The 57,671-nt window shown below is 60.4% G+C and carries 56 protein-coding genes, 2 pseudogenes and 1 riboswitch (1 of these 59 cut by a window edge); of the genes and pseudogenes, 32 read left to right on the top strand and 26 right to left on the bottom strand.

The window, feature by feature from the left end; genetic code table 11:
• The first annotated feature begins 136 nt into the window (after positions 1-136).
• Positions 137-574 carry a D-aminoacyl-tRNA deacylase gene (dtd, locus tag LRP59_RS03790; RefSeq protein ID WP_148378501.1) on the top strand — a complete coding sequence of 146 codons (438 nt, stop codon included), beginning with the start codon at positions 137-139 and terminating at the stop codon, positions 572-574.
• 14 nt (positions 575-588) lie between these two features.
• On the opposite strand, the gene LRP59_RS03785 is transcribed toward dtd, so the two are convergent.
• Positions 589-1,473 (bottom strand): NADase-type glycan-binding domain-containing protein, encoded by an 885-nt coding sequence (locus LRP59_RS03785; protein ID WP_002521158.1) that lies wholly within the window; start codon positions 1,471-1,473, stop codon positions 589-591.
• A 58-nt stretch (positions 1,474-1,531) separates the two neighbouring features.
• Here LRP59_RS03785 and LRP59_RS03780 point away from each other — a divergent pair, with 58 nt between their 5' ends.
• From LRP59_RS03780 to LRP59_RS03735, 10 genes are all read left to right on the top strand, one after another.
• Positions 1,532-2,245, top strand: a complete 714-nt coding sequence (locus LRP59_RS03780; protein WP_002513072.1) for a response regulator transcription factor — start codon at positions 1,532-1,534, stop codon at positions 2,243-2,245.
• A gap of 121 nt (positions 2,246-2,366) precedes the next feature.
• Positions 2,367-4,472 (top strand): RNA degradosome polyphosphate kinase, encoded by a 2,106-nt coding sequence (locus LRP59_RS03775; RefSeq protein ID WP_002513071.1) that lies wholly within the window; start codon positions 2,367-2,369, stop codon positions 4,470-4,472.
• 7 nt (positions 4,473-4,479) lie between these two features.
• Complete coding sequence (locus LRP59_RS03770) at positions 4,480-5,421, top strand: NUDIX hydrolase (RefSeq protein WP_002513070.1); 942 nt, start codon at positions 4,480-4,482, stop codon at positions 5,419-5,421.
• A 172-nt stretch (positions 5,422-5,593) separates the two neighbouring features.
• On the top strand, positions 5,594-6,745 hold the full coding sequence (pstS, locus tag LRP59_RS03765; RefSeq protein ID WP_002513069.1) for a phosphate ABC transporter substrate-binding protein PstS: 1,152 nt from the start codon (positions 5,594-5,596) through the stop codon (positions 6,743-6,745).
• A 108-nt stretch (positions 6,746-6,853) separates the two neighbouring features.
• On the top strand, positions 6,854-7,858 hold the full coding sequence (gene pstC / locus LRP59_RS03760; protein ID WP_002513068.1) for a phosphate ABC transporter permease subunit PstC: 1,005 nt from the start codon (positions 6,854-6,856) through the stop codon (positions 7,856-7,858).
• Positions 7,855-8,781, top strand: coding sequence for a phosphate ABC transporter permease PstA (gene pstA, locus LRP59_RS03755; protein ID WP_148378498.1), 927 nt, complete (start codon positions 7,855-7,857; stop codon positions 8,779-8,781). Before pstC ends, pstA begins: the two co-directional genes overlap by 4 nt.
• An 18-nt stretch (positions 8,782-8,799) precedes the next feature.
• Entirely contained in the window at positions 8,800-9,576 is a 777-nt protein-coding gene (gene pstB / locus LRP59_RS03750; RefSeq protein ID WP_002513066.1) for a phosphate ABC transporter ATP-binding protein PstB, read from the top strand.
• Positions 9,577-9,802: 226 nt separating this feature from the next.
• Positions 9,803-10,690 carry a siderophore-interacting protein gene (locus LRP59_RS03745; protein ID WP_002513065.1) on the top strand — a complete coding sequence of 296 codons (888 nt, stop codon included), beginning with the start codon at positions 9,803-9,805 and terminating at the stop codon, positions 10,688-10,690.
• Positions 10,691-10,728: 38 nt separating this feature from the next.
• Positions 10,729-10,914: riboswitch (cobalamin riboswitch) on the top strand.
• A 26-nt stretch (positions 10,915-10,940) separates the two neighbouring features.
• Positions 10,941-11,975, top strand: coding sequence for an iron ABC transporter permease (locus LRP59_RS03740; RefSeq protein ID WP_002521154.1), 1,035 nt, complete (start codon positions 10,941-10,943; stop codon positions 11,973-11,975).
• Positions 11,972-12,730: an ABC transporter ATP-binding protein gene (locus LRP59_RS03735; protein ID WP_002513063.1), complete on the top strand. Its 759-nt coding sequence runs from the start codon at positions 11,972-11,974 to the stop codon at positions 12,728-12,730. Before LRP59_RS03740 ends, LRP59_RS03735 begins: the two co-directional genes overlap by 4 nt.
• A gap of 22 nt (positions 12,731-12,752) precedes the next feature.
• On the opposite strand, the gene LRP59_RS03730 is transcribed toward LRP59_RS03735, so the two are convergent.
• Positions 12,753-12,938: a hypothetical protein gene (locus LRP59_RS03730; protein WP_002533267.1), complete on the bottom strand. Its 186-nt coding sequence runs from the start codon at positions 12,936-12,938 to the stop codon at positions 12,753-12,755.
• On the opposite strand from LRP59_RS03730, the gene LRP59_RS03725 reads away from it, so the two are divergent.
• The gene (locus LRP59_RS03725) at positions 12,937-13,758 is read left to right on the top strand and encodes an ABC transporter substrate-binding protein (protein ID WP_002521152.1); all 822 of its coding nucleotides are present in this window, start codon (positions 12,937-12,939) and stop codon (positions 13,756-13,758) included. The genes LRP59_RS03730 and LRP59_RS03725 overlap by 2 nt on opposite strands.
• Before the next feature lie 82 nt (positions 13,759-13,840).
• Here the strand turns inward: LRP59_RS03725 and LRP59_RS03720 are convergent.
• Both LRP59_RS03720 and LRP59_RS03715 read right to left on the bottom strand, forming a co-directional pair.
• Positions 13,841-15,241, bottom strand: a pseudogene (locus tag LRP59_RS03720) (mycothione reductase).
• A 111-nt stretch (positions 15,242-15,352) separates the two neighbouring features.
• Complete coding sequence (locus tag LRP59_RS03715; RefSeq protein WP_002521151.1) at positions 15,353-15,625, bottom strand: hypothetical protein; 273 nt, start codon at positions 15,623-15,625, stop codon at positions 15,353-15,355.
• On the opposite strand from LRP59_RS03715, the gene LRP59_RS03710 reads away from it, so the two are divergent.
• Positions 15,516-16,070: a DUF5134 domain-containing protein gene (locus LRP59_RS03710; protein ID WP_309240430.1), complete on the top strand. Its 555-nt coding sequence runs from the start codon at positions 15,516-15,518 to the stop codon at positions 16,068-16,070. The two genes, LRP59_RS03715 and LRP59_RS03710, sit on opposite strands and share 110 nt — an antisense overlap.
• A gap of 49 nt (positions 16,071-16,119) precedes the next feature.
• Here LRP59_RS03710 and LRP59_RS03705 read toward each other — a convergent pair whose 3' ends face one another.
• The 4 genes from LRP59_RS03705 to LRP59_RS12210 form a co-directional block, all read right to left on the bottom strand.
• Complete coding sequence (locus LRP59_RS03705) at positions 16,120-16,416, bottom strand: hypothetical protein (RefSeq protein WP_002513058.1); 297 nt, start codon at positions 16,414-16,416, stop codon at positions 16,120-16,122.
• 36 nt (positions 16,417-16,452) lie between these two features.
• Positions 16,453-17,079, bottom strand: coding sequence for an ABC transporter ATP-binding protein (locus LRP59_RS03700; protein WP_002533265.1), 627 nt, complete (start codon positions 17,077-17,079; stop codon positions 16,453-16,455).
• Between the two features lie 35 nt (positions 17,080-17,114).
• A complete protein-coding gene (locus tag LRP59_RS03695) occupies positions 17,115-19,166 on the bottom strand; it encodes an ABC transporter permease (protein WP_014604346.1) in 2,052 nt (683 codons plus the stop codon).
• 67 nt (positions 19,167-19,233) lie between these two features.
• Entirely contained in the window at positions 19,234-19,473 is a 240-nt protein-coding gene (locus LRP59_RS12210; RefSeq protein WP_350357599.1) for a lactococcin 972 family bacteriocin, read from the bottom strand.
• Positions 19,474-19,792: 319 nt separating this feature from the next.
• Here LRP59_RS12210 and LRP59_RS03690 point away from each other — a divergent pair, with 319 nt between their 5' ends.
• Positions 19,793-20,587 carry an SDR family oxidoreductase gene (locus tag LRP59_RS03690; protein ID WP_002513054.1) on the top strand — a complete coding sequence of 265 codons (795 nt, stop codon included), beginning with the start codon at positions 19,793-19,795 and terminating at the stop codon, positions 20,585-20,587.
• Between the two features lie 11 nt (positions 20,588-20,598).
• Here the strand turns inward: LRP59_RS03690 and LRP59_RS03685 are convergent, their stop codons facing one another.
• The 14 genes from LRP59_RS03685 to LRP59_RS03620 all read right to left on the bottom strand — a co-directional run bounded on the left by LRP59_RS03685 (position 20,599) and on the right by LRP59_RS03620 (position 33,526).
• On the bottom strand, positions 20,599-22,062 hold the full coding sequence (locus tag LRP59_RS03685) for a GerMN domain-containing protein (protein WP_002531685.1): 1,464 nt from the start codon (positions 22,060-22,062) through the stop codon (positions 20,599-20,601).
• Complete coding sequence (gene ccsB, locus LRP59_RS03680; RefSeq protein WP_002513052.1) at positions 22,049-22,942, bottom strand: c-type cytochrome biogenesis protein CcsB; 894 nt, start codon at positions 22,940-22,942, stop codon at positions 22,049-22,051. Before ccsB ends, LRP59_RS03685 begins: the two co-directional genes overlap by 14 nt.
• Positions 22,939-24,528, bottom strand: coding sequence for a cytochrome c biogenesis protein ResB (locus LRP59_RS03675; RefSeq protein WP_002513051.1), 1,590 nt, complete (start codon positions 24,526-24,528; stop codon positions 22,939-22,941). The genes ccsB and LRP59_RS03675 overlap by 4 nt, the downstream gene beginning before the upstream one ends.
• Positions 24,528-25,238 carry a cytochrome c biogenesis CcdA family protein gene (locus LRP59_RS03670; protein WP_002521144.1) on the bottom strand — a complete coding sequence of 237 codons (711 nt, stop codon included), beginning with the start codon at positions 25,236-25,238 and terminating at the stop codon, positions 24,528-24,530. The genes LRP59_RS03675 and LRP59_RS03670 overlap by 1 nt, the downstream gene beginning before the upstream one ends.
• A gap of 47 nt (positions 25,239-25,285) precedes the next feature.
• Complete coding sequence (locus LRP59_RS03665) at positions 25,286-25,855, bottom strand: TlpA disulfide reductase family protein (protein WP_002513049.1); 570 nt, start codon at positions 25,853-25,855, stop codon at positions 25,286-25,288.
• The gene (locus LRP59_RS03660; protein ID WP_002513048.1) at positions 25,852-26,568 is read right to left on the bottom strand and encodes a histidine phosphatase family protein; all 717 of its coding nucleotides are present in this window, start codon (positions 26,566-26,568) and stop codon (positions 25,852-25,854) included. Before LRP59_RS03660 ends, LRP59_RS03665 begins: the two co-directional genes overlap by 4 nt.
• Positions 26,569-26,590: 22 nt before the next feature.
• Complete coding sequence (locus LRP59_RS03655) at positions 26,591-28,306, bottom strand: uroporphyrinogen-III synthase (protein WP_002513047.1); 1,716 nt, start codon at positions 28,304-28,306, stop codon at positions 26,591-26,593.
• Positions 28,307-28,429: 123 nt separating this feature from the next.
• Positions 28,430-28,750, bottom strand: coding sequence for a glutaredoxin family protein (locus tag LRP59_RS03650; protein WP_023269235.1), 321 nt, complete (start codon positions 28,748-28,750; stop codon positions 28,430-28,432).
• A 40-nt stretch (positions 28,751-28,790) separates the two neighbouring features.
• Complete coding sequence (locus tag LRP59_RS03645; protein WP_002550589.1) at positions 28,791-28,892, bottom strand: 30S ribosomal protein bS22; 102 nt, start codon at positions 28,890-28,892, stop codon at positions 28,791-28,793.
• A 135-nt stretch (positions 28,893-29,027) separates the two neighbouring features.
• Complete coding sequence (gene proC / locus LRP59_RS03640; RefSeq protein WP_002513043.1) at positions 29,028-29,819, bottom strand: pyrroline-5-carboxylate reductase; 792 nt, start codon at positions 29,817-29,819, stop codon at positions 29,028-29,030.
• Complete coding sequence (locus LRP59_RS03635) at positions 29,816-30,859, bottom strand: aspartate-semialdehyde dehydrogenase (protein ID WP_002513042.1); 1,044 nt, start codon at positions 30,857-30,859, stop codon at positions 29,816-29,818. The genes proC and LRP59_RS03635 overlap by 4 nt, the downstream gene beginning before the upstream one ends.
• A 44-nt stretch (positions 30,860-30,903) precedes the next feature.
• Positions 30,904-31,674 (bottom strand): CPBP family intramembrane glutamic endopeptidase, encoded by a 771-nt coding sequence (locus LRP59_RS03630; protein ID WP_204159038.1) that lies wholly within the window; start codon positions 31,672-31,674, stop codon positions 30,904-30,906.
• A 65-nt stretch (positions 31,675-31,739) separates the two neighbouring features.
• Positions 31,740-32,636: a proline dehydrogenase family protein gene (locus LRP59_RS03625; RefSeq protein ID WP_002513040.1), complete on the bottom strand. Its 897-nt coding sequence runs from the start codon at positions 32,634-32,636 to the stop codon at positions 31,740-31,742.
• Positions 32,637-32,698: 62 nt separating this feature from the next.
• A complete protein-coding gene (locus tag LRP59_RS03620) occupies positions 32,699-33,526 on the bottom strand; it encodes a sugar phosphate isomerase/epimerase (protein ID WP_002521138.1) in 828 nt (275 codons plus the stop codon).
• Positions 33,527-33,738: 212 nt separating this feature from the next.
• Between LRP59_RS03620 and LRP59_RS03615 the strand changes: the two genes are divergently transcribed.
• From LRP59_RS03615 to disA, 4 genes are all read left to right on the top strand, one after another.
• Positions 33,739-34,377, top strand: a complete 639-nt coding sequence (locus tag LRP59_RS03615) for a VOC family protein (protein WP_002513037.1) — start codon at positions 33,739-33,741, stop codon at positions 34,375-34,377.
• A 63-nt stretch (positions 34,378-34,440) separates the two neighbouring features.
• The gene (locus LRP59_RS03610) at positions 34,441-36,087 is read left to right on the top strand and encodes an NAD-dependent malic enzyme (RefSeq protein ID WP_148378492.1); all 1,647 of its coding nucleotides are present in this window, start codon (positions 34,441-34,443) and stop codon (positions 36,085-36,087) included.
• Positions 36,088-36,152: 65 nt separating this feature from the next.
• The gene (radA, locus tag LRP59_RS03605) at positions 36,153-37,550 is read left to right on the top strand and encodes a DNA repair protein RadA (RefSeq protein ID WP_002521135.1); all 1,398 of its coding nucleotides are present in this window, start codon (positions 36,153-36,155) and stop codon (positions 37,548-37,550) included.
• 52 nt (positions 37,551-37,602) lie between these two features.
• The gene (gene disA / locus LRP59_RS03600; protein WP_002513033.1) at positions 37,603-38,706 is read left to right on the top strand and encodes a DNA integrity scanning diadenylate cyclase DisA; all 1,104 of its coding nucleotides are present in this window, start codon (positions 37,603-37,605) and stop codon (positions 38,704-38,706) included.
• A 35-nt stretch (positions 38,707-38,741) separates the two neighbouring features.
• Here the strand turns inward: disA and LRP59_RS03595 are convergent, their stop codons facing one another.
• The 3 genes from LRP59_RS03595 to LRP59_RS03585 all read right to left on the bottom strand — a co-directional run bounded on the left by LRP59_RS03595 (position 38,742) and on the right by LRP59_RS03585 (position 42,828).
• A complete protein-coding gene (locus LRP59_RS03595; RefSeq protein WP_002521134.1) occupies positions 38,742-39,122 on the bottom strand; it encodes a hypothetical protein in 381 nt (126 codons plus the stop codon).
• A 323-nt stretch (positions 39,123-39,445) separates the two neighbouring features.
• Complete coding sequence (gene hemQ / locus LRP59_RS03590; RefSeq protein WP_254935090.1) at positions 39,446-41,443, bottom strand: hydrogen peroxide-dependent heme synthase; 1,998 nt, start codon at positions 41,441-41,443, stop codon at positions 39,446-39,448.
• Between the two features lie 50 nt (positions 41,444-41,493).
• Positions 41,494-42,828 (bottom strand): glutamyl-tRNA reductase, encoded by a 1,335-nt coding sequence (locus LRP59_RS03585; protein ID WP_002532643.1) that lies wholly within the window; start codon positions 42,826-42,828, stop codon positions 41,494-41,496.
• Between the two features lie 131 nt (positions 42,829-42,959).
• Here LRP59_RS03585 and hemE point away from each other — a divergent pair, with 131 nt between their 5' ends.
• The 12 genes from hemE (at position 42,960) to LRP59_RS03525 (ending at position 55,467) form a co-directional block, all read left to right on the top strand.
• Positions 42,960-44,021 carry a uroporphyrinogen decarboxylase gene (hemE, locus tag LRP59_RS03580; protein WP_002533258.1) on the top strand — a complete coding sequence of 354 codons (1,062 nt, stop codon included), beginning with the start codon at positions 42,960-42,962 and terminating at the stop codon, positions 44,019-44,021.
• 14 nt (positions 44,022-44,035) lie between these two features.
• A complete protein-coding gene (locus LRP59_RS03575) occupies positions 44,036-45,466 on the top strand; it encodes an NAD(P)/FAD-dependent oxidoreductase (protein WP_002513028.1) in 1,431 nt (476 codons plus the stop codon).
• A gap of 45 nt (positions 45,467-45,511) precedes the next feature.
• A complete protein-coding gene (gene hemC, locus LRP59_RS03570; RefSeq protein ID WP_002513027.1) occupies positions 45,512-46,516 on the top strand; it encodes a hydroxymethylbilane synthase in 1,005 nt (334 codons plus the stop codon).
• On the top strand, positions 46,513-47,238 hold the full coding sequence (locus LRP59_RS03565; protein ID WP_002513026.1) for a uroporphyrinogen-III synthase: 726 nt from the start codon (positions 46,513-46,515) through the stop codon (positions 47,236-47,238). Before hemC ends, LRP59_RS03565 begins: the two co-directional genes overlap by 4 nt.
• 29 nt (positions 47,239-47,267) lie before the next feature.
• Positions 47,268-48,314: a porphobilinogen synthase gene (gene hemB / locus LRP59_RS03560; protein ID WP_002513025.1), complete on the top strand. Its 1,047-nt coding sequence runs from the start codon at positions 47,268-47,270 to the stop codon at positions 48,312-48,314.
• Between the two features lie 46 nt (positions 48,315-48,360).
• On the top strand, positions 48,361-49,671 hold the full coding sequence (gene hemL / locus LRP59_RS03555; RefSeq protein WP_002513024.1) for a glutamate-1-semialdehyde 2,1-aminomutase: 1,311 nt from the start codon (positions 48,361-48,363) through the stop codon (positions 49,669-49,671).
• Positions 49,664-50,539, top strand: a complete 876-nt coding sequence (locus LRP59_RS03550) for an A/G-specific adenine glycosylase (RefSeq protein WP_002513023.1) — start codon at positions 49,664-49,666, stop codon at positions 50,537-50,539. The genes hemL and LRP59_RS03550 overlap by 8 nt, the downstream gene beginning before the upstream one ends.
• A gap of 12 nt (positions 50,540-50,551) precedes the next feature.
• Positions 50,552-51,481, top strand: a complete 930-nt coding sequence (locus LRP59_RS03545; RefSeq protein ID WP_002531675.1) for a DeoR/GlpR family DNA-binding transcription regulator — start codon at positions 50,552-50,554, stop codon at positions 51,479-51,481.
• A 233-nt stretch (positions 51,482-51,714) separates the two neighbouring features.
• Positions 51,715-52,455 carry a four-carbon acid sugar kinase family protein gene (locus LRP59_RS03540; RefSeq protein WP_002513021.1) on the top strand — a complete coding sequence of 247 codons (741 nt, stop codon included), beginning with the start codon at positions 51,715-51,717 and terminating at the stop codon, positions 52,453-52,455.
• A gap of 22 nt (positions 52,456-52,477) precedes the next feature.
• On the top strand, positions 52,478-52,987 hold the full coding sequence (locus tag LRP59_RS03535; protein ID WP_002533257.1) for a nucleotide-binding domain containing protein: 510 nt from the start codon (positions 52,478-52,480) through the stop codon (positions 52,985-52,987).
• 75 nt (positions 52,988-53,062) lie between these two features.
• The gene (gene pdxA, locus LRP59_RS03530; RefSeq protein WP_002521125.1) at positions 53,063-54,103 is read left to right on the top strand and encodes a 4-hydroxythreonine-4-phosphate dehydrogenase PdxA; all 1,041 of its coding nucleotides are present in this window, start codon (positions 53,063-53,065) and stop codon (positions 54,101-54,103) included.
• A 44-nt stretch (positions 54,104-54,147) separates the two neighbouring features.
• Positions 54,148-55,467, top strand: coding sequence for an MFS transporter (locus LRP59_RS03525; RefSeq protein ID WP_002513018.1), 1,320 nt, complete (start codon positions 54,148-54,150; stop codon positions 55,465-55,467).
• On the opposite strand, the pseudogene LRP59_RS03520 reads toward LRP59_RS03525, so the two are convergent.
• Positions 55,383-55,605 (bottom strand): annotated as a pseudogene (locus LRP59_RS03520) (hypothetical protein). The gene LRP59_RS03525 and the pseudogene LRP59_RS03520 sit on opposite strands and share 85 nt — an antisense overlap.
• 391 nt (positions 55,606-55,996) lie before the next feature.
• Here LRP59_RS03520 and LRP59_RS03515 point away from each other — a divergent pair.
• The gene (locus LRP59_RS03515; protein ID WP_002513017.1) at positions 55,997-56,290 is read left to right on the top strand and encodes an N-acetylmannosamine-6-phosphate 2-epimerase; all 294 of its coding nucleotides are present in this window, start codon (positions 55,997-55,999) and stop codon (positions 56,288-56,290) included.
• A gap of 1 nt (position 56,291) precedes the next feature.
• On the top strand, positions 56,292-57,671 hold the 5' portion of the coding sequence (locus LRP59_RS03510) for a PTS transporter subunit EIIC (RefSeq protein WP_002513016.1). It continues 147 nt past the right edge of the window; 1,380 of the gene's 1,527 nt are visible here — the first part of the coding sequence; its start codon is at positions 56,292-56,294; its stop codon lies beyond the right edge, outside the window.

Genomic DNA, 57,671 nt, shown 5'->3' with positions numbered 1-57,671 from the left:
GCCAAGCTGCGATCAGAGCCCTGGTCACAGCAACCAGCGGTAACACGGCACCCACCACCGCAACGGTCACCAGAACCACGAGATCAGCTTCAGCCACGCCACGATTCTACGAGGTCAGCTGCGTAGACTCGATTCCATGCGGGTCGTCATACAGAGAGCAACCAGTGCCGAGGTCGTCGTCGAGGGCCGGACGGTCGGATCACTGACGACTCCCGGGCTGGTGGTGCTCGTCGGGGTCACCGGTACCGACACCGCCACCACGGCCGAAAAACTGGCCGAGAAAGTGTGGGGGCTGCGCATCCTGGCCGAGGAGGAATCTGCCAGCGACCTTAATGCCCCGCTGCTCGTCGTCAGCCAGTTCACCCTCTACGCCAGTACCCGTAAGGGGCGCCGCTCGTCGTGGAGTGCTGCGGCACCCGGGCCGGTGTCTGAGCCGCTGGTGGACCACTTCGTAACCCACCTACGCAGCTTGGGAGCCCACGTCGAGACCGGAATCTTCGGTGCCGATATGAAGGTGGGTCTAGTCAACGACGGCCCGATGACGATTCTCATCGACACCGATGATTGGCACTGAACAATCCGTACAACTCAAGATTCCTCGTACAACTGCACCGATGAGATGAGCACCGAGTCCCGGGTGGGCTCGCCGAGCGAACCAGGTTGAGTCGACGCGATGATGGTGAGGGTGATGTCCCCCTTGACGGTACGTGGGGCGATCATGACCTTCTGCAGATCTTGATCGTCATCGGTGAAATCCTGGTTGAACCACGTCCCGTCAGGCATCGTCCAGCGCACCGTGCGCACACGGCGGTATTGCGGATAGAGGTCGACGTTTCCGAACACCTTCGCATAGCCGTTGATCATCCCCACACCAACAATCCGGGAGGGGTGGGGCAGAGTGAGGGTGATCTGCTGCCCCTCGCCCGAACCGTTGCACCGCCACGCCGTCTCCGGCTTGTCGTCGACCACGTACTTAGCGTCATAGCGAACCAATTCATGCCGAGAGCCAACCGCAGGGTCGGACACGCACGATGCCGTGGCTTTCACACCGCTAATCGCCTTGACCTTCCCTTGATATGGCATGTCTGCTGTGGAGGTCGACGCAGGCACCAGGGCCCTAGGGGCGACTTGCGCCGCGCCGGTGCTGTCACGGGACTGGGTGATGAAGGTACCTAGCACCAATCCGACGACTAGCGCAGCAGCCACCCCCAGGATCCAGATCGGGAAATGCCAGCGATGTGAGGACGCCGAGGCGCCAGTAGCACGGGCGTGACCAACCACCACACTCGGCCCGGTGTCATCGGTCAGGACGCGAATTGTGCCGCTAGTCGTTGAGGAGATCGGGGTCTCCTCGGAGTCCGCATGACGAGAAGGCAGATTCTCGCTTTCTTGAGGCCCCTCAACGCTCTCCGCCGGGCAGGGTTCGCCCGGCCCGGACTCCTCCTCATCCGGACGGAACCACTCGTCAGGCATCCTCGTCACGACACAAATCGTAGTGCCGATATTGTGAGACGGCTCGGTCGCCCGTGGGATGATGGGATGCGACATCGTTGACGACGCGATCTCGAACAACGCGATTTCAGCATGGGAGGGCATCCGGATGGCACGACTGTCCTTACTGGGTCCATTGGATGCCCCGCTGCCTCAGGCCTTGGAACTGTTACCGCACAGCATCTCTCGCTACGACGACCTGAAGGAGTGCATGTCTCATCTGGAAGGGGTCGACGTCGTGCTCGTCGACTGCCACGACGAACCGGCCAAGGCGCGCGAGGCTTGTCTGCGGCTGTCCTGTCACGAGAGACGAGTGCCGGTCCTGCTGTTGGTCGGCTCCGACACTCTCTCGGTCATCAGCCCCGACTGGGGAATGGACGACTTCCTGTGCGATTCGGCAACCCCGTCAGAAGCCGAGACCCGGCTTCGCTGTCTGTTTACGATCCAAGTCACTAACCAACTCGTGGCAGGACCGTTCACCGTCGACGAGGACGGGTACACAGCGAGTGTCGGGGACAAGGACCTTGACCTCACCTACACCGAGTTCGAGCTGCTGAAGTACCTCGTCGGACACCCCGGTAGAGTACTTACCCGAGACCTCCTGTTATCGGACGTGTGGGGTTACGACTACTACGGTGGTACCCGGACCGTAGACGTCCATATCCGTCGCCTGCGCGCCAAAGTCGGCCCAGAGTACGAAGGCCACATCCAAACGGTGCGGTCGGTGGGCTACCGATTCCAGGCGGAACGTTAAATTCGCTCGGACGGTAGGGCCAACTGAAAGTTGCACGCCCTGCAAGCGGACTCCGTCCGATAGATTGAATGCAGCTGCGCTCACCCAATGGTGAGCGGACGAATCTCCAAGGAGTGTGTCCATGGCCAAGAAACCCACCCCCGGGACTTCCCCGTCTTCTCCCGACGAGCTGCCGGAGGGTCGCTATAGCGATCGTGAGCTATCGTGGCTCGCCTTCAACGAACGGGTGCTGGATCTTGCGCGGGACGCCGAGCGCATCCCTCTGCTCGAGAGAGCGAAGTTTCTGGCCATCTTCTCGTCCAACCTCGATGAATTTTTCATGGTGCGAGTCGCCGGTCTCAAACGTCGTATCGACGCTGGAGTCGCCGTACCCTCCGTCGCTGGGATGCTACCCCGTGAGCTCCACGACGCCATTCTGGCCCGCACCCATGACCTAGTTTCTGAGCAGTCTCGGGTATTCGCTGAGGAGGTGCGCCCCGGGCTGGTCGATGAAGGCATTGAGATCCTGCGTTGGGCCGAGTTGTCCGATGACGAAAAGGGCCGCATGCGCACCTTGTTCTCGGAACGGATTTTCCCCATTCTTACCCCCTTAGCCGTCGACCCATCCCACCCCTTCCCGTACATTCGCGGCCTATCGATCAACCTGGCCGTTATGCTGGCGAATCCCATTACTGGCGCAGAGCAGTTCGCTCGGGTCAAAGTGCCGTCGGTGCTGCCTCGGCTGGTCAACCTGGGCGAGGGACGATTCCTTCCGCTAGAGGAAATCATCAGTCGTCACCTAGACCAACTGTTCACCGGCATGCACGTGCTGCAACACACCACCTTCCGCGTCACTCGAAACGAGGACCTCGAGGTCGAGGAGGATGACGCCGAGAACCTGCTGTTCGCTCTCGAGAAGGAGCTGCTGCGCCGCAAAGTGGGCCGCCCTCCGGTGCGATTGGAGGTCCAGGACGACATTTCCGCAGAGATGCTCGAGCTACTCACCCGTGAACTTGACATCAGGGACAAGGAGGTCTTCCGGCTGCCGGCCCCGCTGGACCTGACCGGCCTGTTCTCGCTGGCCGATGTCGACCGCGACGATCTGTCCTACCCGAACTTCCTGCCCATCACGCACCCGCACTTGGCCAAGGTGGAGACGGCTCGCCCAGCCGACATGTTTGCCGCGATTCGTCGTCGCGACGTGCTCGTCCATCACCCCTACGACTCCTTCGCCACCAGCGTGCAGCGGTTCATCGAGCAAGCTGCTCAAGACCCCCAGGTGCTGGCCATCAAACAAACCCTGTACCGCACTTCCGGCGACTCCCCCATCATTGACGCCCTCGTCGATGCCGCCGAGGCTGGCAAGCAGGTGCTGGCGGTCGTGGAGATTAAGGCGAGGTTCGACGAACAGGCCAACATCACCTGGGCCCGACTGCTGGAACGGGCCGGAGTCCACGTCGTCTACGGCATGGTGGGCCTCAAGACCCACTGCAAGTTGGCCATGGTAATCCGCGACGAGGGCGAAGGGTTGCGCCGCTACGCCCACATCGGCACCGGAAACTACAACCCCAAGACGGCTCGCCAGTACGAGGACCTCGGTCTACTAACCTCCAACCCGATCATTACCGAAGACGTCGCGAGGCTGTTTAATCACCTGTCCGGGATGACGGCCGAGAAACGTTACCGCCGTCTCCTGGTAGCCCCTGAAAGCATCCGGAGCGGCATCATCGACGCGATTGAGCACGAGATCGACAATAAGAAGGCTGGGTTGCCTGCCGGAGTGCGGATCAAGGTCAACTCCATCGTCGATGAGCGCGTCATCGACGCCCTTTACCGCGCCTCCCGCGCCGGTGTTCCAGTAGACCTGTGGGTACGTGGTATTTGCTCTATCAGACCAGGGGTTCCCGGGCTCAGTGAGAACATCCGGGTCATCTCTATCCTGGGCCGGTTCCTAGAACACTCCCGCATCTTCTGGTTCGCCAACGGTGGTCGCCCGATGGTGGCAATCGGCTCAGCCGATCTCATGCACCGCAACCTGGACCGCCGGGTAGAAGCCCTTGTCGGCTTGTCCAACAAGCAGCACGTGGCGGAGGTTGAAGAGATGTTCGACATGGCCTTCGACCCAGGTACGGTGTCGTGGCACCTGCAGGATCGCACTTGGATCGAGGTGTCACGCGGACCGGATGGCATCCCCCTATCTGACTTACAAGAAGAACTCATCCGACGCACCCGCGACAGGAGGCGGTGAAACCGAGATGGGGGGACACAAGGGGCCTATCCAGGCAGCCGGCGCCGTCGTGCTACGCGACATTGATGACGGGGCTCGTGAAGTACTCGTCGTCCATCGTCCCAGTTACGACGACCTTTCCCTACCTAAGGGAAAACTCGAGCCTGGCGAGGATCTTCCTACCACTGCAGTGCGCGAAGTGGCCGAGGAAACCGGCATTAATATCCGGTTGACGATGCCTCTGCAACCCATCGAGTACACCGTCAAATACTCCACACGTGACGGCAAGCCAAAGTCGCGCGCCAAAGTCGTCTCCTGGTGGCTAGGGGTCGCCATCGGAGGGTCCATTGAGAATGCGACAGCCAGTCCTGAGGAGATCGATGGCGCCTTCTGGATGCCAACCGACCAGGCTCTTGAGCGCCTCACCTATCCCACCGACGTCCAGGTGCTCGAGGAGGCCCTCGACTTGCCGTCGACGTCAACAATCATCCTGGTACGACATGGTAAAGCTGTCTCACGCAAAGAGTGGAACTCCCGTAAGAGACACGGCAAAGACGCCACACGCCCGTTGGAAAGGCGCGGTCGCCGTCAGGCCAAGGCCTTGGCCGACTTGCTGAGCGCTTTTGGGGTGGCCCGCCTTGCAAGCTCATCATCGACGCGATGTATGCAAACTCTTCAGCCGTATGCCGACACCATTGGAGCGCAGATCACCGGGCTTGATGCTCTGAGCGAGGAGATACACGAAGCCGACCCCCACAAGACGGCGTCAGCTATGAGAAAAATTATTGGCCGCGCGTTGGCAAACCCCAACCAACCAATTGCCATTTGTGGCCATCGCCCGGTACTGCCGACGATGCGAGATGCCCTTGGCGGGGCGAATCGCCCTATGTCAACTGCGGAGTGCCTGATTGTTCACCTCGATGAAACGGGACGCACAATCCGCCAAGAGTGGCATTCGTCACGGTACTAAACCAGCAGGTCACAAACTGCGTCTTAGGCGATTTCCTTCGGTCAAAGTGGCGACGGTGTTCACGTTGCGTTCACCTTGACGCGATCCCTGCGACATTTCCAAACCCTAACGTCATCCCTGTACCAAGGACCGCAACGGCGGCCCCAGTACATCACTCGAAGAAGGATGTGCCGTGAATCGTTTCGCCAAAATCACTGCCCTGGCTGCTATCAGCGCCATCTCCCTCACCGCTTGTGGTGTCAATGGTGACAAGGGTTCCAGTTCTGCCTCGTCCTCCAAGACCACCTCGACTGCCAGCTCCGCCGCCCAGCCCAGCGGTTCCTCGGCTGACGCTGCCTCGTTCAAGCCCGCCTGCCCCGGTGGCAGCATCTCCGGTGCGGGTTCCTCGGCTCAGCTGAACGCCATCAACCAAGTTATTTCCGACTACAAGGCTGCCTGTTCCTCGGCAACCGTCAACTACTCCCCCACCGGCTCCGGCGCTGGCGTGAAGTCTTTCATCGGGAAGCAGACCGACTGGGCCGGTTCTGACTCCGTCCTCAACGCTGACAAGGGGGAGCCCGATAAGGCCAAGCAGCGCTGCAACGCCGACCCATGGCACCTCCCGATGGCTGCTGGCCCGATTGCCGTGGTCTACAACATCGACGGCGTCAAGGATCTGACCCTCTCCACCGCGACCCTCGCCAAGATTTTCTCCGGCGCCATCACAAACTGGAACGACGACGCCATCAAGAAGGAGAACCCGAAGGCCAAGCTGCCATCGGCCCAGATCGAGGTGTTCTACCGCAAGGACGAGTCGGGCACCACCGACAACTTCACCAAGTTCCTCAACAAGGCGGCCGGTGACATCTGGACTGAGAAGCACTCCAAGACATGGAAAGGTGCGGGCAAGGGCGCCGATAAGTCGGCCGGCATCGCCCAGGCTGTCAAGAGCACCAAGAACTCGATCTCGTACGACGAGTGGTCCTACGCTACAAAGAACAGCCTCGACATGGCCGCCATCGATAACGGAAACGGTCCGGTCAAGCTGACCGGTGAGTCTGCCGGTAAGGCCGTCTCGGCCGCTAAGGTCGTAGGGCAGGGCCATGACCTGCAGCTCGAGCTCCAGTACAAGAACACCCCGGCGGGCGTGTATCCGGCCGTTCTCGTAACCTACGAGATCGCTTGTTCCAAGGGCCAGGACTCCGGCAAGGCCGCGCTCTTGAAGGACTTCCTGTCCTTCTACGCTTCTGAGAGGGAGCAGAAGAAGATCCAGGACCTTGGTTACGCTCCGCTACCCTCCGACGTTGCTTCGAAGGTTCTGGGTTCCGCCCAGGCCCTCTCCTGATTGACTCTCTGCCCGGGGACAAGCGCCCCGGCGCGCCGGGGCGGGAGGACGCCAGTCGTCTTCCCGCCCCTCACCACGACACGACCATGATCGCGACGAAGGAAGCCCATGGCTGAAACCACATCGCCGGCACAGCGGAAACCCACGGCGGCATCCCGCATGAAGCCGGTGTCGCGGGTCGGGGACACGATTTTCGCTGGCGCCTCGTCGGTTATTGCCATAGCCCTGACCATCATCGTCATCCTGATGTTCGTCTTCCTCATGAAGACGGCAGCCCCAACATTGTTGGCTAACACCGATAACTTTTTCACGTCCCGGGCTTGGACAACGGATCAGAACCCGCCGGCCTTTGGTATCCAGGCCCTGCTATGGACGACAGTCATCTCATCCCTGCTTGCCCTGCTCATCGCAGTGCCACTCTCGGTGGGCATCGCTCTGTTTATCACCCAACTCGCACCCAGGAAGCTCGCTAGCCCGGTCGCGTTCGTCGTCGATTTGCTGGCGGCAGTCCCCTCGATCGTCTTCGGTCTGTGGGGCGGCATCGTCTTCGGATCGTCGGGAATCATCAACGGTTTACGCGGGGCCATAATCAAAGCGCTCGGCTGGATTCCGATCTTTTCCGAGGATCCGTCGTGGTCCTCGGCTACTGGCACGGTCTACCTTGCCAGTCTCGTCCTGGCCATCATGATCCTGCCAATTATCACTGCTGTTAGCCGCGACGTCATGGCCCAGACGCCCCATGATCAAGTCGAGGCCGCGCTCGCCCTCGGATCGACGCGCTGGGAGGTCATCAAGCTTGCAGTGCTCCCCCACTCGCGGTCCGGCATCATTTCCGGATCCATGTTGGGTCTAGGACGCGCCCTCGGCGAGACCCTGGCTGTCACCCTCATCCTGCAGACGATGAGCCCCATGGCGCTCAAACAGAACCTCAACCTGTCGATCTTCGTCGGTGGTGAGACATTCGCGTCGAAGATTGCCGGTAACTTCTCCGAGGCCATTAGCGATCCCACCTCGCTGGGTGCCCTCGTGGCGTCGGCCCTGGCCCTGCTCGTCATTACCTTCGTGGTCAACGCGACTGCCCGGTTGATTGCGGCGAAGGGGGTTAAGCGATGAGCGCCACCACCCCTGACCACATCACCCACCATGGCGACAACACGCCCGGACAGCTAGATCTCTCCCGCCCGTCTGGTAAACGGACTATCAAGAGCGGCTGCGCCTCAATATTCATGATCGTGGCCACCGTACTGGCTGTTATCCCACTGGCCTGGCTGCTCTTCGCGGCCGTCCGGCGCGGCATCGGATCACTATTCCACGCGTCGTGGTGGACCCACTCGATGGATCCCTCCTTCGACTTGGCCGAGCAGGGCGCCATCCACGCTATCGTCGGAACCCTTGAAATTGGCCTTATTACATCGATTATCTCGGTACCGATCGCTCTGATGACCGCGATCTTCCTAGTCGAGTACGCCCGCGGAACTAAGATCGCCAAGGTCATTAGCTTCGCCGTCGACGTGCTAACCGGTGTACCTTCAATCGTCGCGGCCCTCTTCGTCTTCGCCGTAGTCGTTACCACCTTCGGTGGCACCCAATCCGCGTGGGCCTCCTCGTTGGCCCTCATGATCCTCATGGTTCCGACGGTGCTGCGATCAACCGAGGAAATGCTCAAGCTCGTGCCAGACTCTTTGCGTGAGGCCTCCTTCGCCCTGGGCGTCTCCCAATGGAAAACGATCATGAAGGTCGTCTTGCCAACCTCCATGACTGGCATCCTCACCGGTATCGTGCTGGGCTTAGCTCGAGTTATGGGCGAAACGGCTCCGCTGATCGTGTTGCTGCAGTTCAACACCGAGTGGACCTTTAATCCGTCAACACCAAACTTCGCGACGCTGCCGACCGTCATCACTAACGCTTACACCCAGGGCGGCGTCGATACCCCGGTGGTGTGGGGAGCCGCTATTACCCTCATCATCCTGGTCATGGGACTCAACCTCATTGCCCGTCAGATCTCCCGCCGCTACATGCGCCGCATGGGCAAGTGACATGAAAGTGAGCTGCATATGGCAAAGCGCATCGAGACCAAAGACCTCGACATTTACTACGGGTCCTTCCACGCCGTCGAGTCGGTAAACCTGATCGTCGAGCCTCGCACTGTGACGGCCTTCATTGGCCCGTCCGGGTGTGGCAAGTCGACGGTGCTGCGGACCCTCAATCGCATGCACGAGGTCATTCCAGGTGCCTACTGCACCGGCAAGGTAGAGCTCGACGGGGTTGACCTGTACGGCAAAGGCGTCGACCCGGTGGCCGTGCGACGCAATGTTGGCATGGTCTTCCAGCGAGCCAACCCCTTCCCGGCAATGTCCATCCGAGATAACGTCGTAGCAGGGCTGAAGCTCAACGGCGTACGTGACAACAAGTTACTCGATGAGGCTTGTGAGAAGTCGCTACGCGGCGCCAACCTGTGGGACGAGGTCAAGGACCGCCTGGAGCGCTCCGGCGCTTCCCTTTCGGGTGGCCAGCAGCAACGACTGTGCATCGCCCGAGCCATTGCCGTCGAGCCCGAGGTCCTACTCATGGACGAGCCCTGCTCGGCCCTGGACCCGATCTCAACCCTAGCCATCGAGGATCTTGTCAGTGAGCTCAAGGAGCGCTTCACCGTGGTGATCGTAACCCACAACATGCAGCAGGCTGCCCGGGTTTCTGATCAGACCGCCTTCTTTAACCTGAAAGCTCAGGGAGAGCCCGGTCGTCTCGTCGAGATCGACACCACCGAACGAATTTTCTCCAACCCAAAGGAAAAAGCCACTGAGGATTACATCTCGGGCCGCTTCGGCTGAGAGACCTCGACAGCTCCATCACACCGCTGCGTTTCAACCAGCATGGCAACGAATGTCTCCGCGCTGACCTGACCGGCTTCCCCTTGCTCGATTCCTAATCTTAGGGTTGACTAACAGCGCCAGCACTCACCGGAGCTGCTCGCTGAACACCGCTGCCCCAGGATCATTAACGATCCGGAGACCGCCTCACCGATCGTCATTCCCCTCGAAATCCTGGAGACCCACCATGGCTGAGTACCGCCCCTACCTCATGAGGTTGTCGTCGCGAAGCCTCGTCGAGCCCAATTTCATCCGACTCATTCTCACCGGCGACGAGGTGCGATTCCCCCAGCCGTGCCTTGACCGGCGGATCAAACTGCTGTTCATCGGGGAGCATCCAAACCCGGCGCTCACCGATCCCAAGGTCGGAGACGGCTGGTACCAGCTCTGGCTCGACGATCCCGCCCGGCCCGAGATGCGCACGTACACCGTGCGCCGGGTGATAGAGAACGGCATCGTCATTGATGTCGCCTGCCACGACGGGGACGGCCCGGGGCACAGGTTTGCCACCAGTGCTCCGTTGGGCAGTCAGGTACTCGTCATCGGGTTGGACGCCACCGCCCCAGGAGCAGAGCAGACCGGTATCGATTTCCGCCCCGGGGATGCTAAACGGCTGCTGATCCTGGGTGACGACGCTGCTGCACCCGCAGTGTGCTCGATCCTGGAGCAACTGCCCACCCATGCGGCAAAGGTCGAGGCCGTGGTGGAGGTACCACAGCTGGCCCGGAAGATCGAAGCCGGCCCGGACGGCCACTGGACCGACTCGCGCGGCAATCGGATCAACATTAGGTGGCAGGAGCGGTTAGGCGAGCGAGGGGACTGTCTGGCCGAGGCCATCGAGGACCACCTGCATCGGTTCCCATTGCCGCGCTGCCAACAGGACTCTCCTGAGGAGGGACCCGACGATCTGTTGTGGGACACCCCTGCTAGCCCGCCGCAAGAGTTTTACTCGTGGATTGCCGGCGAGTCCACAATGGTGCGCCGCCTGCGACGGATCCTCGTCAACAATCACGGCGTCGATCGTCGTCACATCGCCTTCATGGGCTATTGGAGACATGGCAGCGCGGGGATGTGAGTGCGCCGGTTCAGCCAGATGAGGTAGTACTAAAGGCCAGATGAGGTAGTACTAAAGGTTGTGCTAAAGTACCGCCGTCCGACGCAGGGAACCCCGTGAGAATCGGGGACTGACGCGCAGCGGTAACGCAGACGGGCGAGTAGCAAGCCACTAGGAACAACCCGGGAAGGCGCTCGTTCGGATGATGCCAAGTCCGAAAACCTCCCGGACCACACTTACCCGACGGCCGCGCGACTCGGCCCCAACGAGGATGGCTTTCTTGGTTCGATCCCTGCATCGCCGCACACCAGTGCGATTCATTCTGCTGGTGGCGTTGCTCGTCCTCACCCCAGTGCTGTCTATCGCCTTCGGCGCCGCCCCAGTGCCCATAGGCCAGGTGCTCGGGGTCTTAGCCGATCACTGCGGACTACCAGTCCACCTCTCCTGGGACTCCATCACCGATGCCATCGTCTGGCAGAACCGAATGCCACGGATAGTCACTGGGCTGGGGGTAGGAGCGATCCTGGGAGCGGCCGGGGTGACCCTGCAAGCGGTGGTACGCAATCCGCTCGCTGAGCCGTATGTGTTGGGAGTCAGCGCCGGAGCGTCGTCGGGGGCTGCCACAGCAATCATCCTCGTCGGTATCTCCTCAACTTTCGGAGTGGCCGGCATGGCGTTTCTGGGAGCTCTTGCCTCAACCGCCATCGTGTTGTTCATGGGCGGCGGGCGCAACTCGTCGACCCTTCGCCTCATCCTGGCCGGACTCGCAGTGGGATTCGTGTTCCAAGCTCTCACCAACTTCATTATCTTCTCGTCCGACTCTCCCGAGACCGCCCGGGCGGTAATGTTCTGGACCCTCGGCGATCTGTCCCGGGCCAGCTGGGCCCAAGGGTGGACGAGCATCGTCGTGGCGGTCGTGCTCTCTATACTCTTGTGGATCTGTGCTCCGTGGCTCGACGCCCTGGCCTCCGGTGATTCCACAGCTACTGCAGTGGGAATCGACCCGGCGATGATCCGCGTTCTGCTCCTCGTCCCCGTTTCGGCCGGGGTCGCGATCGCCGTCGCGATTTCGGGCGGGATCGGTTTCGTCGGGTTAGTGATCCCCCACCTCATGCGCTCCTTCAGCGGACACGGCCACCGCCGTCTGGTCGTCTCCTCAGCGATTGCAGCAGCGATCTTCCTGGTGTGGGCTGACACGTTTTCCCGCACAGTCTTCAGCCCGGCGGAACTGCCGATCGGCGTCATCACCGGTCTACTCGGCGCACCCTTCCTGCTCGTACTCGTAAAGAGGGAGACGTTGGCATGATCAATGCCTCTCAGCTGGTAGTCCGCCGCGGGCAACGAATCGTTTTAGAGAACATCGATTTTTCCGCAGGCCAAGGGGTGACGGTGGGGGTCGTCGGCCCCAACGGTGCCGGAAAGTCCACGTTGCTGTCGGCCCTCTATCGCAACGTCTCGATCGCCTCGGGGCAGGTCACGGTCAGCGACCACGATCTAGCCTCGATGAGTCGACGGGAGATCGCCCGCGAGGTGGCCGTCGTCTCCCAGACCCCCGGTCCATCCTTACCACTGACAGTTCGAGACACCGTTGCCCTCGGTCGACTGCCGCACCGGTCCCTCATGGGATACGGGGACGCTGCAGATCGCAACATCGTCGAAGAGGCCCTAACCCGTACCGACCTCACCGACCTGGCTGACCGACTCGTCACCCAACTGTCTGGCGGGGAGCGTCAGCGGGTGCTCGTCGCTCGGGCCATTGCCCAACAAGCCGGCCATCTCCTTCTTGACGAACCCACCAATCACCTTGACATCGGCCATCAGTTCGCCCTGCTCGACCTCGTCCGAACCATCAAGGCAACCACCGTCATCGTGCTACATGACCTCAATCTGGCTGCCCGGGTATGCGACCAGCTGGTGCTCCTCGCCGAGAAGCATCTGGTCGCCACCGGCTCCTGCAAAGACGTCCTGCAGCCCGATCTGCTCTCGAAGGTCTATGAGGTGAACGTCGAACGGATCACCCACAACGGCCACATCCATCTTTTGTTTAACCCACCACGATGAAGGAGAACATCATGTCCACCCCTCACACTGGCCGTCGCGCGACTCGCATCACGGCAGCAGTCCTCACCGGCCTGTGCGCGATATCTATGAGCGCCTGCGCCGGATCATCGACCGAGAAGTCGTCCTCGTCCAGCTCGGGGCCAGCCCGCACTGTCATGAGCTGCAACGAGAAGCTCACCTTCACCAGCGTTCCCAAACGAGTCATCATGCTCGGCGACACCGACGCCTCCACCATGAATGCTCTCGGGGTGCTCAACCATGTCGTCGCACGGGCCGGTCGGATCAAGGAGGGGGCCTACGACGCCAAGACCCTTGCCAAGCTCAAGGCCATCCCAACAATCGCCTCGCAGGAGCTGAACACCGGCGGTGTCAAAGTGTCCACCGAGACGATCCTGGACCAACACGCTGACCTCGTCATCGGTTACGACACCGGGGTCGACCGCGACGCCCTGCGCAAGTCCGGCGTCAAAATGTACAGCACCGACGCCATGTGCACCGACAAGAAACCGCCGGCTCCCGCCACCTTCTCCCAGGTCAAGGACGAGGTGACCAAGGTCGGACAGATTTTTGACGTTCCGGATAAGGCAAAACAGGTCAACAAAGAGCTCGACGCCAAGATCTCCACAATCCAGAAGCAGACCGCTTCTGGGGCTAAAGCCAATGCCGTCGCCCTGTACATCACCCCGGGTAGCACCGAGTTTTACACCTACGGTTCTTCGAGCATGATTGAACCGATGTTTGCCGCCAACGGTCTGCGCAATATGTACCACTCAAACACCACGCGGGTCTTCGACGCCGACATGGAGGACCTCCTGCATAAGAACCCGGAGTGGATTGTGCTGTTGGCCGGTGATGGCGCGATGTCGAAGGTGGAACCGACCTTCCTATCCTTCAAGGGAGCCAAGGAGCTTAAGGCCGTCAAGAAAGGTCACGTGGTGACGATGTCCTTTGCGCTGACCGATCCCCCGACCCCGCTGACGATCACCGGCACCGAAAAGCTGCACGATCTCATCAAGGACAAGAAGTGACCACGATGAGTTCATGAGGGCGCACCGTCTCTCATCCCCGAATGCCCGCAGCGGAGCATTCGGGGATGCGGGCGGCGACCCGTCACCTCGTGGTATCCATTTCCTTGCCAAGCCCCAGCAGGGCACTTTCGACGACTTCAGAGAGGGCAGGATGGATCCAGTACTGCCCACGCGCCATTTCGTCGACCGTCTGCCCAACGCTCATCCCCTGAATACAGGTCTGAATGAGGGTGGACGCTTGGCGCCCAATGATGTGCGCCCCCAGCAAAGTCCTCGTCTGCGGATCTCCCAGCAGCTTGACGCAGTGCCCCTCGTCCTCCATGGCCCACCCATAGGCGACGTCCGCGTACTCCTGAAGGTACGCCGCGTAAGGAGTGTCGGATTGCAACAGTCCCTGCTCCGTGGCACCAACCGACGCCACCTGCGGATTCGAAAACACCGCGTGCGGCACGAAGCAATGATTAGAACTGCCAGATCGTCAGGATGCAACAGGTTGTGACGGACCACACGCGCCTCATGATTGGCCACGTGTTTGAGCTCCCAGGGGGGAGCACACGTCGCCTAGGGCCCAGATATGCTCAACGTTGGTGCGCTGGTGCTTATCGACCACCACGAACCCGTCGTCGTCAACGTCAACACCGGCCGCCGGCAGGTTAAGGCGATCCCCGTTGGAGACCCGACCGGTGGCATTGAGAACGACATCTGCCGGATAGTCGTAGTCGACCCCATCACTGTCGACGGTCAGCACCACCAGGTGACCGCCGGGGTCACGGTCAACACCCACCAGCCCCTCCACCATCCGCAGACGCACCCGGCGTCCCATCTGTTCAGTGAAGCGCTGCGAGATCTCGCGATCCTCGTGACGCAGCATCCGGCCAGAACGGTTGATAACGGTCACCTGGGACCCGAGCCCAGAGAAGATGTGAGCGAACTCCGCCGCGATAAGCCCGCCACCAAGGATCACCAGACGCTGCGGAAGCTCCGCTAGCCTCATGATGGTGTCGGAAGTGTGAATCAGCCCAGCCATGCTGGAATCGTCGAGACCAGGCACATCAGGCACTCGCGGACGCGATCCAGCCGCCAGGACAATCTGGTCAGCAGTAATACACCTGCCTCCCACCTCAAGGGTGTGTGCATCGATAAATGCCGCCTCGCCGGTATAAACGTCAATATTGTCTAGTCCCTGTCGGTAGGAAAGCCCGGCCTTAGATATGGAGTCGATCCGGCCAAAGATCCGGTCACGGATCGAGGCGAAAGATGCTCCGCGGAACTGCAGGTCTACTCCCACTCGGGCAGCCTCGGACGGCGAGGACGCAAAGTCCGCTGGGAGCACGAACATCTTCGTAGGTATGCAGCCGACGTTGAGGCAGGTGCCCCCAAACGCACCAGAATCAATGATCGCGGCGCGTCGATCTGCGAAGTCTTCATCCAGAATCGTGTTTCCCGACCCCGAACCGATGACGACGATGGCGTAATGCTCCATGTCACCGGTGTGTCATCCCGGGCCCACGCGAATCCCGTCAACCTGCTGCAGGCGCGGATCCAGTAATGTCGAGCAATGCCATGTAGGGTGATCGCCAGCCCCCAGCCGGTTTCACAGGAGCGGAATGTTCACCCTCACCTCAACGCTCGTCACCTTCATCGGGCTATTGATCCTCTTCGCCTGGTCACTCGTGTGGTCAGTACGAGATGCCATCAAAGCCCCCACTGTTGTGACACGAATTTCCACCTGGGTCCACGTCGTCATGGCCGTGACCATGATCCTCATGGTGCCGAAGTCATGGTGGAAACCCATTGTCCCTGCCATCGGCGGCCCCATTACCCCTGTTATCATCTTCGCCATATGCACCGCATGGATGGTGTTCATGGCCGCGTGGCGATCCTCGTGGTCGTCATGGGGTCACGCCGCGATGTTCGCAGCGATGGTCTGGCACCTGGCCGCGATGCGCAAGATGTCCTCGCTCATGACTGCCCTCCGGGATTCTGGCATGGGCCAGATGAATCACACGCACAGTGGCATGCATGGTCCCGGCATGCAGACGGCTACGAATGCTGCCATGCACGACTACGCCGTGGTCGGTGTTCCGCTTATCGTCGCCCTGCTAGCCATGGCCGTCGCCGGGCTATGGCGGGCCATCAGCGGCCGCGCGGAAAACCCAGGCAAGGCGCCCACCTGCCACGTAGTCGCTACCGAGCCCCTCGCAATCCGGCTCTCCGGGCTCGCTGACTTCGCCATGGCCTTCGGCATGGCGTGGATGAGCACCGGACTGTTGTCCCCCGTCATACCTTTCACGGCACACCTGCACCCCTGACCTGTGATCTGAGACCGGCAGGGGAGAACCCGAAGCCGGGGAACCACCATCACGCCGAGGAATCAGATCGTGACGAGACCACCGCGCTCACAACTGCCCAGATAAGGGAAACAACAATGCAGATCGTGATTGCCGCCCGCCCCAGACGTTCATGGTGATAAAACTGAGCCCATATTTCTGCGGCCACGACTCCGGACGCAGTGCCACCCACGATAACGCGACAAACTCTCGAGCGCGAAACCCTGACTTTCGGAAACGGCATCGCAACAACGATAGAGACGAGAGCGGAAATTCCCAAGAACACCAACAACTCGACCGCAAGATCAACAATTGTTTTGGTAGGCATCAAATTTTCCTTGTTAGGTCAAATAACGGGTGATCACTAGTCCAGGCAAAGACACTCATCACAGGCATCCCTCACCATGTCACTGTGAGTAGCAACAACTACCGTTGCACCTTGTTGCGCCATCTCACGAAGACTATCGATAACCATCTGGGCGTTTTCAGAGTCAAGGGCACCAGTCGGTTCATCAGCGAGAATGAGTGGAGGCTTCTTTGCCAAGAGCCTCGCCAGGGCGACCCGCTGCTGCTCGCCTCCACTGAGTCGATGGATCGGATCATTGCCGCGCCCCTCCAGGCCCACTTGACGCAGTTCCTCGTTAAAGTCATCACGCTTCCACGGCCACGCTCCATGTATGGCGTAATTCAAGTTCTGGCGAACGGTGGCGTGCTCAACCAATGCGTAGTTCTGGAATAAATAACCGAGGTCAGATTTCCGCATCCGTCGCCTCTGACGACCGCTTGCAGCAGCGACATCTTTACCATTCCAAAGGATACGCCCACCCGTTGGACGATCCAATGTTCCAAGGCAGTTCAACAGTGTCGATTTTCCCGAGCCACTCGAACCCACCACGGCTGTCATGCCTTCGCGCATGAACGTCCAGTTCAGCCCCTCCCACAACACTCTGGAGCCAAACGATTTGGCCAGCTCAGAGATTTCGAGCATCATCTACCTTTCGAAACGAGTTTCAAAAACTGTTCTAATCATTCCTCTGCAGCATGATGACGCACGATACCCCACCGCAGCCTATCGAGAAGCCCATACTGGAGCAGCACAACCAACAAGAACACCATGATGACGAACGCGAATTGAACCTTCGGAGCCATCAGGGCAAGCTCTCCGTATTTGTGCAGATCGTCAAGCACTGCGCCCTTGGGCCAGGAATACCAACACAATGCAGCAGCTGTGATCACATCAACCACAATTAGCATCGGTGCAATATCAACCAAGCGGTGGCCAGAGGTTGTCTGGATGAAGACCCTCTTAGAGTTTTGTCGGACATAGAGAAAAACCGCAGCGAGCGTGCAGAGCGGCAGGACAAGAAGCAGGCCCAGCAGCTCAATCAAGCCTTGATCCATTTTCCCTTGTTTGCTCGCCACGGACTCACTGACCACCTTGGCGGCAGGCCGCGAATCGCTGATCAGGGATGCGAAGTTGGGGGCTGATGCCAGGACCTCTGCCTGCCTGCGGGACTCCACGAAAAGGCCCTGCAGCGAAGTGACATAACCCTGCGAAGGTCTAAATGTGTTAGGATATACGATAATAATTGGATTTTTGACTCGAGAGATTCCCCTCCCGTACGTATTATAGTAGCGATCTGAACGCTTGACAAGAACCACGTGCGGAGCAACCCCCGGCTTCATTCCTGGGATGGCCCCATTGGAATGGACTACATTTTTCACATAGCCACTGACGATATCGAAGATTTTGGGGTTAGTGCCTGCTGGCACCAGCAGAGTCATGTTGTCCCGAACGATGTCGCGACTGAAGTCAACTGGCCGCCCGTTCAACATCGTGAAAGAATTCATCTTGAAGAACCCTGAACTCGCTTCGATCACCAGTGATTCCTGACCGTTCCCAAGCTGATCGGTGATTGAGTCCGAAGTATCCAGGTAGTAGGCTGGCGTCGCCTGATTCACAATGAATTCTCCACTGGAAAGCAGTCGAGTGAATTCAGGAACAGCTGACCCCTGGTGCTCAACGTCGTCGCCAACCCCCGCGTTGAATTGCAGCAATGAAAGTGTTTTCATAGCCCCCAGGTGGGCTTCTACCTGGCGCTGCTCTTGATAGTCGCTGACGCTACTCATCAATGCCATCAACAGCGAGACCATGGCTAGAATCAAGAAGGTTCGAAGCAAATACACAATGGGGAAAGTGGCGCCAAACCGAGTCTCTCCCTTGACCATTCCTAGAATGCTGGAACGACTCAGTATCCCATGAGCGAAGAATATTCCTAATGCACCAACGATGGTGAGAGCTGCCCAAATCGGGGTGAAAGCCAGCACCACTCTGCCGAACTGGTGCCCACCAAAGGCCACCCTGAACAACAGGAACATCCCCACGAGACCGAACACAGCTCCCGATAGCATGAGCTTCACCCACGTAAGGAGATCAACCAGCACCAGCCCTAGGCGAGACGACCCTTGCAAGAGTAAAACACCTACGGAGTGGCTCCGCGTCAGAACACATCCGCCAACAAGCAACAGGACGATCGCCGATGAAACCAGCATCAAGCGCCCGAACAAATCCTGGAAATCGGTGATCCAGTTCTGCCGAGAGTCCAGTTCCTCAAACCCTGTACTCCACCCGCGACTCTTGAAGTACGCGCTCGCCGTCGCTGCAGCCTCCTTCGAACGCCCTCCCATGAAATACAACCCAGCCACTTCTGTCTCAAAATCCCGTATATCGCCAGGATGATCCTTGAGGTTAAGTGGCTTTGCAACACAGGAATTCAGGCAAGGGTAGCCATTTTTCAACCATGTGGCAAATTCGGAGTTCTGCGAGGCGGGGTAGCCAGCGATAACACCAGCGCGCTTCGGGGTTCCCGCAACAAGAACATCGACATCGAACTCACGCGACCACTCCTCCATTTTCGAAGCTGGCCACGCTTTACCGACCATCGTGGATGGTCGCGCACCCACACCATACAATTCGACGTCGACCCCCATATAGGGGTCACGGGCGCCAGTCCAAATAAGACCGAAAGCCATATACAAAGACATCAGAACTGCTACGACCCTGCCAGCTTTCAGCATCTTTCCCCTCTTGGCGACTTACTGCAGCCTGGCACCCGAATCAGCACCAGGCCACAACATGTACAGTTCAGCAGGACCTGTAATACACTTCGCGTTTGCTGGTCACACCTTCCAGCTTAGAGTTAGCCCAGGAACTAGCCGGCTTACAACCGGAGTCACTCTTTCTACGGACACCCTCAGGCGTGTTCCCGAATGACGAAGCTGCATGCTTATTGTCAAGGTGCTTGTAGTTACTCCACACATTGGAACTACCGTAACCATGATCCCAGAAGGCACGGCAGTTGAAACCAAGCCAGTTACAGTCCATGTTATCTGTGGCAAAAGCAGGTGCCGCCGCTGCGACACCAGAGCCAATCGCGAGCGCCGCAGTAAGCACGACCCCGTGCACACGCCACTTGTTCCCGCGCAACATCATTGTTCCTTTCGCGGCCGAACCAGTGTCAGCCGCGAAAGGATGTTATAAAGTATCTACAGAAGCTGTCAAAACCTCGCGCCTGGCCTTCATCGTCGTGTAAACCACAATCGACGACAGCGCCACCAAGGCCCACACGCATTACAGATGATCGGGCGTCCCGAACTCACCTGCGTGAGGATACACTCCGGTGGGAGCGTGGAAGACTTGAAACATGAATGACATGGAGGCGACTCGCGACGAACGCCCGTGGGCACTGGTGAGCGGGGCCAGTGGTGGTCTAGGGCAGGCATTTAGCCGTCATCTGGCCAGCTGCGGCGTCAACCTCGTTGTGACCGGACGGCGGCATGACGTCCTCGACGACCTCGCTGACCAGCTCACCACCAGGTACGGAATTCAAACTATCGTTCATCCCTGCGACATCTCCTCGGCATCAGAGCGGTTAGCCCTTGTCAACGAGATTGCGGGACGCGGGATCATCATCGACACCCTCGTCAACAATGCTGGATTCGGTGCTGCTGGCCGCATCGCTGAGACCGACCCGGAGCGTCAAACCTCCCAGGTAGAGGTCAACTGCGAGGCTGTCGTGCACCTGTGTGGGTTACTGCTGCCTGGCATGATCACAGCCAAACGTGGGTCGATTATCAATGTCGCCTCCACTGCGGCTTTCCAGCCCATTCCGCAGTTCGCCACCTACGCGGCATCGAAGTCCTTCGTGCTGTCCTTCACCCGTGCCCTATGGGCTGAGACCAATGGCACCGGGGTGCGCGCCACCGCAATCTGCCCTGGTCCCACCGAAACCGGGTTCTTCGACGTCGCCGGGGTACCGCGTATGGCGGCCGGTGCTCGACGCAACCCAGACGACGTGGTCCGTACCGCTTTCGACGCTCTAGCCCGTCATCGCCCCTACGCCGTTGACGGTTTCGTCAACCGCACCGTCGCGCGGCTGGCGCCACATCTACCGGCGCGGCTGGTGATGACTCAAGCCGAGAAATACCTCCAGGTCTGAAGCCAACGCACCTACTTGGCCGTGATGACCTTCTCGTCGGCGATGTGGGTTCCCTCGCGGATGATTAAGTCGTATTCCCCTTTCGGCATGGTGAAGGTGGCGTGCCACGGCCGCCACTTGTCACCATCGTTAGCCGATAGATTGATCTGTCCGCTCGTGATGATCCGGCTACTCTGAGGGGGCCTTACTTCATAGCTCATGACGGATACCGTCGGCTGTGCCACACCACTAATGGTGATCGTGCCAGCCGACATGTCGGCACCAGCTTGAGGCGAATCCACCCACACCCGGGCGCACCGAGCAAACCCCTCGTCGACGAAGTCCGTCGCCGGCTTGCCGATAATGGGCAGATTCGGAGAGCCGTCAACAAGGATGCGCACTGATTTGTCGCCGGTACGGTCACCGACGGCAGCCGTAGCCGTGACGACGAGCTGCTGAATAGCGCGTTGCACCTGCTCACCGTTCTTGAATTGACTGAAGGCTGATGCGGAGAGGTCAAGAGTGATCCGGTTACCTTTCACCGTAGCCCGATTCACCTGCCCAGCTGCCCAACCCGAGGTGTAATTCGGGTCTAGAGGTGCAACATTGAGGACAGCGCCAACGGCCGTTCCTAGCCGGTCACCAGAGGTGGGAAGGTCACGCAGCTCACGGTGGATGAGGCCGTCGTCGCGACCCAGGTAAAACACGTCAAGATCAGTCTGCAGAGTCGACAGTGACTGACTATTGGACTCTGGGGTCCGGATAGACGGTAAAGCCTCCGGATCCCCCATCGTCGAGCCGTGGCCCGACCCCAGCAACGGCAAAAGTACACCGACCAGGAAGGCTAGCCCACAGGCGAGCACAATCACCCAGGTGGTAGGCCTGCCACGATGGGGGCGGCGCGCGATCTGGGATATGATGGCGTCATAACGCGACATCGGATGGATCGACTCCGCGAAGGTTTCTAACGCAGAACGCACGACTGCTTCGACTCGGGGGTCGGCGTGGCCCGGATTCGTTTGCGATCCCGGACGCAGCCTCTCTCCAATGGCAATAAGGCCCTTGGCTTCGTTATTGCGCACTGCGCTGACGCTCATGCCAAGGGTCTCAGCGATGTCGTCGTCGGAGAGGTCTGGCGTAGCCAACTTGAGAACGAGCACCTCGCGCTGACGGGCCAGCAGACCCCTCAGGCACCAATAAGCCAGGTCCTCAGGAGTTTCGGGTGGGGTGGCATCCCGCTCGGCCGGCTGACGGCTCCTAGCCTTGTTCACGACAGCAGTGCGCACATACGACACGGCATGCTCATACGAATGTAGTTTCGGATCACGCAAGTAACTTGTGGCGAAGGCCGCGATCACCGCATCCTCAGCCACTTGCTGGTCCGCCAACAGCAAGGTGGCCAACCGCACGAAAGCGTCCCACCTCTCTTGGTAGAGCTGGGGAAGCCAATCGTCGCGGGATTCAGAAAAGGAACCTGTCATATCAGATTCCGGCATACGAGTGAAGACCGTTAAAGATCAAATTGACACCGACGAAATTAAACCAGAAACAGGCCGCACCAACGATCGCTATCAGGGCGGCCGGGCGACCGCGCCATCCGGCAGTGGACCGGGCGTGGAGGTAAGCCGCGTAGACCACCCAGGTCACCAAAGACCAAGTCTCCTTGGGATCCCATCCCCAGAAGCGTCCCCAGGCGTAGTCAGCCCACACCGAACCAGCAGCGATAGTGAAGGTCCAGATCGGGAAGCCGATAGCGTGGGCGCGATATGCCAGAGTGTCCATGGATTCCAGGGGAGGCAATTTTGCCACCAAACCCTTGACGGAAACTCCGGTCCGTTGGGCCTTTACCTGGGCGTTCGTGGCGATGAGGTACATGATTGAGGCGATAGCCCCGACATTGAGGGCGGCTGCAGCGATACAAGCGGCAACGATGTGAATAACGAACCACACGGAATGCAGAGCCGGCACGAGCGGCGCTACGGCCACGTAGAACACCGTTGCTGCCAGCCCGTTACCAACTGTTAGCAGCAGGGTGACGGCGATACCCATCCATCTGACGTGGTGGATGGCGACGAGCACAAGGTAGGCGATGACGACGAAGAACAGCGCCGAGGTAACGAATTCGTACATGTTGCCCCAGGGCAACCGATGAGCAGCAATACCACGGCAGACGACACCGATTGCTGCGCAAACCGCACCCAGCACGGTGAGGTTGAGCCCCATACGGCCCCACGTTTCCGAGCGCAAACGCTCCTCGTGGCTGGGATGTTCGGTCCCCCGCACACTGGCCCACTCCACGGCGTGGGCGAGGAAGGCAAGCATATAGAGCACCGCCGCGGTGACGATGCCAACGGCAGACAGATTCTCCACACTCACGAGTGCTCCTCCTCGACATCGCCAGACATGCTATCCCCATGTAGTGCAGCCAGCAGAGAGTTTACGTCGTCCACAGCCCCGGATCGGGAGTCACTGCGATCCAGGCCACCAATCTCTACTCTCAAGCCGTCATCACCAGGAATAGTCCTCACCCACACCCGCCGGGACCGCGAAAACAAGCTCACACATAGCCCTGCCACTGACAGCACCACAGACAAGAACGTCAACGGGAGCCCCGGGTTCTGGGACACCTGGATCTTGGCCCACCTCTGCCAGCCATTGAACTGGATCGACCCCTTGCCGTCGGGCAGTTTGTACCTCTGACCTGGGGATAGCACAAAGCGGGCCTTGTCCTTACCGTTCGTCACCTGGGTCAGTCCCGTGGTATCGAGGGTGTAAATATTTAACGGCACCCCCGTCTCCACAGTCGGTTTGCCATACCAGGCGGTCAGATACAGCTGCGGGTTAAGGGCGTCGGGGAAGAGCGACGTCGGACCACCGGCCGTGATGGCGCCAGTCGGTAGAAAGAACCCCTGAAAAGCCAGACGATCCGGACGGGCGTCGGGAGCTTTGATGACGCCGACAGACTTGAAGTTGGCATCCTGTGGCAAAAAGACAACCGGTCCGGAATAAGCCACCTTGCCATCACCGTCGCGGACGACGACATCCGCGGCGTATCCGTGCCCAAGCAGGTGTACCTTTGTTGATCCGATCCGCAGTGGGTGGTTGACCTGCAAATCTCGGGTCTGCGTCTTGCCGCCCATGGTGAGGTCGACAGTGGCGTCGAAGGAGCGGGCGGCGCCGCGCTGCACCGTACCAGTCTCAAAAGAGACCACGAATTTGCGCAGCTTCATGGAAAATGGGGTGAGATTATCGGTATCGACCATCGCCCCAGCCTTGAACTCGTCGTACTGAGTGATGCTGTTGGAAAAACCCTGACCCTCCACAACGACGGAAGTTCCCTTGAACCCCCATAAAGTGTTCCAGCCGACGCCAACAAGGACCAAGACCAAGAAGATATGGAATACGAGGTTGCCCGTCTCGCGATGACGTCCGGCCTCGGCGCGAAGGGAGCCGTCGTCGTCAACAACGAACCGATACCGGTGTGATTTCAACCACTGCTGAGCGCGTTGACTAACCTCCGCTGCGGAAGCGGAGGTGGTCATCGAGGCGTGGGCTGCTAGCCGGTCCAGTCTGGCCGGAACGCGGGGAGGTTGACGGCGCAGGGCTTTCGCGTGGCTGACGATGCGCGGAACAATGCAGCCAATAAGGCTTATGAACAACAGTAGATAGATCGCCGAGAACCACACCGAGGTGTAGACGTGGTACATCCCCAGCGGACGACATATGCGGTCCAGAGTCGGATGGTTGGCGGCGAAGTCAGAAACCTTCATCGCGCTCTGAGCGCTCTGCGGCACCACCGAGCCTGGGATGGCAGCTAGCGCAAGCAAAAACAGCAAAATGAGGGCCATCCTCATGCTCGTCAACTGGCCCCACACCCAACGCATGAATGGGCGAAAACCCAGCCCGCTATTCCCAGACGTTGAGGTCGTCGTCACTTTCGAATCCGTCACGGAATCACCCATCAGATCACCGCCCCGAACTTAGCTGCCCAGGCTCGCAGCATCGCCATAATCGATTCCCACCATCCGGTGACCAACAGCACACCAACAGTCATCAGGAGTATTCCCCCGAAGCGCTGTACACCGTGCTGATGGGTCCGCACCGCGTCAATCGTGCGACCCATCCACACCACAGCAGCAGCCGCCGTAATAAACGGAATTCCCAAACCCAACGAGTAGCAGGTGGCCAGTACCGCACCTCGGACCGCTGATCCCTGGGTCAAGGACAGCCCATAAACCACCGACAGCGCCGGCCCAATGCATGGGGTCCAGCCCAGCCCGAAGACGATTCCTAAAATCGGTGCGACGGCCAACCCTGCTCGGGGCAGACGATGGATCCGCAGTTCACGCCGGCCTAGCGGAACAAGCCCAGCAAACATCGCCCCGAATACGACGGTCAGCGCTCCAACAATGATCTCGATGGCGCGACGATGGCTCACGAGTACCTTGCCGAGGGTGCCAATAATCGTCCCAGTAGCGACGAAGACGACGGTGAAACCCACCACGAAAAGGACTGTGCCCACCACAGTACGTGCCCGACGCTGTCCTTCAATGACGTCTGCGGCCCCCAGGCCTGTCACATAGCTGAGATAGCCAGGGATGAGAGGCAAGACGCAGGGGGAAAAGAAGGACAACAAACCGGCAAATACCGCCACCGGGATCGCTCCGGCCATCGATCCAGTCAGTGCCCCGGCTGCCCACGATCCCAGGTCGAGCGGCGTCACTGGCTCTCCTTGGCAACATCATTAATCGCCTGGACCAGGGTGGCGGTGCTCACCTCTCCCACGAATCGGGCGGCCGAGCGGCCCTTGCGATCGATGACGAGGGTGGACGGAATCGCTTTGGGAGGCAATTCGGTGAACTTGAGCAGCAATGCCCCATCGGGGTCATAAAAACTCGGATAGGAGATATGGAACGCTCGGGAGAAGGCCTGCGGCGGCCCAGGGTCAAGATCGCGCGTATTGATCCCATAAAAGGCTGCGGCGTTCTTGGTGCTATCAGCCGCTTTCACCAAGGCAGGAGCCTCATGACGGCACGGCGCGCACCATGATCCCCACACATTGACGACGATGACCTTGCCCTTGGCGTCAGCGGTGCTGATCTTCTTACCGTTCAGATCGGTCCCAGTGAGGACCGCGGCAGGCTCCCGCTTATCAGCTGGAAATTTTGACCAGGATCCGTCTCCAGCTGCGAATCCCTTGTCATCACTGGCCGAGGTTGACGAACATGCCGAAACTCCGGTCACCACAAGAGTCGCCGTAGCAAGGGTAGCGATGAGCCGAGTCTTCACTCCGGGGCACCACCTGCAGAAATATTGGCCCGACGATCCTTCGCCGGAATGAGGTCACGTGCCGGTTCGCAATAGTCAACGCGGACGATGCGACCATGGAGCACCCCAAAACTCGTGACCGAGGCTAGGGTGCATTTACGAAAGCGCGGATCGTGAGGAAGACGTCGCCCTTCGGCTGCGCAGCGCGCAATCCAAATCGGCAGTTGGTGGGAGACGATGAGAGCCTGACCGCCTGCGGGGACCTCTTCCGCCGCTCGCATGATAGCCCGGGTCATTCGCTCGGCGATCTCAACGTAAGGCTCACCCCAGCTAGGGGTCAAGGGATTCGACAGATAGCGCCAATTACGAAGACTGCGCAGGGCCTTGTTGCCTTTGCCAAAGACCTGGCCTTCGAAGACGTTGGCCGCTTCAATGACATCAGAATCGATGCGCACCTCAAGTCCAGGATGCAGCGCGGCGATGGGGGCCATCGTCTCCCTGGCGCGCTCTAAAGGGGAACTCACCAAGGCCGATAGCTCGGCACCGGCAAAGTGCTCAGCTGCACGGGCAGCCATCCTTCGCCCCAACGGAGATAGGTGGTACCCAGGCATACAGCCGTACAAAACCCCGGTCGGGTTATCGACTTCACCATGGCGCAGCAGGTGGACAGTCGTCGTGGCGCCCATCGTCTCCCTTTCCGATACCTCGCGGGCAGCAAACCCCGCCCTGCCCATGACCTTACGTCATGGGTCTGTGTCAGCGTGACGGATGACGGCCACGACGCTTGCGCTGGGAGGGCCGAACTACCGGCAGGCCCTTGGCAACCATGTCATCACGGCGCTTCGCAGCGAAATCTGCCAGGGCGTCAGCCAAGCTCAACGCAGTCGGCTCGGGGGCGATGACGTCGACGGTCAGGCCGTGCTCACGGCAGGTTTCAGCAGTGCGTATACCAACGGCGGCGACCACGGTGTGCTTATGTGGTTTTCCGGCAATACCGACGAGGTTGCGCACAGTCGTCGAGGAGGTAAACACGACGGCGTCGAATTTGCCGGTCTTAATGGCTTCACGGGTCTCAGCTGGCGGCGGGGCAGCTCGCACGGTGCGATACCCGACGACGTCTTCGACCTCCCATCCCAGCTCAGATAGGTCGGCCGACAGGGACTCAGTGGCGATGTCGGCACGCGGCACGAAAACGCGGTTAATGGGGTCGAGGGCCTCGTCAAAGGCCGGGAATACCGCGGCCAGAGCTCGGGTGGACTGCTCGCCCGATGGCACGAAATCGGGTCGAACACCCCATTCAGCCAAAGCGTTGATAGTCGAGTCGAAGATCGCGGCAATCCGCAAGCCTGAGTACGCGCGAGCGTCCAGACCGATCTGCTCTAGCTTCTCTGAAACGGCACGTACCGCGTTGGCAGAAGTAAAGACGACCCACTCGTAACGTCCCTCAACAAGACCGCGAATAGCTTTATCCATCTGCTGAGGAGTACGCGGAGGCTCCATCGAAATCGTGGGAACATCAAGGGAATGGGCACCGTAACTCTGTAGTCGTGAGGGCAGGGTCGCGGAATGGTCACGGGTGCGCGGGATGAGAATGTTCCAGCCAAATAACGGCTTGGACTCGTACCAATCGAGCTGCTCACGTTCGGGGGCTTCGACAACTTTGCCGATGGCGACGTGAACCGGCTCAGCGTCACCCAGGCGCGCTGTCTTAGCGGTCTGTGGTAACTCACCGAGGGTGACGGTATGAGTGGTCTGCTGGGTCGTCGCGCCATGGCAGATAAGGGCCGCGGGCTCATCCTCACCGCGTCCAGATTCAATCGCGTGTTTGACGACTTCTTTAAGCTTGCCAGCCTCAGTATTGACGACGATGAGCCCCTGATCTGACCAGTTCGAACCATGTCCAGCAATATCGCGCTGACATGCAGCGTCCCCGATGAGCTGGACGTCATGGCCATGCAAGATCAGCCCGGCGTACTCCGGGACAGCGGTCATGCCAGTGACACCGGGAACAACGTCGACGTCATGATCAGCGCGAGCCACAGCGGCAGCCTCCGCGCCAATATCGCCATCAAGGAAAGGATCCCCAGAAACGAGACGAACGACTTCAAGGCCTTGGGAGGCGGCATCAATAACGGTGGCAGTGACGTCAGCGCAGTGCTCGTCCACGTCGACGGGAGTCGGAGCGCCAGTCCCTGGCTGACTGGGTAGGACGGCGGCTTCTTCATCAACACCACCCGCCAACACGATTCTGACGTCGGGACGAAGCCCAAGAAAATCACTGCCCAGCAGCATGCGGTGCTCGGCGCACGAAATGACGATGACCTGAGCGCGATTGATGGCGTCAACAGCTCCAAGGGTCAACAGATTCGGATCTCCTGGTCCGGTACCCACAAACTGCACCCTGGCCTGAGACGACGCAGTGCCCAGATCACCGGCCGGCTGCGGCGTCGGCTGGTGAGCCTCGTCAGTCATCTGGAGTCCTTCCGGTGTCTGTCGTCATGCCAGGCGGTGTGCTCCGGCATCGGGCATCGAGGTCAATAGTGCTGGTCTGTGAGGAAAGGCGCAAACCTGCCCGTCAACTGGACGTCCCGGCTATCAGGGCAACACTGCTGGGAGCGAGGGGCCATCACGTAAGGCTGACAGGAAGGTGTCAGCGTCAAGGGTCCAATAGGAGATAAGCGTGCCATCAACGAAAATTACCGGGACATGATCGCCCCAGCGGGAGCGAAGGTCCTCATTGGCATCGACGTCAACGATCATCGGTTCAGGCACGAGATCGCGATGTTCCTGTCTCAAACGTGCAACGAGGCCGACGACCTCATCGCACAAATGACAGCCCTGTCGGGTGACAATAATGACGCGCCCCTCGACCGGCGGGTCGAGGGGCCGTAATTCACCGCTGCGGAGGGCAGCCATGCCATGTTGATGCCGCCACATGTCACAACCGCCCGAAGTGTCACTTGCCGGCGCGACGACGCTGGATGCGCGTCTTCTTGAGCAACTTGCGGTGCTTCTTCTTCGCCATGCGCTTGCGACGCTTTTTGATCACGGATCCCACGGTCAACCTCTTTCGTTGAAACTGAAAGCTTGGTGCACCCAGGTAGGTGCGAAGTTCTTGGCCCACCGACAAGGCGGACAAAGGGGTACTTTACGCTGTGTCGACCATGGGATCCAAAATTGCCGCGCCAACCCATCAGGACAGGCCAGCGGCGCGGTCCCGACATGCCGTCATCGCATCGGCGAAAGCGGAGCGCACACCTCCGGCCTCCAATGCGGCTACGGCAGCCGCAGTGGTACCACCCGGGCTCGTCACCTCGGATCGCAGGACCGCAGGGTGCTCGCCTCCTGCCAACAACTCAGCCGAACCGGCTAACGTCGCTACGGTAAGTTGGCTAGCCTGGTCGCGCGGCACACCCAGCGCAACGGCAGCATCGATCATGGCCTCTGCTACCAAGAAAACGTACGCCGGACCCGATCCCGACACGGCTGTGGCAGCATTATGCAGCTCCTCGGGCACAGTGACGACGACTCCTACCGATTCGAGCAGGTCACCCACCTTTTTAGCCGCGTCCTCGGAGCCGGGAGCGGAACTCACAATGAACGCCCCTTTGCCCACCCGAACTGGGGTGTTTGGCATAACACGGACGATCTTTCCCTGCCATGCCATGAGCAACTTCTCAGTAGTGACACCGGCGGCGATGGAGACAACGACCGCATCAGCTTTCAGAGCGCCCGAGACTTCTTCCAGCACGTCAACGGCCGCGTAAGGCTTGACGCCGAGGATGACGAGGTCGGCGTCCCGTACAGCTGTGGTGTTGTCACCGCTCGTGGTCACACCCAAAGTGTTGGCGATTTCGTCGCGATGGGACGCCGATCGCGCGGTCGCCACGACGTCCTCAGCCTTAATTTGTCCAGCGTCAATGAGTCCACCAACAAGCGCCCCAGCCATCGTTCCACAGCCCAGGACGGCAATCTTCCCGCTCATTCGGCAGCCACCAGCTCAGCGAGCTGCACCGCGTTGAGGGCCGCCCCCTTGCGCAAATTGTCCGCAGCGCAGAAAAACACCAGACCTTTGCCAGCCGGTGCGGACTGGTCAGCACGAATACGACCAACCAACGAAGGGTCAATTCCGGCTGCCGACCGAGGATCGGGGACGTCGACGACCTTGACTCCAGGAGCCTGCGTCAATAGCTCAGTGGCCTTCTCAGGGCTGAGGCTCTCACGGAACTCAGCATGGACGACAAGCCCATGACCGCTATACACCGGAATCCGCACGCAGGTCCCCGCAACCAGCAAATCAGGAATATGAAGGATCTTGCGAGACTCATTGCGAAGTTTCTGTTCCTCGTCAGTCTCGCCGCTGCCATCGTCAACAAAGTTTCCCGCCACCGGAAGAGCGTTGAACGCGATCGGTGCGACGTAGGGCCCAAGGTCCGCCACCGGCACACCACGGCCGTCCAGCGCCAGACCTGCCGGATCGTCAATGGCCGTGGTTTGATCGGTGAGGGCTCGTACTCCGGCCACCCCAGACCCCGAAACAGCCTGGTACGTAGCGACGACAAGGCGAGTCAGACCGGCAGCGTCATGTAGCGGTTTGAGTACCGGCATTGCGGCCATCGTCGTGCAGTTGGGGTTAGCAATGATCCCTTTGGGACGCTTAGCGACATCTTCGGGGTTGACCTCACTGACAACCAGCGGGACGTCAGGATCGCGTCGCCAGGCGGAGGAGTTGTCGATAACGACAGCCCCGGCAGCCGCCACGCGGGGGGCAAACTCGCGGGAGGTTCCGCCACCCGCAGAAAAGATTGCAATATCAAGTCCAGCAAAGTCAGCCGTTGCGGTGTCCTCAACGACGACTTCGCTGTCACCCGAACCGTTATTCCACGACAACTTCTGGCCAGCCGAACGGGCGGAAGCGAAAAACCGCACTTCATCGGCGGGAAAATGACGCTCGGCTAGCAGGGTGCGCATCACCCGGCCAACCTGTCCAGTGGCTCCGAAGACTCCAAGCTTCATGACCCCCATGGTACGGGCAGGGGACGACAGGTTCGGTGAGTATCCGAATTGCCTTATAACCAGCTGACGCGACCAGCCAGATAGGCGTATCCCAGGAAGGAGATGATGTCGAGGAAGGCATGCGCCACGATGAGGGGTAAGAGCCGACACCGACGAGAGAAAACCCAGCCCAGGAATAGACCCATGACGATGTTGCCGATGAAGCCGCCCCAGCCTTGGTAGAGGTGGTAGGTGCCGCGGATGATGGCCGAAGTGACGATAACCATCGTCGTCGACCATCCGATCTGACGCCACCTCGTAAAGAGGTAGCCGATCATGACAGTTTCCTCAAGGACTGCGTTCATCCCTGCCAGCCCGATGAGAACCGGGGCCGTCCACCACACATGTTGCAGGTCAGCGGCCCGAACAGTGGTGTTGAAGCCGAGAGCATGCGCCGCCCAGTAGAAACCAAGCCCGGGGATACCAATAATGGCGGCCAGCATCGCCCCAGCTCCGACGTCACGTCCCCATCCCGGCGCTTCCAGCCCTAAAGCGCGACGGACGCCCTGTCGTGGCGGCTTGACCTGGACGAGCAGGAGGACCGCCAGCAAGGCTGGCACGACTCCGAAAGCGATGTCAGACAGTTGATACAGCAGATCGAGCCACGGACGCCCCGGAGTCACGGAGGAATTGAGCGTGGAGGTCTGCTGGTTCATCGGCACACCTCGAGTGAGGCGCTCGATCATCCGCAGAATTGAGTACCACGCTGACTGCCCCAAGCTGACAGCCAACACGAATATCGTCTCCCAGAGCAGGCGCCGATCCGCCGCGCGATCCCTCATCATCCCCCGACGAGGCCTCTCATCCAGGCACCGGCGAGGGCCGAGGGTGCTCGTGTTATTCCGCATCATCAACGCCTCTCCACCAGCGATCGCCCAAACAGCCAAATATTGCCCGGCCTCTCGACGATTCGTCGAGTGCAGTACCGGTACCAGTCATGGCCATAGGGCAGATAAACCCTCATCCGATGGCCAATATCCACCAGTCTCCGCTGCTCTAAGGGACGGATTCCTTGCAGCATTTGGAACTCCAGCTGACGATCCAGACTTGCCATAAGTTGCTCGCCGAGCGCCACAAAGACGGGATCATGGCTGGCTAACATCACCGTCGAAGGACCGGTCATGAGGGCGCGCAGACAAGCCGCCATTCTCAGATCGACGTCGTGCGGACGGATCAAAGTAACTGAACGAGGGCCGGTGTACGAGCCTTTGCACAGCCTGATGCGGCGTCCCGGAGCAGCCAGTTCTTGAACCTGCATGAGGGAATCGTGGCGTGCAGCCTGGATGACGATGCCGGTGTCTTCGTATTCGCTCAGCAGGTCCATCACAATGCGATGCGAGCGGTCATGGATGTCGGGGCCTTCGTCGTCCACAGTCACAGCAACGTGGTTGTCGCGAGCAACCTGGCAGACCTGTCGGGCGTGGTCCCGGGCCAGATCGTCGCTAACTCTCAGCCCCAGAGCCGCCAAGCTGATCGACACCTCAGCATGGCCATTAAAGGCCGGATCAGCGCCGAGTCTCTCGATAACCCCGCACAGCCTGACCATTGCTCGTCGGGCCTGGATTAGGTCGGCGGGATCGGGATCAAGGGGGTGCAGGCTGACGTCTAAGCCCTTAGACACCTGATCGGCAGCCTTATCGACCGCCGATGCGACGTCTTCCCCCGCAACGTACGTCACAGCAATCTCACGCGCGATTCGAGATCGGGACACCTTGTGAGCGATCGTGGGGTCCATCGCCAATCGCATCGCAAGACGTCGACCCGATGCCAGCAGAGCTCTGCCCCGGAAATCATGTCGACTCTCCGTCACTACCGGGCCCCTTCCCACGCCTGGCCAGATCGGCGAGCAAAGATGCCACGATCAACCGCCATCCTGGTCTGCGTCAGAGTTTCAGACAATGCTTCGAAACGAGCACCTTGACCCGCACCCTCGCCAGAGAACTTACGGGTGTTGACCTCTAACACAATGTCCCCGTCGAATCCACCCGTTACCGCTCGCTCGATGACCTCCCAGGCGTGCTGGTTTCCCTGGCCGGGTAGAAGATGCTCGTCCTTAAAGGTGCCAGAGCCGTCCGTCAGGTGGATGTGACGCAATCGTGAACCCCACAGATCAACCAGGGTACGAGAATTCATCTGGGCGGTTGCAGCATGAGAGAGGTCCAAGACGAGGTGGTCGTAACTGAGGTTCGTGGGGTCAAACCCCGGCGAATAAGCAGCAAAGCGACCCGCTGGAGTGCGCCACGGATACATGTTTTCTACGGCAAAGACGAGCGGGAAGTACTTCTCGTTAAGTTCAGCAATGCCTTCTTCGAATCTACCGGCATAGTCGCGCTGCCAGCGGAAGGGAGGGTGGACGACGATGAGCCTGGAGCCGAGCCGTCCCGCAGCTTCGGCGGCTTTATCCAACTTGCCCCACGGGTCACTACCCCACACATTTGGCGTGACGAGCAGACACGGCGCATGGATCGACGACACTGTGACGCCATACTCAGCCGACAAATCGACGATCCGGTCAACGTCTGCGGCGACTGGATCGATACCGACCATCAACTCGACTCCGTCATAACCGATAGCCTTAGCGCGAGCGAAGGCGTCGGCGGTCGACTCAGGGTAGACCGAGGTCGTCGACAACGTCACACGGGGGGCGACTGAGGCAGACGTGGTCGTCGTTTCAGAAAGTCCGAAACAGTCAGGCACGTGCTCAACCTACCGTGCCCAAGCCGATACCGTGACGGAGGCGCCAGATGCGCTGTGCCCACGTCACAATGAACCGTGATGCTAGACCGCATTACGGCGGCCAACCGGGGGGCCGATTTCATCGTGGGAAGCACAAAGGGGACAATATTGCCATGCACGTCGACCATCTCATGTTCGCCGCTGGCCCCGCAGGTCTCGATGAGGACGCCGCTCGCCTCGGCGAAATCTTGGGGACCTCCTTCATCAACGGCGGAGTTCATCCCAGCTTCGGCACCCGCAATCGCATCTTGCCGCTGACCGGCCCGCGTTACATCGAGATCGTGGAGGTCCTCGACCACCCTGCCGCAGAAAAAGCCGTCTTCGGACAGGCAGTGCGTGCACGCCAAGAGCAGGGCGGCGGTTGGATGGGATGGGCCGTCTCCGTCGACGATCTCGCCCCTTATGAGAAGCGTCTTGAACGTCAGTCGGTGCCCGGTAGGCGTACTTTCCCAGACGGCCGTCACCTCGAATGGCGTCAAATCGGGATTAAGGGCCTGATGGCAGACCCGCAGTTACCCTTCTTCATCAAATGGACCTCTCCGGCCGAACTGTTGCCTTCCAGCCTGAGTGGCAACGTCACCTTGGCCTCCGTCGAAATGTCCGGATCGCGTCAGCGTGTAGAGGATTGGCTGGGAGAGACGATCCCGGACGAAGTCGAGGGAATCACTTTCCAGTTCGCCAGTCCGAACGGTCACCCTGGCATTGACGCTGTAACCTTCAACACCCCCTCACGCGGGTGTGTTCGCATCTGACGTTTCAGCACTGACAGATCCTCCCGGTAATGTAAAAAGAGAAGCCACCACCGGGAGATAGCCGTGTCACGAAAACCTGAGCCCATGACCAACCCGATCACGAATCGGGGGACGGCCTTTACCCGAGCTGAACGGTTGGAACACGGCATGATCGGACGCCTTCCGGCGGCCGTCGAGACCCTGGAGCAACAGGCCCAACGCTGTTACCGCCAGCTTCAGGGATTGGGCTGCAATATTGATCGTTACGTCTTCCTGGAGGAGCTCCAAAACCGTAACGAGACCCTCTACTACAAGCTCCTCGTCGATCACCTCGTCGAGCTGTTGCCGGTAATCTATGACCCCACCGTCGGTGAGGCCATTAAGAAGTGGAGCCACGCCTACCGACGCTCCCGGGCGGTCTATTTGTCAGTAGACCATATCGAGGACGTCCGCCCCTCCTTCGAGACTCTCGAGCTGGGGCCTGATGACGTCGACTTGCTCGTCGTTTCCGATTCTGAACAAATCCTGGGAATTGGAGATTGGGGCGTCAACGGAACCGATATCTCCATCGGCAAGCTCGCCGTCTACACTGCGGCCGCCGGTATTCGGCCAGAACGCACCATTGCCGTCAATTTGGACGTCGGCACCGACAACGCATATTTGCTCAACGACCCGTCTTATCTTGGCAATCGTCACGCCAGGGTGCGCGGGGAACGCTACGACGAGTTGATCCATGAGTACCTCGAAGTCGCAAGCGAGCTGTACCCACACGCACTGTTACATTTCGAGGACTTCGGCGCTTCTAATGCTCGTCGCATCCTGGTACAGAATGCCGCAAACCACCGCATTTTTAATGACGACATGCAAGGCACGGCAGCCATCGTGTTGGCAGCCGTCATCTCTGGGCTCAAGGTAACCCGGCAATCCTTCGCAGATCAGCGCCTGCTCGTATACGGGGCAGGTACCGCTGGCACCGGAATTGCTGACCAAATCCGCGCAGCCATGATGAGTGACGGATTAAGCCAGCAGGAGGCAATCGATCGGATTTGTCTCATCGACCGCAATGGCCTGGTCACTGACGACATGGAGGGCCTACCCGACTACCAAGAGCCCTACGCTAAGCCGGTTGAGAAAACTCGTCATTGGGCTCACACGAATCGACACATTGGTCTTATCGAGACGATCCGACGAGTTCACCCAACGATCCTCATCGGAACCTCCACTGACCACGACGCTTTTACCCAGCAAGTCGTCGAGGAAATGTGCCAAGAGGTCGAGCGCCCCATCATCATGCCGTTGTCGAATCCGACTGAGAAGATCGAGGCGATGCCTGCCGACGTTATTGCGTGGTCAAAGGGGAAAGCTCTGGTTTCCGTTGGAATTCCAGTAGCGCCCTTCCACTATGAAGGCACCCGTTACGAGATTGGGCAGGGCAATAACGCCCTCCTCTACCCGGGCTTGGGGCTAGGGGTCATCGTCTCGGGAGCCGAACGGGTGAGCGCCCGCATGATCCGTGCCGCCGCCGAAGCGGTGGCCTCCCAAGTTGACCCACGTCCGGCTGGGTCATCCCTGCTGCCGGCAGTGGAGAACCTACGTGCCTCCTCGGCCACCGTTGCAGTGGCGGTCGTGCATGCTGCCATCGAGGAAGGCATCGCCACCAAAAAGCCCAGCAACATCGTCCAGGCAGTGCAAGATGCCATGTGGTGGCCGCATTACCCGCCGGTGGGCTGACCGAAACACAGCGTGGAACACCGTCGTCGTCGAACCTGTCGGTTCCTGCTGGCAGGGTAAGCGCCATGGCGAGGAAGACGCAGACTCCGACGTGGGTATGCACCGAGTGTGGCTGGACGACGACCAAATGGGTTGGCCGATGCGGCGAGTGTCAAACCTGGGGTTCGGTAGTTGAGAAGGGGGCACCGAAGCTCACCGAGGTCACCTCGTCGACGCCCACGTCGAAGGCTGTGCCCATCGGCCAAGTCAGTGAACAAGCCGCTAACCGTCATCTCACCGGGATCAGCGAACTCGACCGGGTATTGGGTGGTGGTCTAGTGCCTGGGGTCGTGGTTTTGCTCGCCGGAGAGCCAGGAGTCGGAAAGTCGACCCTGTTGCTCGACGTTGCGGCCAAGTGGGCTAAAGCAGGCAGGCGCACCCTTTACGTCACTGGGGAGGAGTCGGCTGCCCAGGTAAGGCTGCGGGCTGGTCGCACGAAGTCGCTAGCCGACGAACTCTACCTAGCTTCTGAGACCGATTTAGGTACGGTGCTTGGACATATCGAGCAAACCGAGCCCTCCCTCATGGTGTTGGACTCCGTGCAAACGGTTGGCACCAGCCAGGCTGACGGCTCCCCCGGCGGCGTTTCACAGGTGAGGGAGGTCACCGGGGCCCTGGTACGGGTGGCGAAGAGACGCGGGATGGCAGTCATCATCGTCGGCCATGTCACCAAAGAAGGGTCGATCGCTGGCCCGCGCACCATGGAACATCTCGTTGACGTTGTTCTCAACTTCGAGGGTGACCGCCATTCCGGATTCCGAATGGTCCGTGCCACGAAGAACCGCTACGGCCCAGCCGACGAGGTGGGCTGCTTCGAGATGACCGACGTCGGAATCATGGAAGTTCCGGACCCGTCTGGCCTATTCACCTCAGACAACGCCGATCCCCAGCCGGGCACCTGTGTGACGGTGACGATGGAGGGACGCCGTCCCCTACTCTCAGAGGTGCAGGCGTTGGTAGCTCCGTCAGCTTCCGAGAAATACCCGCGTCGCACCACTCATGGGGTCGAGGGCGGTCGGGTGGCCATGATTCTGGCCGTGCTGGAACGTAAAGCAGGTTTGCCATTGAGCAACCGAGACGTCTACGTCTCGACGGTGGGTGGCGCCCGGGTGTCCGACCCGTCAGCCGACCTAGCGATCGCGGTCGCGGTCGCCTCCGCCGTTCTTGATACCAATTTCCCGACCCGAGTCGTTGCTCTCGGAGAAGTCGGTCTGGCGGGAGATTTGCGCCGCGTTCCAGGGCTAGAGAGACGAGTGGGCGAGGCGGCACGGTTGGGGTTCGACCTGGCAGTGGTACCACGCAACTCTCGGGAGGCACATACCAAGATCCCGACGATGCACGGGTTGCACGTCATCGAAGTCGGGAGTGTAGCCGAAGCTCTTTCGGTGCTTAACCTGCGCCGACAGCGGAAAGTAAACCAGTGATAGTAAGGACATCTGAGGTGAGAACCGCGGCACAGCGAACTAAAGTCGACTCATGAACGACGTCCAGCCCGATCCCGAGACGTCCCGGGAGATGCAGGCGGAACAGGTGCGCCATCTAATGGCCCTCTTGGCCCCTGGCACGCCTATCCGGGAAGGACTAGATCGCATCGTTAACGGACGCACTGGTGGTCTCATCGTGCTCGGTGATGGGCCAGAGATCAACGGGGTTTGTTCCGGCGGATTCCCCCTTGACGTCAGGCTCACCCCGCAGGCCCTGCGCGAGCTATCCAAGATGGACGGGGGGCTAGTGGTCTCGAGTGATCACGAGCGCATCAAAGCAGCCGCGGTCCACTTTGTCCCCGACGGTAGCCTGCCCACGTTGGAGACTGGTACCCGTCACCGCACGGCAGATCGGCTCTCCCAACAAACCGGTGCGCCGGTGGTAGTCGTCTCGGCGTCGATGTCAGTGATGTCGCTCTTCCTTAGCGGCCGTCGGTACCTGATCGAGAGGCCTGAACAGTTGCTCGCTCGGGCCAATCAGGCCCTTGCCACCCTGGCAAGCTACCGAGGACGTCTGGTCGACGAGGCCGAAAACCTCACCACCTTAGAGATTCGCGACCAAGTTCAGGTGCGTGACGTCGCCGCTGTCGCCCAGCGGGTCGAAATGTGGCGTCGTATCGATGTCGAGGTCCGTGGATATGTCTCTGCTCTGGGTGTGGAGGGACGCCTTGTCCAGTTACAACGCAACGAACTATCCCTAGGCGTAGAAGACCTAGGCCGGTTGCTCACTGATGACTATCGCCCCAATTCCGTCGCCCCTGGCGGGTTTTCCCTGTCCGGATTACAGAAACTGTCCTGGGAAGATCTGCTCAACGTGACCAAGGTGGCCGAGACCATCAACCTCGGTCCTGCTGAACATCCGCTGGACTCCCCCATTCGGGCACGCGGTCATCGACAGCTGACACTCATGACGGACCTGTCGTCACGCACAATCCAGCGGATTATCGACCACTTCAACGATCTGCAAAGCCTAGTGTCGGCATCCACCTCCGAACTTAGCGATATTAAGGGGGTCGGCCTCAGACGGGCCCGTGAAATTCGCCAGGGGTTGGAGTCGATCTTTGAAGGCGATCAGCGCACCCATCACCTTCATTAGATCCGCATATGCATTGACACGTATGTCGGCAGGGCTCAGGCACCCATCCGCATAACGAAGCGGCCGCTGGGGCCACCACCGATATTGACAGTGGCGACATAGTACCCCGCACCTAGGGACTCCTGAGACAGCTTGCACTTACCCGTAGAGCGCTTCGTCGGCCATGAGACTTTGTAGGTCCAGGGGTTTTGGGGCTTGATCTCGTGCACGCCCTTCGGCCCCCAGGAACCGCAATCATCGGTCGACCAGATGCGATCCGACCCAGACGTGACGGTGAGGGTCTGTTTCACCTTCTGAGTGTCCCAGTGGCAACTAGTTGAGCTTCTCACCTCTACGGTGAAAGTTTCGGTGTCACCCACATGGGGCTTTTTGGTATCTCCGGTTACCTTCACCGACAGCTGCGAACCCTCACACATCGCTGACGACGGCGGCGGAGTCGATGCTGAGGCCGACGGCGATGGGGATTTCGTCCGGGGCGCAGACCTACTTGGGCTCACTGCGGATGAACTTGCTGAAGGAGTCGCCGACGCCCACGCAGTGTCCGTCCACGACGGGTCCGGAGTGAACGACGAAGCCGCCGGAGCAGCCGACTCTTTCGACCCCCCTACCAGCTTGGCAATTCCGGCAATGACCAACGCCACGACGACGACCGCGGCAATCAACAACACCAGTCGGCGCACCCAATATATTTGCGGAGATTCTGGCCCCACTGGGTCAGTCAGACCACGCAATGGCGTCATCAGGCTCTCATCTGGCGGTCGGCCCACACCACCGGAGAAACGCGCTCGCCGGTAAAGAAGGGGGTATCCACGTCGACATAACGACGGGCTTCAACGTAACGAAGGTCCTTCATGACATCAACAACACGGGCGAGGTCGTCACCCTCCAAGGCGAGAATCCACTCGTAGTCCCCGAGCGCGAATGCCGCCAACGTCGACGCCTTGACGTCGGAGCTGGCTGCGCCAACGATACCGTGTTCGCGCAGCATGCGGGAACGATCAGCCGCCGGAAGGAGGTACCACTCCTTGGAGCGAATGAAGGGGTAAAACGCAGCCCAACGCCTCGGGGCGATGCCGGCGAAGCATGAGGGCAGGTGAGACTTGTTGAACTCCGCAGGACGATGAACTCCTACGTTCGACCACACCGGTTCAAGGTGGCGCCCCAGCCCAGATGCGCGGAAACGATGGTAGGCGTCCTGCAGCACCGCCGGATCGTCGCTAACCCACCACACCAGCAGGTCGGCGTTAGCGCGCAGGCCTGACAAGTCGTACCATCCACGAGTGTCGACACCGGAGTGTCCCGCCCACTCGTCGGAACCCTCAACAAGGCGGCGACGCTCGTCATCCTCGGCAGGAAGCGCGGTCGCGACGCGGAATACCGAGTACATCGCCCATTTGCTGGAGGCGTTGACCTCCTCGGGAATGACCGGGGTGTCGCGGGGATCGGTCGGTGCGGTGTAGGAGCCGGCGGGAACTTCGTCGTCGCGTGGTCCCTCAATCACCGAATCAGCACTCGAATGGTCAGACATGGGGGTCTCCTTAGTCAACGGGTTGTAGGGGGAAGGAGGAGTCTCCAGTTCGACCGCCTCTGGCCCCGGGCGATCGACTGCACTCGCTGAGCCGCTGGGCACAAAAACCGCACCTCCTGGTTCAGCATCGACTACATCGGCACCGGCAGCTACAGACTCGACATCACTACCGGAGACGGTTGGAATGTCCTCAGCGTCCGGGTAGCGTCGGCAACAGCCAGCGGCGCAGGGAGCCGGCCACGACGTTAGATTGCCACCCTCACCACGAGCCGCCGCGGCCTGGGACAAGATGAGCCCGGCGAGATCAGCGATAAAGGCGGGATGGGTGCCAGCGGTCGCCGCCCGCGTGAAGGCGAGCCCGGACACCTTGGCTGCCTCGGCGGCCTCGTAATCAAGGTCATTAACGACCTCCATGTGGTCAGCAACGAAGCCAATTGGAGCGACGACAACAGACTGCACGCCCTGCTCGGGAAGATTGCGGAGGTGATCGATAATGTCCGGTTCAAGCCACGGGTCGTTGGGACGCCCCGACCTCGAGCAGTAGGCCAAGTCCCACTGCGGCATATTCCCGAAAACCTGACGCACCTGGCCGGCGACCTTCTCACAAACCGCTTTGTGCTGGGAAATGTAGTCCGTTCCCGGCTGCCCAGCGCCGGATGCGTCCTGCATAGAGTCAGGGATGGAGTGAGTGACGAAAACGACGCGGGTAGCTTCGAGAGGAGTAGGTGGGATCCGCATAAACGCCTGCATCAGAGCTTCCGCGTTAGCGCGAATGAATCCCGGCGCCTCGTTGAAGGGGGGTACCTTGTCGACCTGCATATCGGTGATACCGACGTGAGCCAGAGCAGTCGCGATCTCCTCGCGATACTGACGGCACCCGGAGTAACTGGCGTAGGCAGAGGTGACAACCGCTAACACCCGACGTACCCCGTGCGCGTGCATGTCAGTCAGCGCTTCCTCAAGGAAGGGGGTACCGTTGCGGTTCCCTAACAGCACTGGAACTCGTACTCCGTGACGGCGCAGTTCATTCCCAATCGCGTTGACGAAAACGTCCGTCGCATCGTTAATCGGGCTAACACCGCCGAAACGGTCATAGTGCCGGGCGACATCAGCCAAGCGTTCTTCAGGGATGCGACCGTGGGAGACCCTTCTCAGAAAAGGCATGACCTCTTCGGGGGAACGCGGACCGCCAAAAGAAACGACAAGCACGGCGCCATAAGGGGCCAACGGGTCCGTGGGGGCAGCGTAGGGGTTAGCGGTCACGATGTCCTCTCCTCACCTCGGGGTGCCGCATCTGCGGCAAGGTCCTCCACCCGCAGGCCGGTAACCGGACACGTCATGCAGTCAGCATTGGCGAAGCTGGACATGTCAATGACGGGTGCCGCGATGTCCACGTCGATCCCCAATACATCCGACAATGAGTTAAGCCAGCGATCGCCCAAGCCCTGCTCAGAGGCCATCCTGGCTCGAGCCGACGGGATGTGCGCCATAGACGCAGCGAGCCGTCGAAGGGACGCCGCTACCTCATCGACAGGGACCGAGCCTTCTTCGGGCAGACGCTCCAGTTCAGCAGTAACGAGATCTGAAATGACGTCGCGCAGAGCGACGACAGCCGGGGCCATCCGACGACGTTCGAGGTCTACGGCAAAGTGACGGACTCCCGTAGCGATGATGTGTTCGGCGGCGGCCCGCTCAGCTTCCGCAGAGGCGGGAACAGCCTGCCGGATCGTCTCAAGGTCGATGACCTCTACCCCAGCGGGGACAGGCTCCTCAACGTCCCCACTGATTGCTAAATCGAGCACCATGAGATCTCGGCCCCTTCGAGCATCGACCGCGCGCCGAGCAGCCTCAGCCGACAACGCAGGAACCCCCGACCCACGGCAGGTGACGACAAGATCAGCTTGTGCCAGCACGGCGTCGATGTCGAGAGCCTCACTGACCCGGTGGCGTCGAGCAAATCCGGCGGCACGTCCGGAGGCTGAATGGACTTGAATCTCGGCGACCCCCCGAGAACTCAGCTGGGCGCACGACGCACCGGCATAGGAGCCAGTCCCCATAACGAGCACCCGAGCGCCATCCAAGCCCATCCGCTGGGCAACGAGATCAAGCCCGACCGCGACAACGGTGCGTCCCTCAGCAGCCAACGCAGTCTCGGTAGCGACATGACGTGACGTCTTGAGAGCTTCCTCAACGACGTGACCAATGGTGTAGGAGACGGTCTGTTCACGGCGCGCCTCACTGAGAGCACGCTTCATCTGTCCGGCGACCTCACGTTCCCCAAAAACCATCGACTCCATGCCCGCAGCCACCCGGAACAAACGCCAAACGGCGTCGTTCTCACAGACGAGCTGGGCAGATTCGGCTAACACGTTTGCTCCGTGATCGGCAATGCACCTGCGTAACGCGGCCTCGTCGAACCCTTGCGCGACGGCTTCAGGGGAGGTTTCAACGATCAGGCACACCCGGTTGCACGTTGACAGCACAAGGGCGCCCCGGATCTGGGGATGATCGGTCAATGCCAGGCCAAGTCCGTCAACCTGCGCGGCCGCCTCGGAAACGACGCCAAGCCCCTGCTCGGCATGATCCACGGTCAAGACACACAATCCCACGAAGCGTTATTCAACCATGCTGTAACGACGAACCACCAGTACATACGAAGCTCATAACTCGCCCAATAATCGTCCCATGGGCGGCATCCGCACGTGGTGGGGCACAATCGGGGGTGATGACTGAGACCACTACCTTCACGGCAGATTCACCGCTTCTGCAAGCCATGACTGGGCACCGCCCTACCGTCGCCCCGGTGTGGTTTATGCGCCAAGCAGGCCGTTCGCTACCGGAGTACCGCGAAGCCCGAGAGGGCACCACGATGCTCGAGTCTTGCCTCAACCCTGAGCTCGCCGCCGAGATTACCTGCCAACCTGTGCGCCGCCACCACGTCGACGGGGCCGTTCTCTACTCCGACATCATGGTGCCGCTAGCCCTGGCGGGGGCAGAGGTGCGCATTGAGCCAGGAGTCGGGCCCGTTCTCGACGAGCCCGTCCGCACTGCCTCCGACGTTGACCGCATTACTCGACGTCATGTCGAGGACCCCTCGGCTATCGAGGAGGCTGCACGCCTGGCGATCACCGAGTTAGGCGACGTCACACCGCTCATCGGTTTCGCGGGTGCCCCGTTTACTATCGCCGCCTACCTCGTCGAGGGCGGCCCCTCCCGCGACCATCTGTCTGCCCGGGCGATGATGCACTCAGACCCACAGACCTGGGCAAGGCTCATGGAGTGGGTTGCCGACTTGGATGCTGCCTTCCTGGCTGCTCAGCTGCGCGGCGGGGCGCGTGCCATCCAGCTCTTTGATTCCTGGGCTGGGTCGCTGGGCGCGAGCGATTATCGAGCCAGCGTCGCACCGTTCTCTCAGCGGGCTCTGGCTACCGTCGATCCGAACATCCCGGTGGTTCACTTTGGCGTCAATGCCACCCATCTGCTGTCTGAGTTTGCGCAGGTGGCAGCTACTGCGTCACGGTACCCAGTACTTGGTGTCGACCACCGGATTAGCCTCGATGAGGCCTGCGCCACTCTTATGGTCTCCGGGATGGAGATGCCGGTTCAGGGCAACATCGATCCCGCCTTGCTCTTCGCCGGATGGGAACCGCTGGAAACCGCCACCCGCGATATCGTCACGGCAGGACGTCAGGCCCCTGGACACGTCGTCAATCTGGGTCACGGCGTGCCCTCCAACACCGACCCCAACGTCTTGACACGGCTGGTGGAGCTGGTGCACTCCCTGTGAACCGAGTAGCGACAATGAACATTTCTGATCCGCAGCACGTCGACGCCGTCGTCATTGGCGGGGGCATGGCTGGCCTCGTGGCCGCCTGGCAGTTCACCCAGGAGGGTCTGCACCCGGTACTTGTCGAATCCCGCGGGTACACTGGTGGGCTGATTGCCAGGTCGACGCTGGCCGGAGTCAGCTACGACATCGGGGCCGAGGGGTGGGCGGTCCGTCTACCAGACACCGCTGAACTGGCCACCGAGTTGGGGTTGACGGTTGAGAAGCCGACCATCGCCCCGTCTTGGGTGTACTTCGATGACGCCTGCTTCGCGATGCCCGATAATGCCATTCTTGGCATCCCGGCGAATTTGTCGGACCCAGCCGTCGTCATCGCTCTGGGAGCGGAAAAGGCTGCTCGCGCCGCTGAGCTCGATCGCGCGCCCATGCCTGAGGATCTTCCTCGCGACCTGGGTACGCTCGTGGCCTCCCGGATGGGTCCAGAAGTACTGCGGCGTCTCGTCACCCCAATCGCCGGGGGAATCCACGCCGCCGATCCACATCTACTGTCAGCCGACGTCGTCTCCCCCGGTCTGAGGGCTGCCGCCCAGGCCACCGGATCGCTAGCCGCGGGAGTTGCGCTGTGCCGCTCACGGATGCCAGCGGGGCCCGCAGTCGCGTCGGTAGCCGGTGGCATGTTCATCATGCCGGCCGAGCTGCGTCGTCAGGCAGAACAGGCCGGCGCGACGACCATGACCCGAGTAGGAGCTCGCGGACTAACCCGCCACGAAGATCAGTGGCTCGTGGAGACCGCTGGAACCTCTCGCAATCCGGATCCATCTTTGCCCCCCGTCACCAACGGCGAGAGTCGTTTCTTCCTGACCCCTCGGGTCGTCGTAGCCTGTTCGGCTGGACCTGCCACAAAACTGCTCAGCAATGTCATCGAGACCGTTGGACCCGAGATGGCGCCAGGCGCGCCGATCGGCCACGTCAATCTCGCCTTGCAGGCACCCGAGCTAGACTCCAGCCCACGCGGAAACGGCATGCTGGTGGCGCCCGGAACGACCACCGTTACTGCCAAGGCACTTACCCACATGTCGGCGAAGTGGCCCAGCTTGAGAGAATCATGTCCCGAAGGTCTCCACTTGCTACGGGTTTCCTATGGTCGATCCGGTGAAACGAATGTCTCTTTGAGCATCGACCAGGCGCTAGCGGACGCCTCCGTCCTACTCGGTGTCGATCTCTCGGCGGAGCAGGTCGTAGACTCCCAGATCATTCACTGGACAGGTTCCCTCGCACCGACAACTCCACAGACCCGAGCATGGCGCGACGGTCTGCACCGCCAGCTAGAGGCATTGAACCAGTCTGGACGGGGGCGAATTGGCTTAGTCGGGGCGTGGGCATCGGGTTCGGGCATTGCCGCTCTGGTGGCGCAGGCCCGCCGAACTGTCCGTCAACTTGTCTGATGGCAGACTGAATCGGCGTCGGTACTGAGTGCCACAATAGGCAATATGTCTGCGATCCGTCTGGGAACCCGTGCCAGCACTCTGGCTACTACTCAATCAGAGATGGTTGCGAGGCTGCTCAGATCGGAGGGGCTGGACGTCGATCTGACGACGATCACTACTCACGGGGACACCTCGACGGCCTCGTTAGCGGCGATGGGAGGAATCGGGGTCTTCGCCTCGGCGATCCGTGCGACCCTCCTCAAGGGAGAAGCCGACATTGCCGTCCACTCATTCAAGGACCTACCGACAGGACGTCCGCTGGGCCTGGCGATCGGTGCCGTTCCAGCTCGAGCAGACCCGCGTGACGCTTTGGTGGCCCGTGATGGGCTCACCCTTCACGACCTCCCGCAGGAAGCTAGCGTCGGAACGGGCTCGCCACGTCGGGCCGCACAGTTGTTGGCGGTCAGACCAGACCTGACGATCGTCGACATCCGTGGAAACGTCGACACCCGGCTGGGTCGTGTCAAGGGACTCGGCCACTACGCCAAAGGTGGTGGCAAGGAGGACCTCGACGCCGTCGTGCTCGCGGCCTCTGGACTAGCTCGACTGGGTCATAGCGGCACCGTCACTGAGTTCCTCGACCCGTCGGTAGTGCTGCCTGCCCCTGCCCAGGGAGCGCTAGCCGTCGAATGCCGGACCGCTGATTCGCGTCATGGCAAGCTCGCCAAGGCGTTGGCACGGATTGACGACCGCAGAACCAGGCTGGCCGCCACTGCGGAACGTGCGGTGCTCTCCCATCTGGAGGCGGGGTGCGCTGCCCCCATCGGAGCATTGGCTCAGCTCAAGCCAGTTTCGGGAAGTTCCCCACAAGTGTTAACTCTGGATGTTGTCGTAGCTACTGTCGATGGCTCCCGCATCATTCGGGAACAGGTCAGCGTCGAATTACCCGCGGAGGTGGATTCAGCACTGGCTGCGGCGCATACGCTGGGGGTGACGGCTGCCGAGGAGTTGCTGGACGATGGTGCCGCCGACGTTGCAGATCTCAAAGCTTCAGGAAGCACTCGATGACCACAAACCCTGCCGATCTCGTCAAGCCCCCGGTTGTCGTTCCCCGCGACGACTCCCACGACAAATTCGTGACGACTTTGAAGCAGGCCGGTTATGGAGTGATCCACACAGCGCTGACGCGCACCGTCACCTTGCCGGACGCAGAGGGGCTCACTACCCCTGACCTGTGGCATGCCGACTGGCTGGTCGTCACCTCGAAGACCACCGTCGGACTGCTCCCTACCCCGTTGCCGAATCCCAACATCAAAGTAGCCGCGGTCGGTGTCGCTACCTCCGCTGCGCTGCGCACACGTGGGATTGACGTCGACTTCGTCCCCGACGATCACAGCGGCGCTGGTCTGGTCGCCGAGTGGCCAGGCGGAACCGCCAGCATCCTCCTACCAACGTCCCAGTTGGCCGCCGACACCGTACCGCTGGGACTAACGAAGATCGGCTGCACGGTGAACCGATTGGAGGTCTACACCACCGCTGCCGTCGAGAAACTACCTGAGGTCATCGCCCAGTCGTGGCCGTCTGTCGGGGTCGGCGTCGTCACTGCCTCCTCGGTGGGACGTGCCCTCGTCGAGCTGGTGGAGCCGCTGGGATGGCGTCATCAGAAGCTCGTCGCCCTCGGCAAGCCCACTGCAAGAACACTCGAGGAGCTCGGTCACCCAGCGCATGCGGTGGCCTCCTCCCCTACTCCTGAAGCCGTCCTTGAGGCGGTTGAGTCCTTGGTCGCCTGACCGACGGCCGTTCGCGAAGGAAGTTGATCATGAACCCGTACCTGCCTGATGCCAGTGATCCCCGCATGGCTGGGGTCAAGCCATTGCCCGAGGGGCTGCGTCCTGTTTCTCGTCCGCGTCGACTACGCACCACTCCTGCGATGCGCCGAATGGTCGCCGAAACCCGCGTCGTCCCCGCCCAGTTGATACTGCCGGCGTTCGTCAAGGGGGGGGTCGATTCCCCCGTCGAGATCACCAGCCTGCCCGGCCAATTTCAGCACTCCACCGAGTCGATTAAAGAGCTCGCCACCCAAGCTGCCGAGGCCGGTATCGGTGGTATTGACCTGTTTGGTATCCCGGAACATAAAGACGAGATCGGTTCTCAGGCCTGGGACCCGAAAGGCATCCTCAACGCCGGCATCTCTGCTGTGCGCGAGGCCGTCGGCGACGATCTGGTGATCTGTGCCGACACCTGTCTAGACGAGTTCACCGAACATGGACATTGCGGAGCTCTGACCCCTGATGGTCGCGTCGATAATGACTCCACCGTGCCGCTATATGCCGCGATGGCGGTCTCCCAAGCGCGCGCCGGAGCCCACATGGTCTCCCCGTCGGGGATGATGGACGGTCAGATCGCTGTCATTCGCGATGCTCTGGATCGCGAGGGATTCACCGACGTGTCCATCATGGCCTATTCAGCTAAGTACGCTTCAGCCTTCTTTGGCCCCTTCCGGGACGCCGTAGACTGTTCCCTTAAGGGTGATCGCAAAGCTTACCAGCAGGATCCATCGAACCGCCGGGAAGGCCTACGCGAAACCCTTCTCGACCTCGCCGAGGGAGCCGATCTGGTCATGGTGAAGCCCGCCTCCCACTACCTCGACGTGTTGTCCGATGTCGCCGAGGTGTCGCAGGTACCGGTTGCCGCTTACCAGGTCTCTGGAGAATACGCCATGCTCGAGGCCGCTGCCGCCAACGGTTGGATCGATCGCCGACGGTGCATCGGAGAGTCCCTGACCTCGATCGTGCGTGCCGGTGCCGATCTCGTTTTGACCTACTGGGCAATCGAAGCGGCCCAGATGTTCCGCGAGGACCTCTGACCCGTGGTGATCATGCTCACCACAAACCCCACACCGGAAGGAAGACATGACCTCCAACGCCGAACTGTTCTCTGCCGCCCAGGCCGTCATTCCCGGCGGGGTTGATTCCCCGGTGCGGGCTTACGGCTCGGTAGGCGGGGTTCCGCGCTTCATCGAGAAGGCCCAAGGCCCGTGGATCTGGGACGCCGAAGGCACGCGCTACGTCGATCTGGTGTGCACCTGGGGCCCGGCTCTGCTTGGGCATGCCCGTCCCGAGGTCGTCTCTGCGGTTCAGGAGGCCGCGTCGAAGGGGCTGTCCTTTGGCGCCCCGACCCGCACCGAAACCGAACTAGCGGATGCCATCATCGAGCGGATGGATCCGGTCGAGAAGGTGCGTTTCGTCTCGACAGGCACTGAGGCGACAATGACTGCGGTCCGTTTGGCCCGTGGCGCCACCGGTCGTGACGTCATCGTCAAGTTTGCCGGTAATTACCACGGCCATTCTGACGCCCTGCTCGCCGCCGCCGGTTCCGGTGTAGCGACGGCTGGTCTACCCGGTTCGGCCGGTGTGCCAGCCGCCTCGACTGCCGACACTATTGTGGTGGATTACAACGACGTCGCCGCCCTCGACGCGGTGTTCTCCGAGCGTGGCGACCAGATTGCTGCAGTGATCGTGGAGTCCTGCCCGGCCAATATGGGAGTTGTTCCGCCCGAGCCCGGCTTCAATGCCGCGATTCGTCGCCTCACAACCGAGCACGGCGCCCTCATGATCACCGACGAAGTACTCACCGGATTCCGGTGCAGCCCGTCGGGATTCTGGGGTTTGCAACAGCAGGCCGGCGAGGACTTCGCGCCCGACATTTTCACCTTCGGCAAGGTCGTGGGCGGAGGCATGCCGCTGGCTGCCCTGGGTGGGCACGCCGATGTCATGGACTTGCTGGCTCCTACCGGCCCCGTCTACCAGGCCGGCACTTTGTCCGGTAACCCGCTGGCCACCGTCGCGGGTGTCAAAACCCTACAGCTGGCCGACGCCGAGGTGTATCAGCGCCTCGATGTCCGCTCCGAGAAATGGCGCAATGAGCTCGAATCCGCACTTGACGCAGCCGGCGTCACGTACCGCCTGCAGAACGCCGGAAATCTCTTCAGCGTATTCCTCGGCGTCGACTCCCCGGTGCGCAATTACGACAACGCCAAGTCTCAGAATGCCGAGGCTTACACCGCGTTCTTCCACGCGATGCTAGATGCCGGGGTCAACCTGCCGCCATCGTGCTTTGAGGCCTGGTTCCTCTCGGACGCTCACGACGACGAAGCTTTCGAGGTTTTCCGCGCCGCCCTGCCGAGGGCTGCCCAGGCGGCTGCCCAGGTGATCAGTGCCTGACACCGGGCTGACTTCGCACGTCATCGAGGCAATCTGTGCCTGGTTCGACGCCAACGGACGCGATCTGCCGTGGCGCCGACCCGGCACCTCCGCGTGGGGCGTACTTGTTAGCGAGGTCATGAGCCAACAGACCCCGATGTCCCGGGTGATCGGACCGTGGCACGAGTGGATGAACCGCTGGCCCACCCCTGATGATTTAGCGGAGGAGGACTCTGGGGAAGCAGTTGCCGCGTGGGGGCGCCTGGGTTACCCGCGTCGGGCCTTGCGCCTGCATTCCTGTGCCGTCACGATCGCCACCGAGCACGACGGGGTTGTGCCCAACAGTTACGACGAGCTCGTCGCCCTCCCGGGTATTGGCGACTACACCGCTAGCGCAGTCGTCTCTTTTGCGTTTGGCGGCCGCGCCACAGTGCTTGACACCAATGTACGTCGCCTCATTGCTAGAGCAGAGTCTGGGATCGCAAACTGTCCAACCTCGGTGACAAGAGCTGAGCGGATAGTCGCCGACGCGTTGGTTCCCGACGAAGACGCCCGAGCGGCCAAGTGGGCGGTGGCGTCGATGGAATTGGGGGCACTGGTATGCACGGCGCGGTCTCCGCAGTGTGAGGTCTGCCCGATCCGGGATGGCTGCCGGTGGGTGATCGACGGTAGGCCGGACAATGCCCCGGCCCGTCGAGGACAGCCATGGAAGGGCACGGATCGCCAGTGCCGCGGCGTGATTATGGACGTGGTGCGCAACAGCCCTCACGGAGTGAAGGTCCAGATGGCTCTTTCCGCCTGGCCCGAGCTCGATCAGGCATCAAGGTGCCTGGAATCCTTACTCGATGACGGTTTAGTGCACCGACGAGGTAACCTTATTAGCCTGTGACCTGAGAAATTCTTGGACCGACCACCCAAACAGACCGAGTCCAGCAGTGATGCCGCTGGGTTATCCTTAGAGGCGGTCCTCAAATTGGATCAGCCAAACCACGTCACCGATCAAGACACCATGAGCACAACACCCAAACAGCCGCGCACGGCGACAGCTGCCCGACGCCGACACATTGTCGACCATCTGCGTTCTTTGGGGCACTCGGAGTCCATCGGAGATCTTTCCCAACTGTTCGGTGTCTCTACATCGACGATTCGCCGCGATGTCGATGCCCTCTCGGATGAATCCAAGATCTGGAAGATTTCCGGGGGAGACGTCATGATCCGACGACACGAGCCTACCTGGCACGAGAAGGAACAATGCGAGCACGTCTCCAAGGCAGCAATGGCCACATATGCCGCCAAACACCTCGTGAACGAGGGTGACCTAGTTCTGCTCGATTCCGGAACGTCCACCGCAGCACTGGGCCGCCTTCTGTCGACTCGTAACGACATCACCATCCTCGTAGGCGGCCTGTCCGTGCTCCAGGCCGTGGCCGAAGGCACCGCCAACGTCATGGTGCTCGGCGGGGCGTTAAGGCAGCACAGCGGAAGCCTTCTGGGACCGTGGGCGTCATCAAACCTGCGCAGCATCACCCCTGATGTCGCGTTCATCGGCTGCGACGCAGTCTCTGCGACCGACGGGCTCAACTGCCCACTCCTGGAGTCCGTCGAGTTCAAACACGAAGCGATGACGCGGGCTCGCACGTCGTGGATCCTCGCTGATCCCACCAAGATCCTCACCACCGGTAGCGAACCATATTGGGCATCGATACCGCCCCGGACGGGGATCGTCACCGTCCAGTCGTCGAACAGTGAGCTGAGCGAGAAGCTCGGTGCCTTCCGCCGGAGCGGACACCACGTCATCCAAGCGCCCCTTCAGCCTGCAGACACCGACTGACGATCCCCTTGCTCCCAGCGGACCCTTCACCGGTCGCTGTCCCGCTAGTCCTATTATCCCGTCGTTATTTCAGCGCACGGACACACCACTAGATGCGCTATCTTGTCATCTTTTGACCAGTTTTCTGCATGTAAGTCGCATTCTGCGGCTCATCTTGCTATCTTGATGCATGTTCGCACGAGAAAGTGAGCATGACGCTCATGTGCATGCCCTAGGCGAAGGAGCTAGGAGTCGTGTCGGAGATCCTCGTTATTGGAGATGACCTCACCGGTACCAACGCAACTGCGTCCGCCTATGCGCGAGATGGGCTGCGGGCAGTAACCATGCTCGACCCGACCGCACCGGTCGACCTCGACGACTCCATCCAGGTCATCGCGTGTTCAACTGGCTCTCGTCACATGACACCCGCACGCGCCGCACAGACCGTGGATGCAATCGTCAGGAACTTTGGGTACGACGTCCGGGCCATCGTGAAACGGTTTGATACCACCTTGCGCGGCAACATTGGGGCTGAGATCGAGGCAACCCTCACCGCTACCAGGGCGATGCATCCCGAACGACGGATATGCGGTCTTGTCGTCCCTGGTTTTCCGGCGGCCCACCGAACCACCGTCGGCGGTTATCAACTCCTCGACGGTGAGCCCATTCTCATGGGCCCGGCTTCGCGTGATCCCTTCACACCGGTTCGACATTCCGGCGTCGCAGGCATCATCCACGAACAAACCCAGTTGACCACGACAAACATTGGTCTGGATGTCGTCATGGGTGACACCTCTACGCTCGCCGATAGGCTCACAAGGGCAGCACAGGACGCGGAGCTCGTCATCGTCGACAGCGTAACCGACGACGACCAGCAGAGGATCGCCACGGCAGCCAGCGCTCTTGAATCGGATGAACGCAGCTGGGTCGTGTTCGAATCGGGCCCCTTCGGTGCCACCTATGCCCATGCGCTGGGAATTTCGTCCACATGTTGATCGAGCCAATCCCATTCTGGCGTTGATCGGTTCACCCACCGAACTCACGAAATTGCAGTCGGACCGGCTCGAGAGCCAATCCGGTGTCGATCTCATCACCGTCGACGACCCGGCCTCCGATGTTAGCCAGCTCTTGTCCCGACTTCGGGCATCGGCCGAGATTGGAAAGACCGTCATCGGAATCCGTACCACGTCACGAGACGGCTCAGCCCCCGACCCGCTGCACGCCTCCCAGATGCTCGCGCTCATCATCGACCTGGCAGTGGAATGCGCGGATTCAATGCAGTTTGACGGAATCTATGCGTCAGGGGGCGACGTTGCCTTCGCCGTCCTCGATGCCTTGGGCGCTCGTGGCTACGAGGTGGAGAACGAGGTCGTCCCCCTGGCCGTGTCCGGAAAACTGGTCGGTGGCCCTCATGACGGTCTCGGATTTGCCACCAAGGGTGGCCTCGTCGGGGACGCTGACGCGGCGGTCGAATGCATCAACCAGCTCCGAAGCCGAATACGTCAATCCGAACCGCGGATCGTGTAGACGCGGGCCCATCACGATCGCATCATCAATCCCGCTCACCCCGAAAACCATCAAACGATAAAGGAGAGTAAGACCATGCCAAAGACACCACTTCTTGGAATCACAGAAGGTGACCCAGCCGGAATCGGACCGGAAATCACGGTCCAAGCCATCCACAACATGGCCGACGACCGATCCTTCATCCCCATCGTGTACGGCGATCCAGCCATCATCTCTCGGGCGTGCTCCGTCACCGGATTGAGCGAGACCGTTCGTCGTGTCACCTCCGAGGAGCACATCGAGCCCGAACCGAATGTGATCAACGTCGTCGACACCGGCACCGTTCCTCATGCCGATTCCATCGAGTGGGGAAGCGTCCAGGAACTCGCTGGGCGCGCGGCCATCGCTTCGATCGAAGCAGCCACTGATGCGGCACTTTCGGGAAAGACCGACGGCGTTGTCACCTCCCCGATCAACAAGGAAGCTATATGGAAGACTGGCTCCGAGTTCCTAGGGCACACGGAGATGTTGGGGAGCCTATGCGGCACCCCGGACACCGACACGATGTTCGTCGTCAGTGGGCTCAAGATCTTCTTTGCCACCAGGCATATGTCCTTGCGCGAGGCGGTTGATTCCATCAGACGCGATCTCATCGATCACGAGATTCACAAAGCGCTTCGAGCCCTCAAGGTGTTCGGCTGCAACTCACCGAAACTGGCGGTCGCCGCACTCAATCCCCACGCTGGCGAGGGTGGACATTTTGGCACCGAGGAGATCGAGGTCCTTCGCCCTGCTGTCAAAAGCGCCTGCGCCGAGGGTCACAACGTCGTCGGACCGGTTCCTGCAGATTCCGTCTTCCATAAGGGCGTCATCAGGGAGTACGACGGCGTCCTTTCCCTATACCACGACCAGGGTCATATCGCCTCGAAGACCCTTGATTTTGACGGCACGGTCTCTGTCACAGCAGGACTCCCCATCCTCCGAACGTCGGTCGATCACGGCACGGCCTTCGACATCGCCGGTCAAGGTGCCGCCTCCCCCATGACCATGCAATCAGCCCTGCACGTTGCCAGTGATTTTGCGAGATTTGTTCCGGTAATTCGAGAAGAGTATTTACCGAGCACAGGCCGCAACTGATGATTTCGAGGACGTCTATCTTCGATAATCTCAGGGGGTATTCCATGGCCATTAACTCAGTCAATAATTTAGAAACGACCGACAAGGCCGACGCGAGCAAACCTCCGGCGAAGCGCTGGGTCTATGTGATCCCCGTAGCCGTGATTATGTACATGTTGGCGTACCTCGACCGGACCAACACGGCGATGATCCTGCCGTACATCAACTCAGATACCTCTAGCCAGATTCATCTCACCAAGGCCGATGAGGGCATCGTGAGCGGCATCTTCTTCTTCGGCTACATGTTCCTGCAGATCCCAGCCGCGATCCTCGCAGAACGTTGGAGTGCGAAGAAGACTGTCGCGATCCTCATGTTCCTTTGGGGATTTGCCGCCATGGCGGTCTCCTTTGTCCAGTCCAACGGCCAGTTCTATACCGCACGATTCGTCCTCGGCTTTTTCGAAGGTGGCGTATGGCCCTCGGTGCTCATCCTCATCGCCAACTGGTTCCCGCTCAAAGAGCGTGCCAGGGCCAATTCCCTGTGGATGTGCTGCCTACCCCTGTCATCGGTGCTCATTTCCCCGATCACCGGAGCACTCCTCGACCATTTCAGTTGGCGGACGGTGCTCTTCGTGGAAGGAATCCCGCCACTGATATGGGCGATCGTATGGCTCTTAGTCGTCTCCGACCACCCTCATAATGCGAAATGGGCATCCGACGCCGAACGAGAGTACATCGAGGCCGAACTGACCGCCGACGAAGCCAACAAACCCATCATCGATGGCGATGGTGGGTATCTAGCCGCCGCCCGCAGCGCACACGTGTGGCAACTCATTACCATCTACCTGTGTTTCATGGGCGGTTTCTATGGTTACACCCTGTGGCTTCCCACCGTGGTCAAGGGGCTCATGTCCGGCTCATCGGCATCGTCCGTCGGACTCGTCACTGCCATTCCGTACATCTTCGCGGTCGTCGGGATGCTGGCTGTGTCGTCCTGGAGTGACCATACCGGAAACAGGCGTGTGGCCATCGCGGTCCCGCTCGCCATCGGTGCCGTCGCGCTCACCATCGGCCAGGTAGTACACCATCCGATCGTCAACATCGTTCTTCTGGTAATCGTTGCCATCGGGGTGTACTCGCCATATGGCCCGTACTGGGCCGTTCCAGGGGCCTACCTCAGAATCGAGGTTCTCGCAGGAGGACTCGGTCTAATCAATGCATTAGGCAACCTGGGTGGGTTCGTCGGCCCGTACCTTGTCGGTTGGCTGACCGACGTCACGGGATCTGCTGCGACGGGCTACTACGCCCTAGCCGGATTGCTCGTCGTCGGCGCGGTCCTCACATGGGTTGTCGTCAAGCCGAAGATCACTCCGACAACACCGTAAGGTCCCGTCGAAACTTCACTCGCATCTGCCCCAGGACTGTTCGCGTCGACCCTTTTCTGGACAGGCTCAATGTGACCCATCCCCGGAATTTCCGGTCAATTTGACCGAGTACTCACGGTCAAATTGACCGAACTTCACACAGAAATCTCAGATTTCAGTCAAGTCCTTGAACTTCACGGTCTTGACCTCACTAAGATCTGTGACACAAATCCCGTCACGTGAACCGAGACCTCGTAGTACCCATTACGATCAAGCACCGATCCGTGACGAATCCTTTATTAGTTACTAGCTAAAAGGCGCTACCGAAGAGGTAGCAAGCTACGTCATCATCCCGGCGCATCGGCGAACACGGCTGTAAATCTGACCACACTCGTACTGCGACTCCCCCACCCAAACTTCACCGACAGAGGCTGTGCTAGCGTCTCAACAGCAGTTCATGGATCTCAGGCTTGTAACTTTCGGCAATACCTGATCCACCGGCGGGCACGAGCGTGTTCAGGCCGGTATACCCACGTTGCCGGAGGTTCGCATGAATTCAGTCATTCAGTCCCTAACGAAGGGACTCATCATGCCGTGCCAGACATTGCCTGGTGAACCCATACATTCCGAGAGTGGTGGCGTCACGCCCCTATTCGCGACGGCAGCTGCGCAGTCCGGGGCCGTCAACATCCGTGCCAACTCGGTCCGCGACATTAAGGCAATCCTGTCCACCGGAGCCGACATCGTTGCCGTTGGTGGCACAATCACCCGTCCCACCCAAATCTTCACCCAATTCATCGACGCGATTCGCGCCCGCATCCCCCACACGTCCTTGGAGAACTGACATGTTCAAGACCCTGCAGAAGATCGGTAAGGCGTTCATGCTACCGATCGCCATCCTCCCTGCCGCAGGTCTGCTACTAGGGATCGGTGGTGCGCTGTCCAACCCCACCACCGTCAAGAGCTACCCAGTTCTCGACAATCCCATCCTCCAAGACATCTTCCAGGTAATGAGCGCAGCTGGAAATGTCATCTTCGAAAACCTTGCCCTGCTACTGTCCATCGGCTTGTGCATCGGCCTGGCTAAACGTGACAAGGGAACCGCGGCACTCGCCGGTATCACCGGTTTCCTGGTCATGACAGCCACCACGAAGGCGCTTGTCGTTCTCTCCCGTCACCCCGATCGGACAATCGACACCGGTGTCGTTGGTTCACTCGTCATCGGTGCCATCGCCGTATGGCTTCACAACCGCTATCACAACATCGAGCTCCCCGCTTTCCTCGGGTTCTTCGGAGGCTCACGCTTCGTTCCCATTGTTACGGCTTTCGCGGGAATCATCATTGGCGCATTCTTCTTTGTCGTCTGGCCACCAATCCAGGCCGGGATGGTGTCAGCCGGCACTGCGATCGCAGACTGGGGTGTCATTGGTACGTTCTTCTATGGCTTCCTCATGCGGCTAGCCGGCGCCGTCGGCCTTCACCACATGATCTATCCGATGTTCTGGTACACACCCCTCGGCGGTACCGAGGCAGTAGCCGGCAAAACGGTTGTAGGCGCACAGAAGATTTTCTTCGCCCAGCTGGCTGATCCCAATCATGTCGGACTGTTCACCCATTCCACCAAGTACTTCGCCGGTCGCTTCGCCACCATGATGTTTGGACTGCCTGGGGCCTGTCTGGCGATGTGGCGCTGCGTTCCAAAGGGGCGTCGCGCCAAGTACACTGGATTGTTCACCTCCGTCGCCTTCACGTCCTTCCTGACCGGAATCACCGAACCCATCGAATACATGTTCCTCTTCGTGGCCCCGCTGCTCTACGTGTTCCATTCGGTCCTCGATGGCGTCTCCTTCCTGGTGGCGGACCTCATCAACATTCGTATTGGCAATACCTTCTCGGGTGGTGCTATCGACTACCTCCTGTTCGGTGTGCTGCAAGGTGAGGCCAAGACCCACTGGCTGTATGTGTTGCCTGTCGGCGCGCTCTGGTTCGTCATCTACTATTTCTCCTTCACCTTTTTCATCAAGAAATTCCGGATCGCCACCCCGGGCCATCTCGAGGACACCATGACTGCCGCCACACCCACCGATAGAAGGTCCCAGGAAAAGTCCGAGCGGAGGAACGACGGGATCGACGAGACAGCGGCGGAAATCATCACTGCCTTGGGCGGTGCCGAGAACATCGAGGACGTCGACGCGTGCATCACGCGTCTGCGTGTGTCAGTAAAG

Origin of the sequence: Cutibacterium sp. 37298 (genome assembly GCF_023838685.1) — a bacterium.
Classification (GTDB): domain Bacteria; phylum Actinomycetota; class Actinomycetes; order Propionibacteriales; family Propionibacteriaceae; genus Cutibacterium; species Cutibacterium acnes.
The sequence above is the reverse complement of the archived record's forward strand: the minus strand, read 5'-3'. Positions and strand labels throughout refer to the sequence as shown.

Bases quoted from the DNA above. Each gene is read 5' to 3' on its own strand.
- dtd (WP_148378501.1), top strand. From the start codon at position 137: ATGCGGGTCGTCATACAGAGAGCAACCAGTGCCGAGGTCGTCGTCGAG.
- LRP59_RS03785 (WP_002521158.1), bottom strand. From the start codon at position 1,473: ATGCCTGACGAGTGGTTCCGTCCGGATGAGGAGGAGTCCGGGCCGGGC.
- LRP59_RS03780 (WP_002513072.1), top strand. From the start codon at position 1,532: ATGATGGGATGCGACATCGTTGACGACGCGATCTCGAACAACGCGATT.
- LRP59_RS03775 (WP_002513071.1), top strand. From the start codon at position 2,367: ATGGCCAAGAAACCCACCCCCGGGACTTCCCCGTCTTCTCCCGACGAG.
- LRP59_RS03770 (WP_002513070.1), top strand. From the start codon at position 4,480: ATGGGGGGACACAAGGGGCCTATCCAGGCAGCCGGCGCCGTCGTGCTA.
- pstC (WP_002513068.1), top strand. From the start codon at position 6,854: ATGGCTGAAACCACATCGCCGGCACAGCGGAAACCCACGGCGGCATCC.
- pstA (WP_148378498.1), top strand. From the start codon at position 7,855: ATGAGCGCCACCACCCCTGACCACATCACCCACCATGGCGACAACACG.
- pstB (WP_002513066.1), top strand. From the start codon at position 8,800: ATGGCAAAGCGCATCGAGACCAAAGACCTCGACATTTACTACGGGTCC.
- LRP59_RS03745 (WP_002513065.1), top strand. From the start codon at position 9,803: ATGGCTGAGTACCGCCCCTACCTCATGAGGTTGTCGTCGCGAAGCCTC.
- LRP59_RS03740 (WP_002521154.1), top strand. From the start codon at position 10,941: ATGGCTTTCTTGGTTCGATCCCTGCATCGCCGCACACCAGTGCGATTC.
- LRP59_RS03735 (WP_002513063.1), top strand. From the start codon at position 11,972: ATGATCAATGCCTCTCAGCTGGTAGTCCGCCGCGGGCAACGAATCGTT.
- LRP59_RS03725 (WP_002521152.1), top strand. From the start codon at position 12,937: ATGCTCGGCGACACCGACGCCTCCACCATGAATGCTCTCGGGGTGCTC.
- LRP59_RS03730 (WP_002533267.1), bottom strand. From the start codon at position 12,938: ATGATGACTCGTTTGGGAACGCTGGTGAAGGTGAGCTTCTCGTTGCAG.
- LRP59_RS03710 (WP_309240430.1), top strand. From the start codon at position 15,516: ATGATCCTCATGGTGCCGAAGTCATGGTGGAAACCCATTGTCCCTGCC.
- LRP59_RS03715 (WP_002521151.1), bottom strand. From the start codon at position 15,625: ATGAACACCATCCATGCGGTGCATATGGCGAAGATGATAACAGGGGTA.
- LRP59_RS03705 (WP_002513058.1), bottom strand. From the start codon at position 16,416: ATGCCTACCAAAACAATTGTTGATCTTGCGGTCGAGTTGTTGGTGTTC.
- LRP59_RS03700 (WP_002533265.1), bottom strand. From the start codon at position 17,079: ATGATGCTCGAAATCTCTGAGCTGGCCAAATCGTTTGGCTCCAGAGTG.
- LRP59_RS03695 (WP_014604346.1), bottom strand. From the start codon at position 19,166: ATGCTGAAAGCTGGCAGGGTCGTAGCAGTTCTGATGTCTTTGTATATG.
- LRP59_RS12210 (WP_350357599.1), bottom strand. From the start codon at position 19,473: ATGGACTGTAACTGGCTTGGTTTCAACTGCCGTGCCTTCTGGGATCAT.
- LRP59_RS03690 (WP_002513054.1), top strand. From the start codon at position 19,793: ATGAATGACATGGAGGCGACTCGCGACGAACGCCCGTGGGCACTGGTG.
- LRP59_RS03685 (WP_002531685.1), bottom strand. From the start codon at position 22,062: ATGCCGGAATCTGATATGACAGGTTCCTTTTCTGAATCCCGCGACGAT.
- LRP59_RS03675 (WP_002513051.1), bottom strand. From the start codon at position 24,528: ATGGGTGATTCCGTGACGGATTCGAAAGTGACGACGACCTCAACGTCT.
- LRP59_RS03670 (WP_002521144.1), bottom strand. From the start codon at position 25,238: ATGGCCGGAGCGATCCCGGTGGCGGTATTTGCCGGTTTGTTGTCCTTC.
- LRP59_RS03660 (WP_002513048.1), bottom strand. From the start codon at position 26,568: ATGGGCAGGGCGGGGTTTGCTGCCCGCGAGGTATCGGAAAGGGAGACG.
- LRP59_RS03655 (WP_002513047.1), bottom strand. From the start codon at position 28,306: ATGACTGACGAGGCTCACCAGCCGACGCCGCAGCCGGCCGGTGATCTG.
- LRP59_RS03650 (WP_023269235.1), bottom strand. From the start codon at position 28,750: ATGGCTGCCCTCCGCAGCGGTGAATTACGGCCCCTCGACCCGCCGGTC.
- proC (WP_002513043.1), bottom strand. From the start codon at position 29,819: ATGAGCGGGAAGATTGCCGTCCTGGGCTGTGGAACGATGGCTGGGGCG.
- LRP59_RS03635 (WP_002513042.1), bottom strand. From the start codon at position 30,859: ATGGGGGTCATGAAGCTTGGAGTCTTCGGAGCCACTGGACAGGTTGGC.
- LRP59_RS03630 (WP_204159038.1), bottom strand. From the start codon at position 31,674: ATGATGAGGGATCGCGCGGCGGATCGGCGCCTGCTCTGGGAGACGATA.
- LRP59_RS03625 (WP_002513040.1), bottom strand. From the start codon at position 32,636: ATGCGATTGGCGATGGACCCCACGATCGCTCACAAGGTGTCCCGATCT.
- LRP59_RS03615 (WP_002513037.1), top strand. From the start codon at position 33,739: ATGCACGTCGACCATCTCATGTTCGCCGCTGGCCCCGCAGGTCTCGAT.
- radA (WP_002521135.1), top strand. From the start codon at position 36,153: ATGGCGAGGAAGACGCAGACTCCGACGTGGGTATGCACCGAGTGTGGC.
- disA (WP_002513033.1), top strand. From the start codon at position 37,603: ATGAACGACGTCCAGCCCGATCCCGAGACGTCCCGGGAGATGCAGGCG.
- LRP59_RS03595 (WP_002521134.1), bottom strand. From the start codon at position 39,122: ATGTGTGAGGGTTCGCAGCTGTCGGTGAAGGTAACCGGAGATACCAAA.
- hemE (WP_002533258.1), top strand. From the start codon at position 42,960: ATGACTGAGACCACTACCTTCACGGCAGATTCACCGCTTCTGCAAGCC.
- LRP59_RS03575 (WP_002513028.1), top strand. From the start codon at position 44,036: ATGAACATTTCTGATCCGCAGCACGTCGACGCCGTCGTCATTGGCGGG.
- hemC (WP_002513027.1), top strand. From the start codon at position 45,512: ATGTCTGCGATCCGTCTGGGAACCCGTGCCAGCACTCTGGCTACTACT.
- LRP59_RS03565 (WP_002513026.1), top strand. From the start codon at position 46,513: ATGACCACAAACCCTGCCGATCTCGTCAAGCCCCCGGTTGTCGTTCCC.
- hemB (WP_002513025.1), top strand. From the start codon at position 47,268: ATGAACCCGTACCTGCCTGATGCCAGTGATCCCCGCATGGCTGGGGTC.
- hemL (WP_002513024.1), top strand. From the start codon at position 48,361: ATGACCTCCAACGCCGAACTGTTCTCTGCCGCCCAGGCCGTCATTCCC.
- pdxA (WP_002521125.1), top strand. From the start codon at position 53,063: ATGCCAAAGACACCACTTCTTGGAATCACAGAAGGTGACCCAGCCGGA.
- LRP59_RS03525 (WP_002513018.1), top strand. From the start codon at position 54,148: ATGGCCATTAACTCAGTCAATAATTTAGAAACGACCGACAAGGCCGAC.
- LRP59_RS03515 (WP_002513017.1), top strand. From the start codon at position 55,997: ATGAATTCAGTCATTCAGTCCCTAACGAAGGGACTCATCATGCCGTGC.